Source organism: Helicobacter pylori (genome assembly GCF_002832345.1).
Taxonomy (GTDB): Bacteria; Campylobacterota; Campylobacteria; order Campylobacterales; family Helicobacteraceae; genus Helicobacter; species Helicobacter pylori_CP.
Window position 1 is genome coordinate 1 of record NZ_PHLZ01000007.1, and the last position, 57671, is coordinate 57671.

52 protein-coding genes, 7 tRNA genes and 1 pseudogene (1 of these 60 running past the window's edge) are annotated in these 57671 nt (G+C 39.9%); 18 read left to right on the forward strand and 42 right to left on the reverse strand.

The genetic code is table 11. The annotated features are described in order from the left end of the window. The 3 genes from CXY28_RS03120 to hisS all read right to left on the reverse strand — a co-directional run. The coding region (locus tag CXY28_RS03120; protein ID WP_157819741.1) for a DUF874 family protein at nt 1–791 on the reverse strand (791 nt) is incomplete at its 3' end. Between the two features lie 432 nt (nt 792–1223). After that, complete coding sequence (gene asd, locus CXY28_RS03125; protein ID WP_100950368.1) at nt 1224–2264, reverse strand: aspartate-semialdehyde dehydrogenase; 1041 nt, start codon at nt 2262–2264, stop codon at nt 1224–1226. After that, nucleotides 2251–3579 carry a histidine--tRNA ligase gene (hisS, locus tag CXY28_RS03130; protein ID WP_100979433.1) on the reverse strand — a complete coding sequence of 443 codons (1329 nt, stop codon included), beginning with the start codon at nt 3577–3579 and terminating at the stop codon, nt 2251–2253. Before hisS ends, asd begins: the two co-directional genes overlap by 14 nt. A gap of 61 nt (nt 3580–3640) precedes the next feature. On the opposite strand from hisS, the gene waaF reads away from it, so the two are divergent. Then, entirely contained in the window at nt 3641–4690 is a 1050-nt protein-coding gene (gene waaF / locus CXY28_RS03135) for a lipopolysaccharide heptosyltransferase II (protein WP_100979434.1), read from the forward strand. Between the two features lie 189 nt (nt 4691–4879). On the opposite strand, the gene CXY28_RS03140 is transcribed toward waaF, so the two are convergent. After that, nucleotides 4880–5260, reverse strand: a complete 381-nt coding sequence (locus tag CXY28_RS03140; RefSeq protein ID WP_000744161.1) for a hypothetical protein — start codon at nt 5258–5260, stop codon at nt 4880–4882. Between the two features lie 218 nt (nt 5261–5478). On the opposite strand from CXY28_RS03140, the gene CXY28_RS03150 reads away from it, so the two are divergent. Beyond that, nucleotides 5479–6468, forward strand: coding sequence for an aldo/keto reductase (locus CXY28_RS03150; protein WP_100979436.1), 990 nt, complete (start codon nt 5479–5481; stop codon nt 6466–6468). 543 nt (nt 6469–7011) lie between these two features. On the opposite strand, the gene fusA is transcribed toward CXY28_RS03150, so the two are convergent. The 17 genes from fusA to CXY28_RS03240 all read right to left on the reverse strand — a co-directional run bounded on the left by fusA (nt 7012) and on the right by CXY28_RS03240 (nt 24090). Continuing rightward, a complete protein-coding gene (gene fusA / locus CXY28_RS03155; protein ID WP_100979437.1) occupies nt 7012–9090 on the reverse strand; it encodes an elongation factor G in 2079 nt (692 codons plus the stop codon). Between the two features lie 11 nt (nt 9091–9101). Next, complete coding sequence (gene rpsG / locus CXY28_RS03160; protein ID WP_001254357.1) at nt 9102–9569, reverse strand: 30S ribosomal protein S7; 468 nt, start codon at nt 9567–9569, stop codon at nt 9102–9104. A gap of 15 nt (nt 9570–9584) precedes the next feature. Further along, nucleotides 9585–9992 (reverse strand): 30S ribosomal protein S12, encoded by a 408-nt coding sequence (gene rpsL, locus CXY28_RS03165; RefSeq protein WP_001142321.1) that lies wholly within the window; start codon nt 9990–9992, stop codon nt 9585–9587. Nucleotides 9993–10080: 88 nt separating this feature from the next. Beyond that, on the reverse strand, nt 10081–18753 hold the full coding sequence (locus CXY28_RS03170) for a DNA-directed RNA polymerase subunit beta/beta' (protein ID WP_100979438.1): 8673 nt from the start codon (nt 18751–18753) through the stop codon (nt 10081–10083). A gap of 222 nt (nt 18754–18975) precedes the next feature. Further along, a complete protein-coding gene (rplL, locus tag CXY28_RS03180) occupies nt 18976–19353 on the reverse strand; it encodes a 50S ribosomal protein L7/L12 (protein WP_001018228.1) in 378 nt (125 codons plus the stop codon). Between the two features lie 44 nt (nt 19354–19397). Continuing rightward, a complete protein-coding gene (gene rplJ / locus CXY28_RS03185; protein WP_100979439.1) occupies nt 19398–19892 on the reverse strand; it encodes a 50S ribosomal protein L10 in 495 nt (164 codons plus the stop codon). A 108-nt stretch (nt 19893–20000) separates the two neighbouring features. After that, nucleotides 20001–20705 carry a 50S ribosomal protein L1 gene (gene rplA, locus CXY28_RS03190; RefSeq protein WP_100979440.1) on the reverse strand — a complete coding sequence of 235 codons (705 nt, stop codon included), beginning with the start codon at nt 20703–20705 and terminating at the stop codon, nt 20001–20003. 44 nt (nt 20706–20749) lie between these two features. Further along, the gene (gene rplK / locus CXY28_RS03195; RefSeq protein ID WP_001085997.1) at nt 20750–21175 is read right to left on the reverse strand and encodes a 50S ribosomal protein L11; all 426 of its coding nucleotides are present in this window, start codon (nt 21173–21175) and stop codon (nt 20750–20752) included. Nucleotides 21176–21192: 17 nt separating this feature from the next. Further along, nucleotides 21193–21720 carry a transcription termination/antitermination protein NusG gene (gene nusG, locus CXY28_RS03200; protein ID WP_001846772.1) on the reverse strand — a complete coding sequence of 176 codons (528 nt, stop codon included), beginning with the start codon at nt 21718–21720 and terminating at the stop codon, nt 21193–21195. 29 nt (nt 21721–21749) lie between these two features. Next, entirely contained in the window at nt 21750–21929 is a 180-nt protein-coding gene (gene secE / locus CXY28_RS03205) for a preprotein translocase subunit SecE (protein ID WP_000362125.1), read from the reverse strand. A gap of 142 nt (nt 21930–22071) precedes the next feature. Next, nucleotides 22072–22147 (reverse strand) — tRNA-Trp (locus CXY28_RS03210). 39 nt (nt 22148–22186) lie between these two features. Next, nucleotides 22187–22345 (reverse strand): 50S ribosomal protein L33, encoded by a 159-nt coding sequence (rpmG, locus tag CXY28_RS03215; RefSeq protein ID WP_000865159.1) that lies wholly within the window; start codon nt 22343–22345, stop codon nt 22187–22189. 33 nt (nt 22346–22378) lie between these two features. Beyond that, nucleotides 22379–23578, reverse strand: coding sequence for an elongation factor Tu (tuf, locus tag CXY28_RS03220; protein WP_100979441.1), 1200 nt, complete (start codon nt 23576–23578; stop codon nt 22379–22381). A gap of 127 nt (nt 23579–23705) precedes the next feature. Next, a tRNA-Thr gene (locus CXY28_RS03225) sits at nt 23706–23780 on the reverse strand. A gap of 30 nt (nt 23781–23810) precedes the next feature. After that, a tRNA-Gly gene (locus CXY28_RS03230) sits at nt 23811–23887 on the reverse strand. Nucleotides 23888–23902: 15 nt separating this feature from the next. Continuing rightward, nucleotides 23903–23987 (reverse strand) — tRNA-Tyr (locus CXY28_RS03235). A gap of 27 nt (nt 23988–24014) precedes the next feature. Continuing rightward, nucleotides 24015–24090: transfer RNA gene (locus CXY28_RS03240), tRNA-Thr, on the reverse strand. A 185-nt stretch (nt 24091–24275) separates the two neighbouring features. Between CXY28_RS03240 and CXY28_RS03245 the strand changes: the two genes are divergently transcribed. Continuing rightward, complete coding sequence (locus CXY28_RS03245) at nt 24276–26012, forward strand: ABC transporter ATP-binding protein/permease (protein ID WP_100979442.1); 1737 nt, start codon at nt 24276–24278, stop codon at nt 26010–26012. Nucleotides 26013–26020: 8 nt separating this feature from the next. Here the strand turns inward: CXY28_RS03245 and CXY28_RS03250 are convergent, their stop codons facing one another. The 15 genes from CXY28_RS03250 to CXY28_RS03325 form a co-directional block, all read right to left on the reverse strand. After that, entirely contained in the window at nt 26021–26689 is a 669-nt protein-coding gene (locus CXY28_RS03250; protein ID WP_050826239.1) for an HAD family hydrolase, read from the reverse strand. A gap of 101 nt (nt 26690–26790) precedes the next feature. Then, nucleotides 26791–27780 carry a DNA adenine methylase gene (locus CXY28_RS03255; protein WP_050826240.1) on the reverse strand — a complete coding sequence of 330 codons (990 nt, stop codon included), beginning with the start codon at nt 27778–27780 and terminating at the stop codon, nt 26791–26793. Between the two features lie 329 nt (nt 27781–28109). Beyond that, nucleotides 28110–28289 (reverse strand): IceA2 protein, encoded by a 180-nt coding sequence (locus CXY28_RS03260; protein WP_100977717.1) that lies wholly within the window; start codon nt 28287–28289, stop codon nt 28110–28112. Nucleotides 28290–28562: 273 nt separating this feature from the next. After that, a complete protein-coding gene (cysE, locus tag CXY28_RS03265) occupies nt 28563–29078 on the reverse strand; it encodes a serine O-acetyltransferase (RefSeq protein WP_000886353.1) in 516 nt (171 codons plus the stop codon). A gap of 299 nt (nt 29079–29377) precedes the next feature. Further along, nucleotides 29378–29464, reverse strand: a tRNA-Leu gene (locus tag CXY28_RS03270). A gap of 52 nt (nt 29465–29516) precedes the next feature. Beyond that, nucleotides 29517–29603 (reverse strand) — tRNA-Leu (locus CXY28_RS03275). A 68-nt stretch (nt 29604–29671) separates the two neighbouring features. Next, nucleotides 29672–29989 (reverse strand): F0F1 ATP synthase subunit C, encoded by a 318-nt coding sequence (locus tag CXY28_RS03280; protein WP_000669961.1) that lies wholly within the window; start codon nt 29987–29989, stop codon nt 29672–29674. A 132-nt stretch (nt 29990–30121) separates the two neighbouring features. Further along, on the reverse strand, nt 30122–32188 hold the full coding sequence (locus CXY28_RS03285; protein WP_100979443.1) for a polyribonucleotide nucleotidyltransferase: 2067 nt from the start codon (nt 32186–32188) through the stop codon (nt 30122–30124). 2 nt (nt 32189–32190) lie between these two features. Then, the gene (locus CXY28_RS03290; RefSeq protein ID WP_198542598.1) at nt 32191–32895 is read right to left on the reverse strand and encodes a phosphoribosyltransferase; all 705 of its coding nucleotides are present in this window, start codon (nt 32893–32895) and stop codon (nt 32191–32193) included. Nucleotides 32896–32910: 15 nt separating this feature from the next. Further along, entirely contained in the window at nt 32911–35172 is a 2262-nt protein-coding gene (locus tag CXY28_RS03295; protein WP_100979445.1) for an LPS-assembly protein LptD, read from the reverse strand. Nucleotides 35173–35174: 2 nt separating this feature from the next. Continuing rightward, a complete protein-coding gene (locus tag CXY28_RS03300) occupies nt 35175–35654 on the reverse strand; it encodes an RDD family protein (RefSeq protein ID WP_100979446.1) in 480 nt (159 codons plus the stop codon). Nucleotides 35655–35694: 40 nt separating this feature from the next. Next, nucleotides 35695–36969, reverse strand: coding sequence for a phosphoribosylamine--glycine ligase (gene purD / locus CXY28_RS03305; RefSeq protein WP_078243997.1), 1275 nt, complete (start codon nt 36967–36969; stop codon nt 35695–35697). Nucleotides 36970–37281: 312 nt separating this feature from the next. Continuing rightward, entirely contained in the window at nt 37282–37968 is a 687-nt protein-coding gene (locus CXY28_RS03315; RefSeq protein WP_000959624.1) for an ABC transporter ATP-binding protein, read from the reverse strand. Then, nucleotides 37962–38666, reverse strand: a complete 705-nt coding sequence (locus CXY28_RS03320; protein WP_015643825.1) for a di-trans,poly-cis-decaprenylcistransferase — start codon at nt 38664–38666, stop codon at nt 37962–37964. Before CXY28_RS03320 ends, CXY28_RS03315 begins: the two co-directional genes overlap by 7 nt. A gap of 40 nt (nt 38667–38706) precedes the next feature. Beyond that, on the reverse strand, nt 38707–41547 hold the full coding sequence (locus CXY28_RS03325) for an FAD-binding and (Fe-S)-binding domain-containing protein (protein WP_198542599.1): 2841 nt from the start codon (nt 41545–41547) through the stop codon (nt 38707–38709). Nucleotides 41548–41618: 71 nt separating this feature from the next. Between CXY28_RS03325 and CXY28_RS03330 the strand changes: the two genes are divergently transcribed. From CXY28_RS03330 to crcB, 3 genes are read left to right on the forward strand one after another with little or no spacing between them, the layout of a single operon-like run. After that, nucleotides 41619–41951, forward strand: a complete 333-nt coding sequence (locus tag CXY28_RS03330; RefSeq protein WP_100979448.1) for a rhodanese-like domain-containing protein — start codon at nt 41619–41621, stop codon at nt 41949–41951. A 2-nt stretch (nt 41952–41953) separates the two neighbouring features. Continuing rightward, a complete protein-coding gene (locus tag CXY28_RS03335) occupies nt 41954–42634 on the forward strand; it encodes a uroporphyrinogen-III synthase (RefSeq protein ID WP_100979449.1) in 681 nt (226 codons plus the stop codon). 46 nt (nt 42635–42680) lie between these two features. Beyond that, the gene (gene crcB / locus CXY28_RS03340; RefSeq protein ID WP_100979450.1) at nt 42681–43073 is read left to right on the forward strand and encodes a fluoride efflux transporter CrcB; all 393 of its coding nucleotides are present in this window, start codon (nt 42681–42683) and stop codon (nt 43071–43073) included. Nucleotides 43074–43123: 50 nt separating this feature from the next. On the opposite strand, the gene hemW is transcribed toward crcB, so the two are convergent. After that, nucleotides 43124–44161: a radical SAM family heme chaperone HemW gene (hemW, locus tag CXY28_RS03345; protein ID WP_198542600.1), complete on the reverse strand. Its 1038-nt coding sequence runs from the start codon at nt 44159–44161 to the stop codon at nt 43124–43126. Between the two features lie 94 nt (nt 44162–44255). Here hemW and CXY28_RS03350 point away from each other — a divergent pair, with 94 nt between their 5' ends. The 6 genes from CXY28_RS03350 to folP all read left to right on the forward strand — a co-directional run bounded on the left by CXY28_RS03350 (nt 44256) and on the right by folP (nt 48723). After that, complete coding sequence (locus tag CXY28_RS03350; RefSeq protein ID WP_048946046.1) at nt 44256–44546, forward strand: c-type cytochrome; 291 nt, start codon at nt 44256–44258, stop codon at nt 44544–44546. 159 nt (nt 44547–44705) lie between these two features. Then, nucleotides 44706–45173, forward strand: coding sequence for an RNA pyrophosphohydrolase (locus CXY28_RS03355; RefSeq protein ID WP_025366571.1), 468 nt, complete (start codon nt 44706–44708; stop codon nt 45171–45173). Between the two features lies 1 nt (nt 45174). Next, the gene (locus tag CXY28_RS03360; protein WP_100979452.1) at nt 45175–46392 is read left to right on the forward strand and encodes an aspartate kinase; all 1218 of its coding nucleotides are present in this window, start codon (nt 45175–45177) and stop codon (nt 46390–46392) included. Then, nucleotides 46389–46931 (forward strand): HobA family DNA replication regulator, encoded by a 543-nt coding sequence (locus tag CXY28_RS03365; RefSeq protein ID WP_100979453.1) that lies wholly within the window; start codon nt 46389–46391, stop codon nt 46929–46931. The genes CXY28_RS03360 and CXY28_RS03365 overlap by 4 nt, the downstream gene beginning before the upstream one ends. Then, a complete protein-coding gene (locus CXY28_RS03370) occupies nt 46928–47584 on the forward strand; it encodes a DNA polymerase III subunit delta' (RefSeq protein ID WP_100979454.1) in 657 nt (218 codons plus the stop codon). The genes CXY28_RS03365 and CXY28_RS03370 overlap by 4 nt, the downstream gene beginning before the upstream one ends. Next, complete coding sequence (gene folP, locus CXY28_RS03375; RefSeq protein WP_100979455.1) at nt 47581–48723, forward strand: dihydropteroate synthase; 1143 nt, start codon at nt 47581–47583, stop codon at nt 48721–48723. Before CXY28_RS03370 ends, folP begins: the two co-directional genes overlap by 4 nt. A gap of 87 nt (nt 48724–48810) precedes the next feature. On the opposite strand, the gene CXY28_RS03380 is transcribed toward folP, so the two are convergent. Continuing rightward, complete coding sequence (locus CXY28_RS03380; protein WP_100979456.1) at nt 48811–49272, reverse strand: hypothetical protein; 462 nt, start codon at nt 49270–49272, stop codon at nt 48811–48813. 122 nt (nt 49273–49394) lie between these two features. On the opposite strand from CXY28_RS03380, the pseudogene CXY28_RS08940 reads away from it, so the two are divergent. The 6 genes and pseudogenes from CXY28_RS08940 to CXY28_RS03405 all read left to right on the forward strand — a co-directional run bounded on the left by CXY28_RS08940 (nt 49395) and on the right by CXY28_RS03405 (nt 54736). Then, nucleotides 49395–49615, forward strand: a pseudogene (locus tag CXY28_RS08940) (hypothetical protein). Nucleotides 49616–49663: 48 nt separating this feature from the next. Then, the gene (locus tag CXY28_RS03385; protein WP_100979457.1) at nt 49664–50560 is read left to right on the forward strand and encodes a DMT family transporter; all 897 of its coding nucleotides are present in this window, start codon (nt 49664–49666) and stop codon (nt 50558–50560) included. Nucleotides 50561–50563: 3 nt separating this feature from the next. Continuing rightward, on the forward strand, nt 50564–51811 hold the full coding sequence (locus CXY28_RS03390; RefSeq protein ID WP_100979458.1) for a glycosyltransferase family 39 protein: 1248 nt from the start codon (nt 50564–50566) through the stop codon (nt 51809–51811). A 78-nt stretch (nt 51812–51889) separates the two neighbouring features. After that, nucleotides 51890–52441 (forward strand): DUF507 family protein, encoded by a 552-nt coding sequence (locus CXY28_RS03395; RefSeq protein ID WP_001237418.1) that lies wholly within the window; start codon nt 51890–51892, stop codon nt 52439–52441. Then, nucleotides 52441–53568, forward strand: coding sequence for a glutamine-hydrolyzing carbamoyl-phosphate synthase small subunit (gene carA / locus CXY28_RS03400; RefSeq protein WP_100979459.1), 1128 nt, complete (start codon nt 52441–52443; stop codon nt 53566–53568). The genes CXY28_RS03395 and carA overlap by 1 nt, the downstream gene beginning before the upstream one ends. Nucleotides 53569–53731: 163 nt before the next feature. Continuing rightward, entirely contained in the window at nt 53732–54736 is a 1005-nt protein-coding gene (locus tag CXY28_RS03405; protein ID WP_000534760.1) for a formamidase, read from the forward strand. Between the two features lie 79 nt (nt 54737–54815). Here the strand turns inward: CXY28_RS03405 and CXY28_RS03410 are convergent, their stop codons facing one another. The 4 genes from CXY28_RS03410 to alaS form a co-directional block, all read right to left on the reverse strand. After that, nucleotides 54816–55073 (reverse strand): hypothetical protein, encoded by a 258-nt coding sequence (locus CXY28_RS03410; RefSeq protein ID WP_100979460.1) that lies wholly within the window; start codon nt 55071–55073, stop codon nt 54816–54818. 145 nt (nt 55074–55218) lie between these two features. Next, nucleotides 55219–55695 (reverse strand): hypothetical protein, encoded by a 477-nt coding sequence (locus tag CXY28_RS03415; RefSeq protein WP_038418021.1) that lies wholly within the window; start codon nt 55693–55695, stop codon nt 55219–55221. A gap of 119 nt (nt 55696–55814) precedes the next feature. Then, nucleotides 55815–56378: a septum formation inhibitor Maf gene (maf, locus tag CXY28_RS03420; protein WP_015643808.1), complete on the reverse strand. Its 564-nt coding sequence runs from the start codon at nt 56376–56378 to the stop codon at nt 55815–55817. Nucleotide 56379: 1 nt separating this feature from the next. Further along, nucleotides 56380–57671, reverse strand: partial view of an alanine--tRNA ligase gene (gene alaS, locus CXY28_RS03425; RefSeq protein WP_100979461.1) — the 3' portion only. The gene runs 1252 nt beyond the window's last position; 1292 of the gene's 2544 nt are visible here — the last part of the coding sequence; its start codon lies beyond the right edge, outside the window — the gene reads right to left on this strand; the stop codon is at nt 56380–56382.

A 57671-nucleotide genomic window follows, 5' to 3' on the forward strand; every position in this document is an offset into this window, starting at 1 on the left:
GAGTTTGGAAGGTGTTTTGGCTGGATAGGGGTTTGGTTGGTTTTTGTAGGTTTAGGGGTTTTGCATTCAGCTTCTATTTCTATAGCAATGCCACCCTTAATCCCTAATTTTTTAATAAAGAATTGACTATGATTTTCTTGGCAATTTTGTTCTGCTTTTTTAATGAGATCTTTTTGCGTATTGTTTGTCTTTTGTTTTTCTTGTTCTGTCTTTTGTTGTTCTTGTTCTGTCTTTTGTTGTTCTTGTTCTACTTTTATTTGGTTATTAGTCTCTATATTGCTTGTCTTTTGTTTTTCTTGTTCTGTCTTTTGTTGTTCTTGTTCTACTTTTATTTGGTTATTAGTCTCTATATTGCTTGTCTTTTGTTTTTCTTGTTCTGTCTTTTGTTTTTCTTGTTCTGTCTTTTGTTTTTCTTGTTCTAGTTCTATCCCACTCTTGTTTGCTCTATCCCTAGCATTTTCAGCTTCCTTTTGAGTTTCAGCCACTTCCTTTTTGGATTGGTCATCAGCAAAACACACATTCATAAGCATGGCTGTTAAAGCTGTTACACCTATTGCTGAATTAAACCATGAGTTAGGATGCGTTTTTAAATAATCATCCGCAGTCTTAACATTCCCGCATATCCAATTGCTTTTTTTAATTTGTTTTTTTATCGAGTCTTTTATCGCTTCCCAAAAAGCAATCCCCATTATAGACATTCCCACATTCTTAAAAACTTTCTTTTCTTTTGCCGTTTTTCCTAACTTCATCATCATTGTTGCAAGCATTACTAAAACCCTTATAATAGGCATTTAAATCCTTTCAAAAAAACAATCTCACTTTTCAAAATCTTATTGTTGTAGTGTATATAGTCATATTCAATCGTTATTAAACGATTGGTTTGAAAAATTGTAAGGGTCAATCCAATCAGATTTTTCTAATCCATTTCAATAAAACTTGATACAAGTTTCCCTTATACCTTAAACTCACATCCTTTTAAATGGGATAATAGGCAATAACTCGCTAGCTAAACATTCACTCTCTGCTTGAGTGTAAGCCTTTCATTCCTTTTGACCTACCAAATACTAGCATTTCTCTCAATCAAGCCTTGAGAAATTCAATTACACCCTGGTTTAACATCGCAAGCCTAGTAACTTAAAGCTCTTTTTTAGAGATTGGGTTAGATTGATCCTTATCCTTAATTCAAGTGCATGCGCATTCATCTTTGTTATCTTTGAATAAACTCAAGCGTTCTTAATGTAATGCATGGCGATTTTGAGCGCATTGGTGGCTGCCCCCACTCTTAATTGATCCGCCACGCAAAAGCCGTGCAAGGTTTTCTTATCAAACAAATCCTTCCTCAAGCGTCCAATAAAGACGCTATCCGTGTGGCTCGCTTTTAAGGGCGTAGGGTAGAGATTATAGCTAGGATCATCGCAAACAACCACGCTAGGGGCGTTTTTTAAAACTTCATAGACTTCTTTAAGATCGAATTCTTTTTCAAAAGCGATACTCAAACTCTCGCTATGGCTCCTCAATACCGGCACGCGCACGCAAGTCGCGCTGATAGGGAAATCCACGCCCATGATTTTATGGGTTTCATGCACCATTTTCAGCTCTTCTTTCGTGTAGCCATTCTCCTTAAAAGTATCAATATGAGCGATCGCATTGAAAGCGATCGGATAAGCGAAAGCCCCGGCTCGCAAAACCTGGTTTAAATCAATAGCGGGGTCTTTTTCCAAATGTTCTAATGCGGTTTTTAGCTCATTTTTTAAACTTTCTATGCCCTTATTTCCTGCCCCACTCACGGCCTGATAGGTGCTAACAATCACGCTTTTTATCTTAAAATGAAGGTGTAAGGGGTTTAAGATTTGCGTCATTTGAATGGTGGAGCAATTAGGGTTAGCGATGATATTCAAAGGAGCGTTAAAAATTTCTTTAGCGTTGATTTCAGGCACGACTAAAGGTACATCTTTATGCAATCTAAAAAAGCTCGTGTTATCAACCACTAAGGCCGTTTTTGCAGCGCTTGTGGCAAATTCTTCGCTCACGCTCCCCCCAGCGCTAAAAAAGGCGATGTCTATTTTTTCTTTTTCAAAAACTTCATGCGTGGTTTCTAAAATTTCATAGTCTTTATTGAAAGCTTTGATCTTTTTACCAGCACTCCTAGTGCTAGCGAGCGGGACAAATTTTTTAATTGGGAAAAAAGAATTTTCTAAACCTTTAATCAGCTCTTGGCCTACCGCCCCACTGGCCCCAACAATAGCGACATTATAAGTCTTCATCGTTTTCTCCAATGATTTCAAGGGCTTTTAAAAAACTCAAGCAATTCAACTGCATGCCTGAATGCATGTTTTTCAAGCTTAAGGTTTCGCTTTTAAATTCTTCTTCGCCAATAATAACCACAAACTCATGCCCCTTATGGTTGGCATAAGAAAAGGGTTTTTTGATTTTTTGAGCTTCTGGATAGACTTCGCTAAAAATACCGCTTTGCCTTAAAGACTCCGCTAAGCGGTTGGCGTAAGAAAAATACTCTTCATGCATGCAAGCGATTAAGACTTTGGCTTGGGTGGAGCGCTCGTCTAATAATTGCATTTCACTCAAAGCCACAATCAATCGATCAATCCCAATAGAAGCCCCTACCCCTTGTAAATTTTCTTTAGAAAAATTTTTAGTCAAATGATCATAACGGCCCCCTGAACACACGCTCCCTAAAGACTTCATATCATTAAGCGTGGTTTCATACACAATCCCCGTATAATACCCTAACCCCCTAGCGATAGAAAAATCAATTTTATACAGGTTTTGAGAAATTTGTAAATCCCCTAGCAACTGGTATAGCCTTTCTAAATCCTGTATGCCCTTTTTTAGATTTTCATTATAGTCTTTCAAATAAGCAATTTTTTCAAAAAATTCCGCATGGCTTAAATCGTTTTGTTGGATTTGAACCATTTCTAAAAGCTCTTTAATGGTGTTTGAATCTAAATCGCACTCTTTTTTTAATTCTTCTTCAACCCCATTTAGGCCAATTTTTTCTAATTTATCCACAATGCGCAACGCTTCATTCACTTGAGAGATCCCAAAATATTCGCATATCCCGTTCAAAATTTTTCTGTGGTTGATAGAGACGCAAAAATCTTCTAAATCCAAAGCTTTTAAGGAAGCGATGATCACTTGAATGATCTCAGCATCGCACACCAAACTTTCGCTCCCTATAAAATCAAAATCGCATTGCGTGAATTCCCTGTAACGCCCTTTTTGCGCCCTTTCGCCTCTAAAGACATTGCCTATAGCGTAGCGTTTAAAGGGCATGCCTAGCGTTTGGTGGTGCAAAGAGACAAAGCGGGCTAATGGCACGGTCAAATCAAACCTTAAAGCCACATCCCTATCCCCATGGTCTTTAAAACGATAAATTTCTTTTTGAATATCACTGCTCGCATCAGGCAATAACGTTTGAGCGTATTCCAAATGAGGGGTTTCAATCGGCACAAAACCAAAACTTTGAAACACGACTGAAACTTTCGCAAGCAACTGGGCTTTTTGTATCGCATCTTTAGGCAAGCGGTCTTTAAACCCGCTCAACACTTTAGGGGTAATCATTCCATTTCCTTGTATTTGTATGCTAAAATTTTAGCCTAAAATCTTTAAAAAAGGGCTATTGATGAGCGTAAATGCGCCCAAACGCATGCGTATTTTATTGCGTTTGCCTAATTGGTTAGGCGATGGGGTGATGGCAAGCTCGCTTTTTTACACCCTTAAACACCACTACCCTAACGCGCATTTTATCTTAGTGGGCCCACAAATCACTTGCGAACTTTTCAAAAAAGATGAAAAAATAGAAGCCGTTTTTATAGACGACACCAAAAAATCCTTTTTCAGGCTGCTAGCCACTCACAAACTCGCTCAAAAAATAGGGCGTTGCGATATAGCGATCACTTTAAACAACCATTTTTATTCCGCTTTTTTGCTCTATGCGACAAAAACGCCCGTTCGCATCGGTTTTGCTCAATTTTTCCGTTCTTTTTTCCTAAGTCATGCGATAACTACTGCCCCTAAAGAGTATCATCAAGTGGAAAAGTATTGCTTTTTATTTTCGCAATTTTTAAAAAAAGAATTGGATCAAAAAAGCGTTTTACCCTTAAAATTAGCCTTTAACCTCCCCGCTCACACCCCAAACACTCCTAAAAAAATCGGCTTTAACCCTAGTGCAAGCTATGGGAGCGCTAAAAGATGGCCGGCTTCTTATTACGCCAAAGCCGCTACTGCTTTGTTGGAAAAAGGGCATGAAATTTATTTTTTTGGGGCTAAAGAAGACGCTATCGTTTCTGAAGAGATTTTAAAACTCATCAAAGGCTTGTTAAAAAACCCCTTATTGTTCAATAACGCTTACAATCTGTGCGGGAAAACAAGCATTGAAGAATTGATACAACGCATCGCTATTTTAGATTTATTCATCACTAACGATAGCGGTCCCATGCATGCGGCTGCTAGTGCACAAACCCCCTTAATCGCTCTTTTTGGCCCCACTGATGAAAAAGAGACTCGCCCCTATAAAGCTCAAAAAGCGATCGTATTGAACCACCATTTAAGCTGTGCGCCTTGCAAGAAACGAGTTTGCCCTTTAAAGAATGAAAAAAACCACTTATGCATGAAATCTATCACGCCCCTTGAAGTCCTAGAAGCCGCTCACACTCTTTTAGAAAAGCCTTAACGCCCTTTATGCACTTTTTAAAAAATATAGCCGTATTGACAAAATTCTAGCATATAAAAGATTTAAACTTTATTTTTAAAGGCGTGAGAAGAGCAATAAATCCCATCAAAGGTTTTAAAAAATAGTAGGAAATTATAGGATAATATCCAAAAAAGCGTTTTTAAAAACGCTTTTTTAGAGTCAAAGCCATTAGGCCACTGAGTTTTTAGGTTTTTTGGCGTCTTTTTTATCTTTGTGAGCCACTAATTGAGAGCTTAACTCAGGTTTTTTAGCGTCTTTTTTATCTTTGTGAGCCACTAATTGAGAGCTTAACTCAGGTTTTTTAGCGTCTTTTTTATCTTTGTGAGCCACTAATTGAGAGCTTAACTCAGGTTTTTTAGCGTCTTTTTTATCTTTGTGAGCCACTAATTGAGAGCTTAACTCAGGTTTTTTAGCGTCTTTTTTATCTTTGTGAGCCACTAATTGAGAGCTTAACTCAGGTTTTTTAGCGTCTTTTTTATCTTTGTGAGCGTATGCGGAACTCACTGCCAAAACTGATAATAAAACACCTGTCAAGATTTGCTTTTTCATACGAAAACTCCTTGTGATGATCTTAAAAGCGAGAGAATTATATTTCCCAAAAGTAAACGAATAGAAACCAATCAAATTTTTGATTGGTTTGGTGGTTTTGCTACCTTAAAAAAGCTACAATACAAAAAACTTGATAAATTATCTTTGGTTTTAGAAAGTTTGACAAAAATTAAGATTGCGGTTATACTGAAAAAACAATATGAAATCAAGGAGTTTGTATGCAACAGCGTCATTTAGGCCCTTTAAAAGTGAGTGCATTAGCTCTAGGGTGCATGGGCATGACTTATGGGTATGGGGAAGTCCATGATAAAAAGCAGATGGTTAAACTTATCCATAAGGCTTTGGAATTGGGTATTAACTTTTTTGACACTGCAGAGGCTTATGGGGAAGATAATGAAAAGCTTTTAGGCGAAGCGATCAAGCCTTTTAAAGACAAGGTTGTGGTAGCGAGCAAGTTTGGGATTTACTACGCAGATCCTAATGACAAATACGCAACCATGTTTTTAGACTCCAGTCCTAACCGCATTAAGAGTGCCATTGAAGGGAGTTTGAAACGCTTAAAAGTAGAATGCATTGATTTATACTACCAACACCGCATGGATACTAACACGCCCATAGAAGAAGTGGCAGAAGTTATGCAAGCTCTTATTAAAGAAGGAAAAATTAAAGCTTGGGGGATGAGTGAGGCAGGGTTATCTAGCATCCAAAAAGCCCATCAAATTTGCCCTTTAAGCGCGTTGCAGAGCGAATATTCCTTGTGGTGGCGCGAACCTGAAAAAGAGATTTTAGGTTTTTTAGAAAAAGAAAAAATTGGCTTTGTCGCTTTTTCGCCTTTGGGTAAGGGGTTTTTAGGCGCGAAATTTGAAAAAAATGCCACCTTCGATAGTGGGGATTTTAGAAGCGTTTGTCCTAGGTTTAATCAAGAAAATCTAGCCAAAAATTATGTCTTTGTGGAATTAATCCAAGATCATGCACACGCTAAAGGCGTTACACCAGCCCAACTGGCTCTCTCATGGATTTTGCACACGCAAAAAATTATTGTCCCTCTCTTTGGCACCACCAAAGAATCCAGGCTCATAGAAAATATAGGGGCTTTGCAGGTTTCTTGGAGTCAAAAAGAATTGGAGATTTTCCAAAAAGAATTGACTGCAATCAAAATAGAAAGGGCTCGCTACCCTGAAAGAATCAATAAAATGGTGAATCAATAAAAGTATTGGGTATTTATAATTGCATTGGCTCTTTTAAAAGAGATTGAGTGTTATTTTCTGTTTGTCAGTGTGTTTTTATCCCCCTGACAAACTTTTTAAGGCATTTTAACAAGGCTTTGTTTTAATAAAAAATTGATTATAAAAATTTGAAAAATACCAAAAAGCGTTTTTTAAGATTGAATACAAAAGAGCTTTTTATGAGTCAAGCGGAATTTCCTGTAAGGCGGTCTATGAATTAGGGGATTTTTAAAGAGCATTGCTACAAAACACCCCCTAACCCCTTAAGAAAACGAATTCCACCATGAAATAAAATCTAAAACGATTAAACAAAGTAACCAAAACCCCATTTTTTAAAAAATTAAAAAATTTTAGTTACTCCTGTTTTTGACAAGAATAGAGCCAAAAAATAATCTTATAGCAAAAAAGGTAATTAGAGAGATAAAAAGGGATAAAAACACTCAAAAAGCCTTTTTAAATCCAAAAGAGAAAAAGTTTAAATAGTGCCTATAACACCCCCTAAAATAAGAGAGCGTTATGATAAAATCAACCCTTACGCTTTTCTACAATTTCCTTAGCGATATTGCTGGGCACTTCGCCATAATGATCGAACTCCATAGAGTAAGTCCCACGCCCTTGAGTGGCTGATCGTAAATCCGTAGAATAACCAAACATTTCCACCAACGGCACAAAAGCGTTCACGATTTTCAAGCCTAATCGGTCGTCCATAGAATTGATTTGCCCTCTTCTTCTATTCAAATCGCCAATCACATCGCCCATGTATTCTTCAGGGACTTCCACTTCCACTTTCATCATAGGCTCTAGTAAAACCGGGTTAGCCGCGCGACTCGCTTCTTTAAACGCCATAGAGCCAGCGATTTTAAACGCCATTTCTGAAGAATCCACATCATGGTAGCTCCCATCATAAAGGGTAACTTTAAAATCCACCACCGGATAGCCTGCCAAAACGCCATTTTGCATCGCTTCTTGGATACCCTTATCCACCGCAGGGATATATTCTTTAGGGATCACGCCCCCAGAAATTTCATTCACAAATTCATACCCACTGCCAGGCTCTTTAGGCTCAAGCTTGATAAACACATGCCCATATTGCCCACGACCACCGCTTTGCTTAGCGTATTTATGCTCTTTGCTCACGCTGGAACGGATAGCCTCTCTAAAGGCGACTTGCGGCTGACCGATTTCAGCTTCCACCTTAAATTCTCTTTTCAATCTATCCACGATGATTTCTAGGTGCAATTCACCCATACCACCAATGAGGGTTTGCCCGGTTTCTTCTTGAGTCATCACCCTAAAGCTTGGATCTTCTTCAGCGAGCTTGCCTAACGCTACGCCCATTTTTTCCTGGTCTGCTTTCGTTTTAGGCTCCACAGCGATGTGAATGACCGGCTCAGGAAATTCCATTCTCTCTAAAACCACCGCGTTCTTTTCATCGCAAAGCGTGTCCCCAGTCAGCGTGTCTTTTAAGCCCACAAACGCGCAAATCTCACCCGCATAAACTTCTTTAATGTCTTCTCTCTTGTTGGAGTGCATTTTAAGCAGTCTTCCCACACGCTCTTTTTTGTCTTTGGTGGAGTTATACACATAGCTACCGGACTCTAGCTTACCACGATACACGCGCACAAAAGTGAGTTGGCCCACAAAAGGATCCGTCATGATTTTAAACGCCAAGCCGGCAAACTCGCCATCATCGCTAGACTTCACAAAAACTTCTTCTTCGGTTTTTGGATCAATCCCCTTAATATCCACAACCTCCGTAGGTGCTGGCAAGTAATCAATGACCGCATCTAATAAAGTCTGCACGCCTTTATTTTTAAAAGAAGAACCACAAAGCATAGGGACAAGACTCATGTTCAAACAACCTGTTTTAATGCCTTTTTTGATTTCTTCAATACTCAATTCCTCACCGCCTAAATACTTTTCCATTAAGGCTTCATCTTGCTCGGCTACGGCTTCTACAAGCTTTTCTCGGTATTGTTTAGCCTTTTCTAACAAATCGCTAGGGATTTCTTCCACATCGTATTTGGCCCCCATGGTTTCATTATTCCAAACAATCGCTTTCATTTGGACTAAATCAATCACGCCAATGAAAGTGTCTTCAGCCCCAATAGGAATATTAATAGGCACAGGATTGGCTTTCAAGCGAAGCTTAATCTGGTTTTCTACACTATAGAAATTCGCCCCAATCCTATCCATTTTATTGACAAAAACAATCCTAGGCACGCCGTATTTATTCGCTTGACGCCACACGGTCTCGCTTTGAGGCTGCACGCCCCCAACCGAGCAAAACACCGAAACCGCACCATCCAGCACGCGCATGGATCGTTCCACTTCAATAGTGAAATCCACATGCCCTGGAGTGTCAATCAAATTGATTTGGTGATCCTTCCAAAAGCAAGTCGTTGCCGCAGAAGTGATCGTGATCCCTCTTTCTTTTTCTTGCTCCATCCAATCCATTGTCGCCGCGCCGTCATGCACTTCGCCAATTTTATGACTCACGCCTGTATAGAATAAAATCCTTTCAGAAGTGGTGGTTTTCCCGGCATCAATGTGAGCAGCGATACCAATATTCCTAATCCTATTTAATGGAGTTTTTCTAGCCATTCTAACTCCAATTACCAGCGGTAGTGCGCGAACGCTTTATTCGCTTCTGCCATTTTATGCACATCTTCTTTTTTCTTAAAAGCCGCACCCTTATCGCTAGCCGCATCCATAAGTTCGTTAGCCAATCTATCCACCATCATTCTTTCATTGCGTTTTCTGGTCGCTTCTAAAATCCAACGAATAGATAGCGACTGCTGGCGGCTCGCCCTCACTTCTACCGGCACTTGATAGGTAGCCCCACCCACTCTTCTGCTACGCACCTCCACTAAAGGACGCACTCTTTCTAGGGCTTTTTCAAACACTTCAATCCCTTTTTCACCGCTTTTTTCTTCAATCTTATTAAAAGCTTTGTAGATGATTTTTTCCGCTACGCTTTTCTTGCCGTCGAACATCATCTTGTTGATAAACTTGGTAACCACCTTGTTCCCATAAACAGGATCGCCCAAAACCTCCCTAACGGGTGCTTTTCTTCTTCTCATGTTTTTGTTTTCCTCTTATTTTTTCTTGTTGTCTGTTGCTTTCTTGTCGGTTGCTTTAGCTTTTTTAGTCCCGTATTTAGAGCGTGAAACCGTTCTTTTATTGACCCCTGCGGTGTCTAAAGCGCCACGAACGATGTGGTATTTCACACCGGGTAAATCCTTAACCCTACCCCCACGCACTAACACAATGGAGTGTTCTTGCAAGTTATGCCCTTCACCAGGGATATAACTGATCACTTCAAATTTACTGGTCAAACGAACCTTAGCGACCTTTCTTAAAGCCGAGTTAGGCTTTTTAGGGGTAGTCGTATAAACCCTAGTACAAACCCCTCTTCTTTGAGGGCATTCCACTAATGCAGGCGATTTCGTTTTTTTAACCACCTTTTTCCTTTCTTTTCTAATCAACTGATTGATAGTAGGCACTATTTTTCCTTATTCTAAAAATTTAAAACTAAAAGTTCTCCCATTTTACCCTAATTTTTCTTTTAAAAATCTTAACCGATTTCTTATATCAAAATTTAGAGTTATCCTCAAGTGCTCTCAGCACGATTTTTTTATTCTTATACATGCCCGTTCCCACAGGGATCATCCTTCCTAACACCACATTTTCTTTCAAGTCTTCTAAAAAGTCTTTTTTCATAGCGATACTGGCTTCTGTTAAAACTTTAGTCGTTTCTTGAAAAGAGGCCGCTGAAATGATGCTATCGCTCCCAATAGCCGCTCTGGTGATCCCTAAAAGCACCGGTTCAGCAATCGCTGGATCGCCTTTTAAAGCGATCACACGAGCGTTTTCTTCTTTGAAGAGTTTTTTACTGACTAAATCCCCTTCAATAAACTTGCTATCCCCGCTGTCTAAAATGCGCACTTGCCTTAGCATTTGAGAGACAATGATTTCAATGTGCTTGTCGGCAATGCTCACCCCCTGCCTGCGATACACTTGCTGGACTTCGCTCACAATGTATTTATAAAGCTCTTTTTCGCCACTGATCCTTAAAATATCATGGCTTGAGATTACTCCATCCGTCATCGCTTCTCCTGCATGCACAAATTCATCGGCATGCACTAAAATTTGCTTACCTTTATCCACAAAATAATCCATAGAACGGCCATCTTTAGAGGTTACGATGATGTGTTCTTTATTGCGAATGGGTTTGCCAAAACTCACTATCCCATCCACTTCAGAAAGGATCGCCACATCTTTAGGCTTGGGCTTTCTCGCTTCAAAGAGTTCAGAAACCCTTGGGAGACCTCCGGTAATGTCTTTAGATTTAACGGTCGCTTTAGGGATTTTCGCTAGCACTTCAGCCTGCTCCACGCTAGAGCCATCGCTAATAGCGATAGAAGTTTTTGGCTCTAGGAAATAACGCGCTTCTTCGCCATCAACCCCCTCTAAAAACAAGCTTGGTTTGTACCCGCTTGGAATGTAATCATTCACCACTAAACTGGTGATACCGGTATTTTCGTCTTCTTTTTCAGCGACCGTAACCCCTGCGATAACATCCACAAAATTCACCTTACCTTTAAAGTCCGCAATGATAGGGGTGTTGTAAGGATCCCATGTGGCAATCGTTTTGAAAGTGTTAGTCGTGGGTTTAGAAATCACGCTATTAGCGCTCACTTCACTATTATCATCAATCAAGATCTCAGAACCCCTAGCGATATAATGGCGAGCGGCTTCCCTACCATTATCATCAGCTACCACCGCAAACAAGCCTTTTTCGCTCACAATATCGCCCTTTTTGATCCCATGGGTGCGCTCTAAATGGTTAGCCTCTAAAACATAGTATTTGATCACGCCTTTTTCTTTGGCATACACATCTTGCGCAATAGGGTCATTATCCTTGACTAGCAATTCGCTCGCGTAAGGGATGCGATTAGGCACATTCCAGCCCTCTTGGATAATATCAGCGATACTTCCCCCCTTATGCACCTTATGCCCGCTAGCATAAGGCAAATACACTTTCCCCTCAATCTTACCGCCAACGCCGGCTAATTCGCTCGGCTTGACAATATCGCTTCTTCTTAAAACGAACTTAGCTTCTTGATCGCCATTTTTCACGCTCACAACGACTTCTTCATAGACCGTTTCAATGCGTAATTCCCCATCAAAAGGCGCTTTAATCTTAGGCTCTACCACTAAAATAGAAGCGTTACGGCGGTTAGCGATAATGTTTTTACCCTCTTTGTTCGTGTAAGTCCTAAGATTATAAAAACGCACAAAACCTTCTTTGCTCGCCACGATTTCACGCTCATCCTGACTCCTGCTCGCTGTCCCGCCCACATGGAAAGTCCTTAAAGTGAGCTGCGTTCCAGGCTCCCCAATAGATTGCGCGGCTACCACGCCCACCGCTTCACCTGGATAGCTCATCTTGCCTTCGCCCAAATTCAAGCCATAGCATTTCGCGCACACGCCCTTTGGCGCTTTACAAGTTACTGGGGTGCGGATCGTAATGGATTTAATCCCAGCTTCAACCACCTTTTTAGCACCCTCTTCATCAATCAAAGTGTCCGCATAAAGCAAGATTTCATTCGTAATAGGATCGATCACATCTTCTAATAAAACGCGCCCAAAAATACGCTCTTCTAAAGGTTCAATCAATTCACTCCCTACTGCAATATCCGTGATTTCAATCCCTTCATGCGTGCCGCAATCATCAGACACCACCTTGACATTTTGCGAAACATCAATGAGCTTTCTTGTCAAATACCCCGCATTGGCTGTTTTTAGTGCTGTATCCGCTAAGCCCTTTCTAGCGCCATGCGTGGAGTTAAAGTATTCTAAGACATTCAACCCCTCTTTAAAGTTAGAAATAATGGGTGTTTCAATGATGCTGCCGTCCGGCTTTGTCATAAGACCCCTCATCGCTGAAAGCTGACGGATTTGCGCCGCGCTACCCCTTGCGCCGCTATCCGCCATCATATAAATAGAGTTAAAGCCCTCTTTATCTTGCGCGATAGCGGTCATCATTTCTTTACTCATTTTGTCATTGACTTCAGTCCAAGTGTCAATGATCTTATTGTAACGCTCTTGGTCAGTGAGCAACCCTTGATCGTATTGTTGCTGGATTTTTTTAACCTCTACTTTGGCTTTTTCCACCATTTTTTGCTTGTCTTTTGGCGTGATAATATCCTCCATAGAGATAGAAATACCAGCCTTAGTCGCATACCTAAAGCCAAGCGTTTTCAAATTATCCAAAAAGGTTGCAGTAATGCCGATACCGCCGACTTTATGCACATAATCCACAAGCACGCCAATATCTTTTTTCTTCATGGGTCTGTTCCACAAATCCGTAGGGATAAAATCAGGCAAAATAGATTTAATAATCATGCGCCCCGCGCTCGTAGCGATAATATTCCCTTGATCTAAAACCCTAATCTTTGCGTGGATGTCTAATTCTTTCGTGTCAATAGCGATGATGATTTCATTCACGCTAGAAAAAAGCTTATGTTCACCCTTGACCCCACTCTTTTCTAAAGAAAGATAATAAAGCCCTAAAACCATATCCTGGCTAGGAATGGCTACGGCTTTACCGCTAGCGGGCAAAAGGATATTCATAGAGCTTAGCATAAGCACCTTGCATTCAGCGATCGCTTCCTGGCTTAAAGGCACATGCACCGCCATTTGATCCCCGTCAAAATCGGCGTTAAACGCTGAACACACTAACGGGTGCAACTGGATCGCTTTGCCGTCAATCAGCTTTGGATGGAACGCTTGAATGGATTGCTTGTGCAAGGTAGGAGCGCGGTTGAGTAGCACCGGATACCCCTCTGTGATTTCTTGCAAGCACTCCCACACTTCATTGCTTTTTTGCTCAATCATGCGTTTAGCTTGTTTGAGCGTGGTGGCATAGCCTCTCTCTTCAAGCTTGGATAACAAATGCGGTTTGAAGAGTTCTAACGCCATGTTTTTAGGCAACCCGCATTCATCCATTTTAAGGTTAGGCCCAACCACAATCACGCTTCTGCCTGAAAAATCCACGCGCTTACCTAAAAGGTTTTGCCTGAAACGCCCTTGCTTGCCTTTAATGATCTCACTGAGCGATTTTAAAGGGCGTTTGTTAGCCCCTTTAACCGCATTGGTGCTGCGGCCGTTATCAAAAAGCACATCCACGGCTTCTTGCAACATCCTTTTTTCGTTGCGCACAATGATTTCTGGTGCCCCAAGCTCCATTAGGCGTTTCAAGCGTTGGTTACGATTGATGACACGACGATACAATTCATTCACATCACTAACCGCAAACTTCCCGCCATCTAGCGCGACTAAAGGCCTTAAATCCGGCGGCAATACCGGTAAAACCGTGAGCATCATCCACTCAGGCCTGTTACCAGAATTTAAAAAGCTTTCTACCACTTTCAAACGCTTAATGAGTTTTTTCTTTTTCGCATCAGAATTAGTGTCTTTCACTTCTTCTTTCAAACTCTGCAATAAGGTGATCAGATCAATTTCTTCTAACAAATCCTTGATCGCTTCGCCGCCCATTTGCGCTACAAAACCCCTATCTTCGTATCTTCGTGAGATATTTTGATACTGCTCTTCATTCAAAATATCGTATTTCATCACAAGCTTAGTGCCTTCATTGTCATAAGCGGCTTCGCCTGGTTCTTTAACGATATAAGCTTCATAATACAACACGCGCTCTAAATCTTTCATCTTAACGCCTAAAAGCGTGCCGATACGGCTAGGTAAGGAATTGACATACCAGATGTGTGCTACAGGAGTGGCCAATTCAATATGCCCCATTCTAAAACGCCTGACTTTGGAGTGCGTGATCGCCACGCCGCATTTTTCGCATGTGCCAATGTCTTTGAAGCGAGGCTTTTTGTATTTACCGCACAAGCATTCATAATCTTTAGTAGGGCCAAAGATTTTCATGCAAAACAAGCCGTCCCGTTCAGGTTTTAGAGTGCGATAATTGATCGTTTCTGGCTTTTTAACTTCCCCATAACTCCAAGAATGGATTTTTTCAGGGCTGGCTAGAGTGAGCTGGAAAGAGCTAAAGTCTTTAGGCCTGTCATCTTCTTTAATGACAATGGGTTTAGGCGCTCCATCCTCATCCACATCGTCCCCAAAAATATTGATATCCAAAGCGAGCGATTGCAATTCTTTAGTCAAAACATAGAAAGTCTCAGGGATTTCGCTCTCGCCCACTTGCTCACCTTTAGCGATAGCCCTATAAGCGTTCTCTCTGCCTCTAATATCATCGGATTTAATGGTAAGCATTTCTTTGAGAGTGTGCGCTGCGCCATAAGCTTCCAAGGCCCACACTTCCATTTCCCCAAACCTTTGACCCCCAAAGAGCGCTTTACCCCCAACGGGTTGGTGCGTTACTAGGCTATAAGGGCCTGTGCTTCTGGCATGGACTTTTTCATCCACTAAGTGGTGGAGTTTGATCATATACATATAGCCCACATTCACGCGCTCCCTCATTTTTTCGCCTGTGCGCCCGTCATACAGATCCATTTTGCCATCCATAGCGATCTTGGCTAATTCAAATAGCTTATAAAATTTTTCTTGTGAGATGCCTTCAAACACAGGGATAGCCATCTTAACGCCCTTGCTCCAATCTTTGGCGTATTCCAAACACTCTTCATCAGAACAATTTTCAAGGACATGGATTGTCAAGGGGTCTTTTTCATTAATGGCGTTAGCGATTTCTAGCATTTTAGTGCGCAATTCTTTGGCAAAATCTCTGGTTTTATCCTCTAGCATGCGAGCGATTTGTTTCCCAAATTCTTTCCCCACTAAGCCTAAATGCATTTCTAAAATCTGCCCGATGTTCATGCGACTTGGCACGCCTAAAGGGTTTAAGACAATATCCACAGGCTCGCCATCAGCGGTATAAGGCATATCCGCAACCGGCACGATATTAGACACAATCCCTTTATTCCCATGCCTTCCTGCCATTTTATCGCCCACTTTAAGCTTTCGTTTTGTAGCGATATAGAGCTTGACTTTTTTGATCACGCCATTAGGCAAAATATCATCTTTTTCTAAAATAGAGAGCTTTTCTTCATGCTCTTCACCCAAAACTTTCTTTTGCTCTAAGAAATTGTTTTTAGTGATTTCATAGTGGTTTTGCACTTCTTTAGAATACTTTTTGACTAAACTAGCCAAAGTGAAGCGGTTGATTGAAGCGATTTCTTCTTTAGGGATTTGATCGCCTTCTTTATAATCCTTACCATTATGGCTGAAAGGCTCTTCTAAAATCGCTTGAGAAAGGAGCGAGCTAACGCGCAACAATTCTTCTCTATTGAGCATGGTCAAGCGGTCAAAATGCTCCATATCAAGCTTGGCTTTTTCTTCTTCATACGCGCTCAAAACCCGCGCGTCTTTCTCATAGCCTTTTTTAGTGAAGACTTTCACATCAATCACCGTGCCTTCCAAACTGGGGGGGCAATACAAACTCTTATTGACCACATGCCCGGCTTTATCCCCAAAAATGGCCCTTAAGAGCCGCTCTTCAGGCGTGCTTTTAATCTCGCCTTTAGGAGAAGTCTTACCCACTAAAATCATGCCGGCGCTCACATAAGTGCCAACTTTAACGATCCCGCTTTCATCAAGATGAGCGAGCGCTTCTTCTTTCACATCAGGAATATCAGCGGTAAATTCTTCCGCACCATGCTTAAGCTCCCTAGCATCCACTTCTTTTTCATAAATGTGGGTGGAAGTGAAAACATCGTCTTTAGTGATGCGCTCACTCACCACGATGGCGTCTTCAAAGTTATAGCCATTCCAAGGCATGAACGCCACGCGCACATTTTTCCCTAACGCTAACTCGCCCCTATCCATGCTAGGGCCATCAGCGATGATTTGCCCGGCTTCCACTTTATCGCCCACCTTAACGATAGGGACTTGATTGAAACTGGTGTTTTGGTTGGTGCGCAAGTTTTTTTGCAAAGAATACGCATCAATATAGGCCTCTTCTTTGCCTTCGCCTAAAATATAAATATTTTTAGAATCAATTTTTTCTACAACGCCTGCGCGATTAGCCTTGATCGCTCCCCAAGAATCCCTAGCGATAATTTTTTCAATCCCTGTGCCTACAATGGGAGCGTCGCTTCTTAATAAGGGCACCGCTTGGCGCTGCATGTTAGTCCCCATTAAGGCGCGGTTGGCGTCATCATGCTCTAAGAAAGGAATGAGCGATGCGGCGACCCCTACTAGCATGCTAGAGCTTAAATCCATTAAGGTAACTTTACTCTTTTCGTTTAAAACAATCTCGCCTTCCACGCGCGTTTCAATCAAATCGCCTAAAATATTACCCTCTTCATCAATGGGGGCGCTTGCGGGAGCGATGATGTGGCTGTCTTCTTGAATAGCGGTCAAATAAATCGTCTCACCCACGACCTTGCCATCCACAACCTTTTTATAAGGGGCTTCAATAAAGCCTAAATCATTCACTCTCGTGAAAGTGGAAAGGGTGTTGATCAAACCGATATTTTGACCTTCTGGGGTCTCAATGGGACAAATTCGGCCATAATGCGTGGGGTGCACATCCCTAGCTTCAAACCCTACCCTGTCTTTCACCAATCCCCCTTCACCGAGCGCTGAAAGGCGTCGTTTGTGCGTAATCTCACTCAAAGGGTTAGTTTGATCCATAAATTGCGAGAGCTGGCCACCCATGAAAAATTCCATGATGGTGCTGGTGATCATTTTAGAATTGACCAAGTCATGGGGCATGAGCGAATCAAAAGCCCCGCTCATGGTAGTGAGCTTGTCTTTAATGGTCTTTTGCATTTTCACTAAGCCTGAATGCAATTCATTGGCTAGTAATTCCCCTACCGCTCTGATCCTACGATTGCCTAAGTGATCCCTGTCATCAATCTTGCCCTGATTGTTTTTGATTTTCATGAGGTATTTAACAGTGGTGATAATATCTTCATGCGTCAAAGTCGTAATGTAATCAGGCACATGCAAGCCTAACTTGTGATTCATTTTCATGCGCCCCACCATGGTCAAATCATAGCGTTCAGGGTCAAAGAAAAGTTTTTTGACAAATTGCTTAGCCACTTCAGTCGTAACAGGATCGCCTGGTTTCATAACCTTATGGATACGAATCGCCGCTAGAGCGTTTTCATCATCAATCTTTTCAGTTTGCTTGAGCAATTTCAAAGACTCATAATCGGCCAAAAAAGAATGGATAATGGAAGCGTCATGCCCTAACGCTAGATCGTTGATGATCACAAATTCTTGCACGCCCAAATCGTGGATTTTTTCTAATCTGTTTTTATCCAGCTGAGTGAGCATGTCCAATAAGACCTCTTTCCCCACCATAACAGGCTCAGCTAAATGACGATTGATTAAAATATCCATAGGGTATTCCACCCATTCTAAATGGTTTTCTTTAAGCTCTTTAATCTTTCTGGAAGTGAGCTTTTTACCCGCTAAAAGAATGATCTTGCCTTGCGGATCTTTCAAGTCAAATTCCATTCTTTGATTAGCGTCTAATGAAGCAAACGGGATCAAATATTTATCGTTTTCATAACGCACTTTAACAAGCGGGTAGAACATTTTGATGATGTCTTGCTTTTGATAATCCATCGCCCTGAATAAAATGGTAACAGGCACTTTACGGCGTTTATTGATACGAGCGTATAAAACATCTTTAGAATCGTATTCAAAATACAGCCACGAACCCCTATCAGGGATGATTTGCCCTGTGTAAATGAGCTTGTTTAAAGAAGTGCTGGATTCTTCTTCTTTGAAAATCACACCGGGGCTTCTGTGGAGCTGATTGACGACCACGCGCTCCACCCCATTAATAATAAATGAAGTGCGTTCTGTCATCAAAGGGATCTCACGAATGAAAATGCTTTGTTCTTTAATATCCTTGATGCCGTTCTTTTCGCCACTTTTGGTGTCTTTTTCCCACAAGATCAAGCGCACTTTAATTTTGAGGGGGATAGAGTAGGTAATGCCTCTCTCCATCGCTTCTCTAACAGTGTATTTAGACTTGCCAAATTCGCAACCTGCGTATTCTAAAGTGATACGGTTATGCTCATCTTGAATAGGGAAAATGGATTTAAAAACCTTTTCAATCCCACTCTCTTTGCCATCTTTGGAATACAAGAAAGAATCATAGCTGTCTCGTTGTAATAATAATAAATTAGGAACTTCTAAATCTGTCGGGGTTTTTGTAAAATCAGCTCTCAAGCGGTTTTTTAGGGGAATTTTTTTTGACATATTTCAAGCCTTTGATCAAAAATTTTGAGTTATTTAATACATTAATTCAAGTAAGCATTGCAAAAGGATCTTTAAACTTTAAAACCATCCATGATAAAAATACCAAAACCCACCTGCAATACTAACCACTTTAGGCCACACGCTCACAAACAAAATCATGGAGCAAAATCATCTGCCACACTAGATCAGAGAAAGGCGCAAAGGCCTTTCTGTTTTTAAGTCTTACTTGACTTCAACCTTAGCGCCTACTTCTTCAAGTTTCTTCTTGATGGTTTCAGCTTCTTCTTTATTCACGCCCTCTTTAAGCACATGAGGGGTTTTTTCGGTAGCGTCTTTAGCTTCTTTTAGGCCAAGCCCAGTAATTTCACGAACCACTTTAATCACCTTGATTTTTTCAGCACCGCTATCAGCCAAAATCACATTAAATTCGGTTTTTTCTTCGCTCTCAGCCGCTGCACCGCCAGCTACAGCCGCACCCGCTACGACCGTTGGAGTCGCGCTCACGCCAAATTTTTCCTCAAACATTTTAACCAATTCAGAAAGCTCTAAAACGCTCAATGAACCAATATACTCTAACACTTCTTCTTTTGAAATTGCCATAATCCAATCCTTCAAATTTTTTTAATTAAAGCCATCATAGGCTCTTAGTTTTCTTCTTTCGCTTTACGCAAATTGTCTAAACCGGTCACAAAATAACGCACCGGAGCCGTCCAAACAGAAAGCAACATTCCCATAAGCTCTTCTTTGCTTGGGAGTTTTGAAACCGCTTCCACATGAGCTACGCTAACGCTTTCTTTATCAAACAAGCCCGCTTTCAACACAAAGTGATCTTTATGCTCTTTTTGGAAATCAAACACGAGTTTAGAGAGAGCGATTTGATCACCGCCCCACAAAAACACATTGGTTTCTTTCAAATCCAAATCAGAATAGCCAGCCTCTTTCATGGCAATATGAGCGAGAGTGTTCTTAATCACTTGCACTTTAATGCCTTGATTGCGAGCCTTATTCCTTAAAGCTTCCAACTTTCTCACGCTAAGACCCTTATAATCGCAAATTAAAAGGGCTTTGGCGTCTGCAAATTGCGACTTTAAGTTAGCGACTAGCTCTACTTTATGCTGCCTTTGATGTTGTTTTTGCATCTTTTCCTCCTTTCTAGACTAGACCTCTGCAAGATTATCTTTTTAAAAAAGAAATTTTAAGCTTTTTAGCTCTTACGATCTTCAGCCTAAGATTAAAAACTCCTAACGCTATTTAATATCCATCAATTCCTGTGCGTCTAAATTCACTGAAGGCGACATGGTAAGCGAAAGAGCGGCGTTTCTAATATACTTGCCTTTCGCACTACTGGGTTTTAGGCGGTTGATTGTTTTAACCAACTCAAGCATGTTTTCTTTGATTTTTTCTTCAGGAAAACTCGCTTTGCCAATAGGGGCATGAACATTGCCCTTTTTATCCACCCTGAAATTCACTTGACCGCTTTTAGCGTTAGTAACCGCTTTAGCAATATCCATCGTAACGGTTCCGGTTTTAGGGTTTGGCATCAAACCCTTAGGACCTAAAATCCTACCCACTTTACCGACAACCGCCATCATATCAGGCGTTGCGATCACCATGTCAAAATCAATGCGACCATTTTTGATTTCTTCAGCCAAATCGTCTCCGCCAACGACATCAGCCCCAGCGTTCTTGGCTTCATCTTGTTTAATGTCTTTTGCAAAAACAGCCACCCTCACTTTTTTCCCTGTTCCATGAGGAAGCACCACCGCACCGCGCACCATTTGATCCGCATGCCTCGGATCAACCCCCAATCTTAACGCTACTTCCACGGTTTCATCAAATTTGGCTGAAGCGAGGGATTTAACCACCTCTACGCCTTGCTCTACGCCATACGCTTTATCGTTTTGAATTTTAGAAAAAAGTTTTTCCAATCTTTTAAATATTTTTTTTGCCACGATTCTAATCCTTAAAAATTTCTTTCAATTCCAACAAAACCCAATCAATCCACAACTTCTACGCCCATGCTCCTAGCGCTGCCCATAACGATTTTTTTGGCCGCTTCCATGGTGCTTGTGTTTAAATCTTCCATTTTCAATTGCGCGATCTCTTCCACTTGCTTGTGGGTGAGCTTTGCGATCTTATTTTTGAGCGGGTTGTCAGAACCTTTTTCAACCCCAGAAGCTTTTTTGATCAAATCCGTTACCGGAGGCTTTTTAGTGATAAAGGTAAAACTCTTGTCTTGATAAACCGTGATAATCACCGGGATATTAAAACTCCCCATGTCTTTAGTTCTTTCATTAAAAGCCTTACAAAATTCCATGATATTAACCCCTCTTTGACCCAACGCTGGCCCTACGGGAGGTGAAGGGTTTGCCTTACCGGCAGGGATTTGAAGTTTGATTTCTCCGACTACTTTTTTAGCCATGTTTTCTCCTTAAAAAGTTATATAATTTTTTCCACTTGCGAATGCAAAATCTCTATTGGAGTGTTCCTGCCAAAAATAGAAACATTGAGCTTGAGCTTGCGGTGCTCCACATCATACTCTTCCACCGTAGCGGTAAAGTTTGCAAAAGGACCTTCCACCACACGCACCACTTCGCCTTGCTCAAAAAAGATTTTGGGCTTGGGGGCTGCTCGGTTATTCATTTTTTCTAAAATATGCCCAATATCCGCTTCACTCAATGGGGTTGGCTTTTTATTTTCTCCAATAAAACGGCTCACTCTTGGCAAAGATTGTATCTTATGCCACAAAACCGTATCTAAATCCACCTTAATAAAAACATATCCAGGATAAAGGCTTCGTTCCGTTACTTTCGTCTTGCTTTTTTTAGAAACCTCTATAATATCTTCAGTAGGCACAATAATCTCTTGTATCCTATCTCTTATATTATGGTCATTCGCTAGATTCTCAATCGCTTTTTTAACGGACTGCTCGCTCCCTGAATAAGTTTGTATAGCATACCAATCCATCATTATTCTCCTTATTTAAAGCCACCAACCTATAGAACACTAGAGACAAAAGCCCCCAGAGAAAAATCCAACAAAGCTAAAAACAGCGTGATAGCACTCACTACCACCAAAACAGAAACAAGCGCGTTGCGTATCTGCTCCTTAATAGGAAATATCACTTTAGAAAGCTCTTCTCTAGCTAATTTATATTGCATGAGCCATTTATCCATAGTTTCTTTTCGCCCTCACTTAAACTTAATACATTTATACATTAAAAGAATTTTCAATTTTATCCAAAATAGCTTAAACTAAAATTAAAAAATTCAAAAACAATCCAATTGAGACAAAAATTTGATAGAATAAATTAGTAGATGGCAGGCCAGGAGGGACTCGAACCCCCAACAACCGGTTTTGGAGACCGACGCTCTACCATTGGAGCTACTGACCTAACCTCCCCTCCTTTTAAATCACAACACAAAAGAAAGAGCTAGCTCTTCAATTTGATTTCTTTATGAAGAGTGTGCTTGTTTTCCCTTGGGCAGAACTTCTTAAGCTCCAGTTTTTCAGTGTTAGTTTTAGCGTTCTTGGTTGTGCTGTAATTGATGTCTTCACAATCAGAACACTTCAACCCTATTTTAACTTTCATAATGACCCTTTATGGTAACTCTTTTTACTAATATTATTCAATAATATTGCTCACAACACCAGCACCAACGGTCCTACCGCCTTCACGAATCGCAAATTTAGTTCCCAACTCTAACGCAACAGGGCTAATCAATTCTACAGTGATTTTCACATTATCGCCAGGCATAACCATTTCTACGCCTTCAGGAAGGGTGATAGAGCCAGTCACATCAGTCGTGCGCACATAGAATTGCGGGCGGTAATTGGTGAAGAATGGAGTGTGTCTCCCGCCTTCTTCTTTAGAAAGGACATAAATTTCTCCCTCAAACTTCTTGTGCGGAGTGATAGAACTTGGTTTGCATAGAACCATACCGCGTTCTACTTCTTCTTTTTTAGTTCCTCTCAAAAGCACGCCCACATTATCGCCGGCTTCACCTTTTTCCAACTCTTTCCTAAACATTTCTACACCGGTTACAGTCGTTTTTTGTGTAGGTCTGATACCAACGATTTCCACTTCATCGCCTACTTTCACCACGCCTCTTTCAATCCTGCCTGTAACCACAGTCCCTCTACCTGCAATAGAGAACACATCTTCAACCGGCATCAAGAAAGTTTTTTCAGTGTCTCTTTCTGGAGTAGGGATATAGGCATCCACTTCAGCCATAAGTTTAAGCACTTTTTCACCCCATTCACCCACATTACCAGCCTTTGCTTCTTCTAAAGCTCTCAAAGCTGAACCCGCTATAATAGGAGTGTCATCGCCAGGGAATTCATACGCGCTCAACAATTCGCGCACTTCCATTTCTACAAGTTCTAACAATTCTTGGTCATCTACCATGTCTTGTTTGTTTAAGAAAACAACGATGTGAGGCACGCCTACTTGACGAGACAATAAGATATGCTCTCTGGTTTGAGGCATAGGGCCATCAGCTGCAGAAACAACCAAAATCGCTCCGTCCATTTGCGCCGCACCGGTGATCATGTTTTTTACATAGTCAGCGTGTCCTGGGCAATCCACATGCGCATAGTGTCTGTTTTCAGTCTCATATTCAATGTGAGAAGTAGCGATAGTGATCCCTCTTTCTTTTTCTTCAGGGGCGTTATCAATATTATCATAGTCTTTCATTTCTGCAAGACCTTTCAAAGAAAGCACCGCTGAAATCGCTGCACTCAAAGTCGTTTTACCATGGTCTACATGCCCAATGGTTCCAATATTAACATGCGGCTTAGTTCTGTTAAACTTTTCTTTTGCCATTTGTATTTCTCCTTAATTTTATTGAAATGGATTTTAGAATTATACTAAACAAAATCCTAAGTATTCCTAAATGCTACCACAAAATTTAAGACATTTTTGTCTTATCGCCATTCAAGAGATTATAAACTGGAGCCTATAAGCGGAATTGAACCGCCGACCTCTTCCTTACCAAGGAAGTGCTCTGCCTCTGAGCTATATAGGCGTCTCAAAAACTAAAATGTTATCCTAAAAATGGAGCGGGAAACGGGACTCGAACCCGCGACCCTCAGCTTGGAAGGCTGATGCTCTAGCCAACTGAGCTATTCCCGCATCTATAAAACAAAATGGTGGTGAGACGTGGATTCGAACCACGGAAGACATAGTCAGCAGATTTACAGTCTGCCCTCGTTGGCCACTTGAGTATCTCACCAAAAACTTTACAAAATAACATTTTAACTGGAGCTGGCTAAGGGACTTGAACCCCCGACCTGCTGCTTACAAGGCAGCTGCTCTACCAACTGAGCTAAGCCAGCAACTAAAATAATCAAAGACTTGGGATTATAGCAGTTTTATACTTGACTTGTCAAGAAATGATGACAGAAAGCTAAATTATTCGTATGGCACAGAGCATGGTTAAAATTTAGCTATAATCTAGCTCAATTTGGCTTAACACAGCTCAAGCTTATTACATATAAAAGAATTTATGGACACTTAAATTATGGCGAAAAAAAAACATAAAATTTCTACTTTAAAATACTTTTTGCGTTCTTTAAAGCAAATCTACATGCTCATCACTTTCAAGGAAAAAATGGTTTTTTTCCTGCTTGTGCTGATGGCGGTTTTTTCTTCTTTTGTGGAAGTGATGTCTCTAACTCTCTTAATGCCTTTTATCACTCTCGCTTCCGATCCTAGTAGGGCTTTAGACGATAAAGACTGGAAAATGGTCTATGATTTTTTCCATTTTTCATCTCCCGTTCGCCTTATGTATTTCTTTAGTTTTTGCTTGGTGGGGATTTATTTGTTTAGGATGTTTTATGGGGTGTCTTTCACTTATTTGAAAGGGCGTTTTTCCAATAAAAAAGCTTATCAAATCAAGCAACAACTTTTTTTACAGCACATTAAAAGCAACTACCTCTCCCACCTTAACCACAACTTGGATTCTTTAAGAGACATTATCAATAATAAAGCGGATGGCATGTTTATGAGCTTTAACGCTTTTTTGAATCTACTCACTGAATTAACCGTGATCGTTTTTTTCTATTCCACGCTATTAATCACTAACTGGAAGTTAACGCTTGTATTCACTCTAATCATCTCTATACAAATTTTTATCATCACTAAAAAAATCACCATTCTTATTCAAAAAAAGGGCGAGATAGCGGCAAAATCTAGGGCGCAAACGCTTAAGGTTTTTTCAAAATTTTTCAGCAATTTCAAAATCACTAAACTCAAAGACAACCACGAAGAAGCCCACAAGCTTTTTGGAGAAAATAGCCGTAAAGCCCATGACACCGAGATCATTTACGCCACTTTACAAGTAGTCCCCAGGTATTCATTAGAAACGGTGGGTTTTAGTTTGTTGATTTTAGCGGTCGCTTACATTTTATTCAAATACGGCGAAGCTAAAATGGTGCTCCCTACCATTTCTATGTATGCTCTAGCGCTTTATCGCACGCTCCCTTCTGTTACTGGCGTTTTGAATCAATATAATGAAATCGCTTACAACCAGTCTGCGACCAACATGGTTTTTAAAAGCCTTTCTAAAACCATCGTTGAAGAGGATTTAGTCCCTTTAGACTTTAATGAAAAAATCACTCTTCAAAACATTTCATTCGCCTATAAGTCAAAACACCCGGTTTTAAAGAATTTTAACCTCACCATTCAAAAAGGTCAAAAAGTCGCTCTCATAGGCCATAGCGGGTGTGGGAAATCCACGCTGGCGGATATTATTATGGGGCTTACCTACCCTAAAAGCGGGGAAATTTTTATTGATAACACCCTTTTAACCAACGAAAACAGGCGCTCATGGCGTAAAAAAATAGGCTATATCCCCCAAAATATTTACCTTTTTGATGGCACTGTGGGGGATAATATCGCTTTTGGGAGCGCCATAGATGAAAAACGCTTGATTAAGGTGTGCAAAATGGCTCATATTTATGATTTTTTATGCGAGCATGAAGGCCTTAAAACCCAAGTGGGCGAAGGGGGCGCTAAGCTTAGTGGCGGTCAAAAACAGCGCATAGGCATTGCAAGAGCCTTATACGATAACCCTGAAATTTTGGTTTTAGATGAAGCCACTTCAGCCCTAGACAATGAAACCGAGAGTAAAATCATGGATGAAATCTATCAAATCGCCAAAGATAAAACCCTAATCGTTATCGCCCACCGCTTAAGCACGATTGAACGCTGTGAAGTCATCATTGATATGAGCCAACACAAAGACAATCTCGGCTAAAGCTGGCTTTACTCTTTTATAAAGTTTTGTAAATCAAACCCCTTAAAGCTCTCCAAATACTTCCCTTGATAGCCGTTTTGACCCACTAAATTTTTCAAAACCTTGCTGTTGTAACCCAAAAACGCCACTTTATTAGCCTTAGCGCTTTCATAGTCATTGACGCTATCGCCTATCATTAGCATGCGGCTTGGGTTATAGGCGTATTTTTGAATGATATTGGCGATGATCTTGGGTTTATTAGGCGGACTCCCTTCAACGCTCTTAAAATACTTAATGATCCCTAAAAACTCGCACAACACTTGCAATTCGCTATGCAAGGCCGCTGAAGCGATATGGAAAATGTAATTTTGATAATGCTCATCAATAAACGCCATCACTTCGCTATTCAAATGCTCCCTATCAAAAAGCTTTTGTTCTATAATAGCGCCAAACTCTAGGGCTAATGCATCCACTTCTTCTTGAGCGATAGAGGTTTTTAAAACCTCGTTATAAAAATATTGGATTTTTTCATTCCTTGAAATCCCTCCACTTTGATAGTGATAAACTTCAAATTGTTTCAAATCCTCTTGATTCTTGTTGCCATGCTTTTGAAACAACGCCTTAAACCCTTCATATTTTAAATGCATGCTGTCAAAAATCACGCCATCAAAATCCCATAAAACCACTTCAAGCGCCATGATTTCCCCTTTTTTATAGGCTTATTTTGGTTTCATTTTACCTTATTCAAGCGGTATTTAAGCGATTATTTTTGCCATTTAAGGTTAGGCTATCTTGACTCTTATTTGATAAGAATATGCAAACACTCTTTGGTGTGCGCGGCTTTATGGGCGCGTTTGTTATCCGCTTTAAAACGCATGTAAGTTTTGGTCATTAAGGAGTAAGCGCCGTATTTTTTTAAGATATTTTTAATCTCTGTCTCGCTCATAAGCCCTTCATTGTTATAGCTTAAAAAAATATATTTGAATCGCGCTTTTTTGATCAAGTTTTCAAAAGCGTTTAAGATTTGAGAACGAGAGCAAAAAGAGGATTTCTGGTAACTGGGCAAGCCGGTTTTGCCTTTTGGAGCAAAGGGAGTATAAGCAGCAATCGTGTTCAATAAATGGTAATTCGCCCCGTATTGCCTCGCATTATAAGGGGGGTCTAAATACAAAATATCCCCTGAAATCTTTCCAATCAAATCATTAGAATCCTGCTGGTACACTTCATTAGCGTTTAAACTCACATCAAAATGAGCGCCTTTTAAGATGAGTTCTTTTTGAGCGCTTTTTTTAAGGCGTTTTAAAAAAGCCCCATAAACTGAAGCGGTGTTAGCCACCTTGTCCGCGCTCTCTAATAGCGATGCGAGCAAAAAATAATACGCGCAATTATCAATGTTTTGAGAAAGCTTAAGCTCTTCAATTTTTAGACGCATCGCATCAATTTTTTGAGCGTTTGTTTCGCTAAAATACTGCCTTGAACTCCCCCCTAAAGAATAATACGAATAGATAAAACCCTTTTTTAAAGCAACGCTATTGAGCCTATCAATAAGCTCTTCTTTATTGGGGATTTCTTGAATGTTGCCGATATAATTTTGATTCAAAACAAAGCTATAATACTCCAAATCATTAGAAATAACCTTATTAACAGCTTTTTTAAACACACGCCCCACAATGCCCGTCCCAGCGAACAGATCACAAAAAATCGCGCCAGAGAGATCGTTGCCCGCAACCGCATGGATATTTTCCTTAATAAAGGGAATGAGCTTGTATTTAGAGCCGATGTAGTTCATTGATCTGTGTTTGTATATGCTTCTTTAAATGGTATAGCTATATTAAAGTTAAATTTTATGTATTGTAACATAACTTGATTATGAATAAGTCCTAACCCCCACGATTAAAATAATCTTAAAACCAACTAATCAGTTCTATGCAAAACAATAAGCGTCTTTTAACGCACGCCCTACCAAGGGCTTTACTAAAACAATAAATAGCTGACACCTCTCCTATTGCAAACAAGGACTTTTTCTATCACAACTGCTCATTAAAACACCACTAGAAAAACAGCGACACCCCCTACTAGCTGAATACATCAAAGCTATTGCCACTATTACCCTATTTTCTAGTAGGTTCTTTTATAGCTACCATCTTTATATTCTTCCACTTTACCCTTTGATGTGGTTACAGCCACTATACCACCTGAAACTTGCACATTAACAGCGTTACTACCATAAGTTCTTTTAAAGCTACCATTCTCAAATTCCTGTATTTTGCCATTAACGACTTTAATTACAACCGCCATTATAAATCTCCTAAAATATAAATTGTGATATACCCAACGCCAAACTACCAGTCTATAGCCTAACTAACAGATAAACCTAATTTAAGTATTTAAGTATTTAAGTATTTAAGTATTTAAGTATTTAAGTATTTAAGTATTTAAGTATTTTATCACAAAATCCCTAAAGAATAGCTTAATAACAAACCCGCTTAACTCTCATAAAATCAGTCTCATTAACCAATTTATCTCAAAATAACCCGCATCGCGCAAATTAGCTCAACCGCTTGTCTAAAATTAACGATCCTTTGTGATGGTTTTAGCTTTAGCGCCTACAGCCGTAGAACCCGTGGGTAAATCTGAAAGCACCACCGCATTAGCCCCAATCCTCACATCATCGCCCACATAAATCGCGCCCAAGACCTTAGCCCCTGCCCCCACTACCACTCGGTTGCCTAAAGTAGGGTGGCGCTTGCCCTTGAACTTGCCCGTGCCCCCTAGAGTTACGCCATGATAAATGGTAACATCATCTCCAATTTCTGTGGTCTCGCCAATCACCACACCCATGCCATGATCAATAAAAAGCCCTCTCCCAATCTTAGCGCCCGGGTGGATTTCTATCCCAGTGATAAAACGCGCTAACTGAGAAAGTGCGCGCGCAATGAAGTAAAACCTCCGCTTGTGCAACGCATGCGCTAGGCGGTAACAAAGTAGCGCATGAATGCCCGGATAAAGCAAGAGCACCTCCCACTTATTCCTAGCTGCCGGGTCTTCTTGCAAGACACGCTCCAGGCTATAAGACAGATCTAGCATGACAGAGTCTCCGGTTAAAATATATTTGGATCAACATGACTTAAGCAGATTTTTCTCATCCATTCCAATAAAACTTGATGCAAATTTTTCTTGCCATTATACCTAAACTCATACTCCTTTTAATGGAGTAAAATCAATAGAGTAAAACGCTCTCTCTTTTAATTCTTTTAAATTCTCTTAAACAACCCTTTAAAAAGGCTTAAAAAAACCCGCTAATCCATCATTAATTTGGCATTTATTTGGGATAAAACTATTTTAAACGAAAAAATAAAAAGCAGATTGAAAAAAATTATTAGTAGTGGTGCCGAAGGTCGGACTCGAACCGACACGGGATTGCTCCCACCAGATTTTGAGTCTAGCGTGTCTACCAATTCCACCACTTCGGCGTTATAGAACAAAGAGTGAGATTATACCCACTTATTCCTTAAAGAAACTTAATGGTGCACTGGGCGAGACTCGAACTCGCACGAGATTGCTCCCACCACCCCCTCAAGATGGCGTGTCTACCAATTCCACCACCAGTGCTAAAAATTTAAAACAAATATTATAGCTAAATCATGCTTTTTAAGCAATAATTTAGCTTATCAAAACCCTTAACTTAAGAATGGGTTACTATAAATAGCGATAATAGCAAACACTAGAGTATAAATCACTTGCGCTTCAATCATCGCCATGGCCACGAACATGGTTGTGAGCAATTTACCGCCCACTCCTGGGTTTCTCGCTGTGCCTGTAATGGTCGCTGCGGCCGCATTCCCCATGCCGATCGCCCCACCAAAAGCGGCAATCCCTAAACCGATCATCGCCCCTAAGATAGAATAAGATTTAATCATATCCATCCCACCCATTCCACCATCATGAGCGAAAGCAACGCCCGCTAAAGCCAGAAAAAATAACGCTAAAAATTTCATTTTCGCACTCCGTTTCAAAAATTGGGCTTGATTTTCATTTCGAATCGTTCCTCTACTTTCAAAAATACAAGCAAGAATTTATTTTAATACAAACTAGCTTAAAAATGCTTTTAAAAAACGCTTTTTAAAATTTTAAGCCAAATCCAAAGCGATTTTACCCTTATTGAAACTAATCACCCTACATTTGATATTATCGCCTTCTTTTAAAACCACTTGACACCTGTCCATGTTTTGTTTTCTTAACAAGCCTTCGCCCCCCTTAGGCAAGCTTAAAAACGCCCCAAAATCCACGATTCTCTTCACTTGAGCTTCTAGCACCTCATCAATAGCGTATTGCTCCAATTCTTGATCTAAAGAATGCAAGTAGTTTAAAATAAATTCCTTAGTCTTTAAAACACGCTCTTTATTCCCCATGATTTTCACTTCACCGCTTGGTTTATTCAAATCAATTTTAACCTCAAATTTTTCCACTATCTCTTTAATCACACGCCCCCCTTGACCGATAATTTCTACAATTTTATCTGGCGCGACATTAAAAATTTCAGTTGTAGGCAAATGGGAAAAATTGATCACAATCTTTTCTTTCGCTTCATGCATGATTTTTAAAATATGTTTCCGTGCTCTTTTAGCTTGGAGTAAGGCTTGGTATAAAACCTCTAGTTGGATACCGCTCATTTTGGTATCCATTTGCATAGCCGTAATGCCTTCTAAATTCCCGGCAATCTTAAAATCCATATCGCCTTCGGCGTCTTCTAAACCGCTAATATCGCTTAAAATAGCGTGATCTTGCCCTTCGCTCACCATGCCCATAGCCACCCCAGCGACTAAATCGTAAATTTCCACACCGCTTGCATAAAGGGCTAAAGACCCTGCGCACACGCTCGCCATTGAGCTTGAACCATTGCTTTCTAAAATCTCAGAAACCAATCGTATCACCTGCTCTTTATTTTTAATGCTCGTTTCTAAAGCTCTTTTAGCCAAATTCCCATGCCCTAATTCGCGCCTTGAAGTCGCGCCAATAGAACTCGCTTCGCCCACGCAAAAAGGAGGGAAATTGTAATGAAACATGAAGTGCTCTTTAATAGGGGCTTTATGCTCCAAACTCTCATGGGTTTGAGCGTCATTATCCGTGCCTAAAACCCCTACCACTAAGCTCTGCGTTTGCCCCCTAGTGAATAAAATGGAGCTGTGCGCCATAGGGAGTAAATCGCTCTCTATCAAAATGGGCCGCACCTCTTCTAACGCACGCTTATCCGGGCGGATTTTATCTTGAATAATCATGCGCCTTATCTCAGTTTTTTTCACTTTTTCTAAAGACAATTCAATTTCTTCTAAACTGAATTCTGAGTGGGCTTCGCTGATTTTTTTAGCAATTTCATTGAAAACATTCTCTCGCTCGCTCAAAGCAGAACTTTCAATGCCTTTGATGATTTCATCAAAATACTGATTTGTTAATAAATCTAACAGCCTTTCATTAAAAATTATTCCTTGGCTTTCTTTAAAAAGCAGCTCGTTTTGGTGGGGCGTGAAAACCTCTTCATAAAGCGTGCAAGTTTCTTCCAAACTTTTTTGAGCCAATTCTAAAGCTTTTAACATTAAAGGCTCTTCTAAAGCGTTTAATTGTTGCCCCAAAGAGCGCATTTCTATCATGTTCAAACTCTCTTTCGTTCCAGACACGAACAAATCCAAACTGGATTGATTCAAAAGGCTTGTGTTAGGGTTGATGAGAAATTCGTTATCAATCCTAGCGATCCTGCAAGCGCTCACGCTTTTGATGGGAGCGATATGGGCCAAAAAGAGAGCGGCTGAAGCAGCGTTTAAAGCAGAGACTTGCAAATCATTTTCAATATCATGGCTTAAAACCATTAAAGTGATTTGGGTAGGGTAGCGGTAATCTTTAGGGAATAAAGGGCGTAAAGTCCTATCTATGAGCCTAGAGGTTAAGATTTCAAAATCTTGCGCCCTACCTTCTCTTTTAACAAAACCGCCCGGGATTTTTCCGGCTGCATACGATTTTTCTAAAAACTGCACCACTAAAGGCAAAAAATCTTCACTCACAGGCTCTCTTTCTGTGCACACGCTCGCTAAAATGATGGTTTTTCCTAATCGGTATAAAAGAGAGCTGGTGGCTTGTTTGGCCACTTGTTTGAGAGCGAATTCTTCGGTTTTGTTACTAGAATTGATGGTGATAAAATCCATATTTAATGTTCCTTTTTTAAATTAGGCGCGTTGTTAGCGCCCAAGTATTTTTCAATTTCTTCATTGCTCAATCGCTTGAGTTCTTTATAATGATGCTCCACAGAGACAAAACATTCAGGGCGATACACGCTAATCACCCTATCGCACAAACTTTCTAAGCCTTGAGCGACATTTTGCGCGAGAATGGGGGTTAAAATATAAATGTCTTGGCATTCTTTTTTCAAGCAAGTTTGCACGCCTAACCCTGCTCTAAACCCGGTTTCAATCCCCCTATCTACGATAAAAATATTTTTATCTTTTAAGCTTTTGATCGCATTGCCTTTGCGATACTGATAGATGTGAGACAAAATGTCTTCTTCATAAGCTCGCTTGGCTTCCCCATAAACATAGTCTAAAGTGATGTCAAAGGAATTGATCAAACTTTCATTCATCACTATATCCATGCTCTCACTCACTAAAGCGATCTCGCATTTTGAGTTTAAAGGGGCTAGGATAGGTTCTAAAAAAAGTATATCATAAGTCGCTCCAAATTTTTGCGCTAAAGCGTGAGCTAAATACAGAGCGTTAAAACTCAAAGCGAGCATGATGGAATCTTTTAAATCAATGTGGCGCGTGTGGATTTCATTGATCAATTTGTTCAAAGCGTCTTCTTCATTGATAAAACGCATGCCCTCTATATCGGTGATATGGCTAAAATCCGTATTCAAATACATTCCTTTTTTTTACTTACGCTGTAAAGAGCGGTAAGTTACATTGGTTTTAGTGATCGGTGAAAAGTCTAATTCTAGCTTAACATAGTTATTTTCAAACACTCTTATAGGCTGGTTGGGATCGCCGGTGAGGATGGGGCGTCGTTGGTTGACGAATTGAAAGCCAATCCCAAAACAACGGATTTTTTTATAAATCCCCACATTCCAATTTAAAACCACATTGTTTCTAATATCATAACCCACATCCGCGCTCATGGAAAAGTAACCAAAGTCGTTGCTAAAACCCGCCTTTAAATAATCCGCAGGATTTTCTACAATGCTATTAATCCCACTGCTAAAATTGTTCCTTAAAAAATAAGAGAGGTTAAAGCTTAAAAACTTGCGTTGGTAATTGGCGTTCACGGAGATTTCTTCTAAGCGGTTTTGATAAAACGAATAAAAGACATTCCCAAAAATATTCAATCCTGTTAAGGGCGAAAACCCGATCTTGCTCTCTAATGGCATCCTGAAGGGCGAAACTTTATCGTCAAGATTGATGAGTTGCGATATTTTAAAATACAATAACTCTTGCCCTCCTAAGCCATAAAGGTATTGCGTTAGGGTCAAATTCACCGTCTTATTGCTCGCATCGCTGGGTAAAATACTGCTAGGATTCCACACAGAGTCATACAAACGCCCTTGATAATCATAATCTCTCAATAAAGGCGAAGTGTAGCTGTTTAAGGCTTGCGCGCTTAAAGCATACATGTTTTGAGAAAACAATCCGTTTTTAAAGGTGTAATAAGGGATGTTGAAAATCGCTTCCAATTGGATCGTGTGGAAAAGCTTGTTGTATTCTCTGGCTAAATCCGTATTGACATACATGGAAAAATTTGAAGACACAAAGTTCCCAAATTCCCTTGATTCATTAGGGATCGTAGGCACGAAGGAATTTTTAGATTGCATTAAAGCCACATTAGATAGTTGGAGATCGTTCCAAAGCCCTATAGACAAATACTTTTTAAACAAAGAAAATTGCAAGCCCACCGGCACATTCAAAGCGTTTTGCACATAGCCATAACCAATCTCTCTTGCGGTGTTTCTAAACTGATAATCCACCGAATACAATAAATTTCTAAAATACAAAGAATTTAAATATTTATGGTATTGCAAATTAGGGACAGATTGGAAAGTACGGTTATTGTTGATTTTATTCAGGTTTAAAAAATACTTGATATTCAAGCCGTAATAATTGTTTTCTGTTTGCAAGTAATAATTCGCCCTAGACATGTGCGTAGCGTCCGTGATACGCTTATTAACCTTTTCAAAACGCACATAGTCCAAATCGTTCATGTATAAAAAGTCAATGTAATGCCCGTTGTCAATATTAGATTTAAGATGAAAGTATTTTTGTAGAGTGTCCCTGCTAGAGCTTAAAAATTCAAACCCGTAGATATTTTGATTCCTCAAATCATAGCGTTTGACGTATTGGGTGTAATTCCTAAAATAGCGTGCATTGAATAAAAACCTGTCGTCTTTAGAGTTGATGTAGCGCGCTTCAAAATTCAAGCCAAAACCCCTTTTATAGCGGATTTGTGGGGTAAAGGTCATATCCCATGAGTTTTTGGGGGCTAAATAAAAGGGTTGCAAATAAATAAAGCCGTCTAAATTGGAAGTGCCAAACTCAGGGTATAAAAACCCGGTAGTTCTTTTATTGCTAGTGGACATGAAAATATAGGGCAAATACAATACAGGAATATCACCGACATAGATCTTAGGATTCCACATAGACAAATGCGATTTTTGCATATTAAATGAGCCTGAAGTCGCATTGACATGCCAAATGGGGTTATCAATGCTGCACCCTGAAGCGCTCATGTTTTTAACCTTATATTTTTGATCCTTCCCGCTAGCAATATCCGCACTCACCCAAATCCCGCTCACGCTGTCTTGGACATAAAAGGGGAAAATGATTTCATATTTTTCATTCAAGCTCAATTTCACGTAATCGGTTTTAACGAGCAAACCCTCGCCCCTATAAACCTTGATATTGCCTTCTAATAACGCTTCTTTAGTTTTGGTGTCATAACGCACCTTGTCCGCTAGAATATACACGTCATAATTCAATAAGATCGCATTCCCTGAGGCGGTTATCACATTGTCTTTAGCGCTCACTTTATCCGCAAGGATTTCAAAAATCTTATGGTTTTGTTTGTCAAATCGTTGCATAGCGATTTCTTTAGCCTCTAATGTGCCCAACAAAAAAAAGACCGCCAAATACAACCAATAAATCATGATTAAAACAACACCAAAAGACTTTTGCTTTTTTCTTCATGCCATGCCCTATGATAGGGATTTTTAAATACTACAAACCATAAAAAGGGGCATAGAAAAACCACGATCTTTAACCCTAAACGCTTCAATAAAATAGCCCTACTGGGGCAATCTGCTAAATAAATATCAATGATTTTAATCCTAAAAACCAGTTTAGCCAAACTCATCTTACACAAACACACAAAAAAGATTTCATAAACGCCATACAAGACGATAAAACTCATTACAACAAACACGCTGTGATAAATGGGGTTAGTCAGCCAATATAAAGAATGCAAGAAATCGCATGCGTCTAAAAGATCGCTCAATAAAAACGCTACCAACAAACCATCAATTAAAAACGCTAAGATGCGCCAATACAAAGGGCATAAACGCATTTTTTCACGCATAAGGAGTGTTTCTATGATTTCAGTTTCTTCTTTTTCTAAATTTGGAGAGCGCATTCAAAACAAACAAGACAAACTCTTTGGTTTGTCTTAAACTTCAAGAATATTCTTTCAAATCTAACACCTTAAAACCAATATCCTTGCGATAAAACATGCCTTCAAAATGCACCTTTTGAGCGATTTCGTAAGCATGGTTTCTGGCTTCCAATAAGGATTTTCCTCTGCCAATGGCAAAGATCACCCTCCCCCCACTGCTTTCAAACACGCCATTATCCTGCTCCACCTCCCCTAAAATCAAATGACCCTTTTTTTCATCAACCGGATCAATATAAAGGGTTTGTTTGGGCGAAGAGCTAGTGGGGTAATTCCTAGAAACAAGCGCGACACTCATCACAAATTCTTTAGAAAACACCAATTCAAGAGAATGCAATTCCCCTTTGGCTGTAGCCAAACACAAATCTAAAAGCGAGCTTTCTAAAAGGGGTAAAATCGTCTGGCATTCAATATCTTTAAAACGCACGCTAAAATCCAATAAATACGGCTCTAAAACACCTTTTTCTTCTATGATTACAATTTCAGCGAGTAAAACCCCTTTAAAAGGCGTGTTGTCAGCCTGAAGTTTCTCTAAAGTGGGTTTAAAAATATGATTTTTTATTTTCTCTTCTAATTCATTAGAGAAAAAGTTTGCAGGAGCGATGGCCCCCATACCTCCTGTATTGACCCCATTATCCCCCTCTAATAAGCGTTTGTAGTTTTGGCAAAAGGGCAACAAGATAAAATCATCATTGGCTATGAGCGCTGTAACTGAAAGCTCAAACCCCTCTAAAAAAGGCTCTATGATCACAGGCTCATTGCTTTGTTTTAAAGCGTCTTCAAGGATTTTTAACGCTTCTTCTTGTTGATGGACAATGCTTGTGTTTTTATTCAACGCTTTAATGACTAAGGGGAAAGAAGCGTTTTGAATGTAACTCAAAGCTTCTTTTAAGTCGTTTGTTTCAAAGTAAGACGCGCTTTTGATACCGCATTCTTTAACAAAAGCTTTCATATAGCTTTTAGAAGCCTCTAACTTAGCCGCTTCTTTGGAAGCTCCAAACACTAAAATCCCCGCTTTTTCTAGCATCTCTGTAAGCCCTAAAACCAAAAGCTCTTCTTCTGAAATGATGGCTAAATGGATCTGTTTTTTCAGGGCTAATTCCACGATATGCTCGTAATGTTCGCATTCCAGATTTTCGCCCAAATCTTGAGTGCCACCATTACCCAAACAAAAATACAAAGCATTCACTCGCTCATCTTGCTGAAGCCTTTGAGCCAAAGCATACTCTCGCCCCTTATTCCCCACAATTAAAACATTATAGTTGTTGTTATCTTTCATGTCTTTCCTAAAATGTGGTTGTTTTTAAACCCAGATGACCGCTACTTTTACATGTGCATAAGTTCAACAAACCTACACTAATAAGGCTAGGAGGATTTTCTTAGGGGCAGATTTAAAAAATGCCATCACACAAAAACCACTACCTTAGCCTAACTTATTTTTTCAACGAACTTGCCATCAATAAGAAACGCAAATCACCCAGGCGATTCTTACAATTATACTTAAATTTTAAAGAAATTCCATGCAAAAATATTCCAACAATCTGTGATAGTTTTGATTGGCGTTTAGGCGTTTTAAGAGAAACTGACTGATCTATTTCAGCCTTTCTTTATACGCCGCTTCCAAACTGCTATACCCTTTTTTTAATTCTCCCACATCCCCAAAAGCCACTACTTTGGCTTCTTTTAAAAAAATCGCGCTGTCTAAATACTTTTCCACATCCACCACCAAATGCGTAGAGACTAGCAAGCTTGCGTTTTGGCTAAACTCCTTAGCGATTAACTCAAAAATCTCTTCTCTTGCAATAGGGTCAATCCCAGCCACCGGCTCATCAAAAAGATACAAAGAAGCGTTTCGTGATAGGGTTAAAATCAGCTGTAATTTTTCCCTCATGCCTTTTGAAAGGGCTTTGAATTCTCTTTTTAAAGGCACACTGAAGCGTTTTAGCAAATTTAGGGCTTTTGATTCATCAAAATCGCTGAAAAAATCCTTGTAAAAAGCGATCGCTTTTAAAGGCGTTAATTTAGGATCTAAAAAATCGCCATCGCTTAAAAACGCCACGCTTTTTTTCGTCTCTATGCCGATCTTTTGATCTAAAATTTTCACTTCCCCTTGATAGTTCAAATTCAATCCAGCTAAAATTTTTAACAGAGTGGTTTTGCCCGCCCCATTAGGGCCTAAAAGCCCTATAAATTGCTGTTTGGGTAGTTTCAAACTGATATTGTCTAGCGCTTTTAAACTCCCATAAGTTTTAGTCAAATTCTCTATTTCTACTAGCATTTTAATTCCCCAAATTTGCGCACTCTTTTGTAAAAATCGCTAATGATATTTTCTAAATCTTTAGGGGTGAAATCAGGCCATAAAATCGGCGTGAAAAACAATTCCGCATAACTGGACTGCCACAATAAAAAATTAGACAAGCGCATTTCCCCCCCTGTCCGTAACAACAAATCCACTTCCGGCAAATCATGCGTGTCCAAACGATTAGAAATTTCATTTTCTAAGCTTTCTATATTATTTATATGGCTAGGTGGGTTTTCTAATAAGTTTTTAAACACCCTTGAAAGCTCGTTTTTAGATCCGTAATTAAGGGCTAAAACTTGCGTAAAATCCTTAAAATGCCTGGTATCGTTTTCAAGCCGTAAAATCGTATCCCTCAGTTCTTTAGAAAAGCCCTCTAAATCCCCTATCGCCCTGAAGCGTATGTTATTATCCAAGTAAGTGGATCGCTCATCTTTAAGGTATTTTTTAAGCATTTTCATCAAAAAATCCACTTCACTTTTAGGGCGTTTCCAATTTTCCGTAGAAAAAGCGTATAAAGTCAAGCATTCTAACTTATGGTTAGCGCACCAGATCGTGATGTCTTTTAGGGTCTTTACGCCTTTTTTATGCCCATAAGCCCTAGCTTTATTCTTTAATTTAGCCCACCTGCCATTACCATCCATAATAATGGCAAGATGTTTGAGAGCGTTATCCAATGCCTTTACCCTTTAAAGAAAGTCCTTAATTATACACCATTTAAAGCGTGCAAGCATCCACTAAATAAGCGATATGCTGCCAAGCGAATTGGGTTTTTTCACTCAAACCGATTTCGCAAGTGCTAGAAGTGGAAAAGCCCCTTTTAAGATCATAGGATTGATAAAATTCTTGAAAGCCGTTTAAAGCGCTCTCGTTTAGTTCAGGGGTGAAGAAGCCCTTATTCCCCGCAAAGCCACAACAGCCCGTCTCTTTATGGATAATAATCTCGCCCAAAGTGCATTTTTTAGCCAAATTGAATAACAACTCTTCTTTATTCTCTAACTTTAAAGCACACATCGTGTATAACCCTATGTCTTCGTTAATGGGGTTGAATTTTAATTTTGGGCTTAGAACTTCTTCAATATAGACGCTCAAATCATAGACTTTCAAATCCTTATAAGCTTTCATTTGCTTGAAAAAATGCGTCGAACAAGCGCTATGGTCTAAAACAATGGGGATTTTTCCCTCATCGCTTAATTGTAAAAAAATCGCATGGTTTTTTTCATTGTTTTGTTTGGTTAAGTCAGTGTAATTGATGAAGGCTTTCCCGCAACAAAGCGCATCCAATCCATTAGGATACATCACCGAAACTTTGGCTTTTTGGCATAAGGATTCAAACACTTCTTGAATGCATCTTTTATCCGCCATTTCTTTTGATGGAGCGAACGAGCGGTTGATGCAAGTGCTGAAATAAATGACTTTTTCTCCACCCTTAAGCGTTTTATTTTCTAAAGGATAGGCGTTGTTTTTGGGCATGTAATGAAAGGCTTTAGGGAAAGGCTTGATGAACTTTTTAATCCCTTTGGTTAGGCTCACTAAGTTATGAGAGCCTATGAGGTTTTGAACTAAGCGAGCGCTTTTTAAAGAAAAACGAGCCACACTTGTGGTTGTTTGCATGTGATTAAGGATCTTTGAAGCGATCTTTTCGCCTTTAGGGTTTTTTTGATAATAATTTAGGGCAATCTTTCCGGTATCAATTTCTAAAGGGCATAGGGTAGAACACATATGGCACACCGCGCAAGTGGCATGCGCTAAATATTCAGACTCTTTTAAAAGCTCATCTAATAAAACTTGATCTTCATTATGACCATGACTAACCCTTTCTTTTAAACGCTCTACCTCTCTGTGGATAACGATTCGTTGTCGTGGCGTTAAGGATAAATCTTTACTGGGGCAAATCCTTTCACAAAACCCGCATTCCATGCACATGTCCAAATGCTCTTCAATAGGGTAAATGCTCTTTAAATTTTTAGTGTGGATTTCTTTATCGTTTGTGATGATCACATCAGGGTTTAAAATGCCGTTAGGATCAAACAATTCTTTGATTTGCTTGTGGATTTTATAGGCTTTTTCTCCCCACTCCATTTCCACAAAGGGGGCTACCATCCTGCCTGTGCCATGTTCGGCTTTAATAGAGCCAGAGCTTTTGCTCACCATTAAAAACATCTCAGAAACTAAATTTTCAAACGCTTTTCTTTCAGCTTCATTTTCTAAAATCGGCGTAACGACAAAGTGCAAATTCCCGCTTAACGCATGCCCAAAAATAATGCCATTATCCTTAAAGCCATGTTTTTTTAAAAGCCCTTCAATCGCTTTTGCCCCCTCTACAAAATTTTCTTGACTGAAGCACACGTCTTCAATGATCACAGAGCTTTGGCTTTTCCTTTGAGACGCTGCGATAGGGAAAATGCCTTTTCTGATCTTCCACCACGATTGATAAATATCAGGATCACTACTGATTTGAGAATCTAAAACGACCGGTATCGCATTCAAGGCGTTTAAAATCGTTTGCATGTTGTTTTCTAAAATTAAAGGATCATCGCTTTCGCTTTGAATGAGTAAGCATGCGTTAGGCTCTTTGATTTCTAAAATCACTCTGGGCATGCCCTCCAAGCCTTTCACGCTTTTTAAGCACGCATAATCCATAAGCTCTGCTGAAGAAATCATTTCGGATTGTTTGGCTTTTAAGGCGGCTAAAATTTGAGCGGCTTTGGCGCATCGCTCTAAATTTTCATAAAACAATAACGCGCAAGTTTTATGAGCGTAGTCTTTCACGCATTCTAATTCCACGCTTGAAATAAAACCTAAAGTCCCCTCAGAGCCTATGAATAAATGGCTGATAATCTCAATAGGGTCTTCAAAATCAATGAGAGCGTTTAAGCTGTAGCCGGTGGTGTTTTTGATCTCGTATTTTTTCTTAATGAGAGCATGCAATTCTTTGTCTTCTAAAATCTCTTTTCTTAAATTCAAAACCCCTTCAATCAAATCTTTGTGCGCGTTTTTGAAACTCTCAACGCTCTCTTGATTGGCCGTGTCTAAAAGAGTGCCATCAGCTAAAATCACTCTTAAGGATTTTAGGGTTTTGTAGCTGTTTTGCTCCACCCCACAACACATCCCGCTAGCGTTATTAGCGACAATCCCCCCTATCATAGCGGTGTTTATCGTAGAGGGATCTGGGCCTATTTTTCTATGGTAAGGTTTTAATAAAGCGTTCGCATGGCTTCCTATGACCCCGCATGAAAGCTGAATGCTTGTAGCGTTATTTAAAATTTGAGCGTCTTTGAAAAAATGCGTAGCCATAACCAGCACCCCATCACAGATCGCTTGCCCTGATAAGGAACTCCCAGCCGCTCTAAAAGTCAATGAAACGCCATGCTTTTTGGCTAAAACACAAAGCTTTTGAACTTCTTCTTCATCCTTCACCCAAACAACTATTTTAGGGATATAACGATAACATGACGCATCAATGCCATAAGCCAAACGGCGTAAATAATCCTTAAAGATCCGCTCGTTTAAAAACCCACTCGCTTCGGTAAAAAAAGCATCATAATTTTCTTCCACACACACTCCTTAAACATTCCTATTTATCAAATCATTGTAACATAACCTTACTTTAAAAATTAAGGATAAACATGCTTGAAGATTATGCAATCAGTTTAGAAGAAGTCAATTTCAATGATTTTATTGTCGTGGATGTGCGCGAATTGGACGAATATGAAGAATTGCATTTGCCTAACGCTACGCTCATTAGCGTCAATGACCAAGAAAAGCTCGCTGATTTTTTAGCCCAACACAAAGATAAAAAAGTGTTGCTCCATTGCAGGGCTGGCCGCAGAGCTTTAGATGCGGCTAAAAGCATGCATGAATTAGGCTATACGCCCTATTATTTAGAGGGCAATGTCTATGATTTTGAAAAATACGGCTTTAGAATGGTCTATGATGACACTTGCGATAAAAAAAACTAGGCATGAGGGAGATTGTATGGGTGCATTCTCAAAGAATCGCCCCTTGTAAGACTCTCATTTTAAATGAATTGTGCTACTATCCCTTAGAATTAGATCCAACCCCTTTTAACGCCCTTATTTTTACTTCTAAAAATGCGGTGTTTTCCTTGTTAGAAACTCTAAAAAACAGCCCCAAACTCAAAATTTTACAAAACATTCCTGCTTACGCTTTGAGCGAACCCACCGCAAAAACTTTACAAGATCACCATTTTAAAGTCGCCTTTATAGGGGAAAAAGCCCATGGCAAAGAGTTCGCTAAAGAAATCCTTCCTTTATTGGAAAAAAAAAGCGTTCTGTATCTCAGGGCAAAAGAGATTGCCTCTTCTTTAGACACCATTCTTTTAGAACATGGCATCAATTTCCAACAAGCCGTTGTTTATGAAAACAAGCTCAAACATTTGACTTTAAGTGAACAAAACGCCCTAAAACCCAAAGAAAAGAGCGTTCTTATTTTTACCGCTATAAGCCATGCAAAAGCCTTTTTACACTATTTTGAATTTTTAGAAAATTACACCGCTATAAGCATTGGCAACACGACCGCTCTTTATTTACAAGAGAAAGGCATTCCAAGCTATATTGCCAAAAAGCCCTCCTTAGAAGCGTGTTTAGAGTTGGCTTTGAGTTTGAGGGTTAAGGAATGTTAAAAACACCTCATTATAATGCTCTCAGTTATTTTTTAAAGGATGATGCATGAATCTTGTCTTTTTATGGGCCGCTTTAGGGGGGGCTATAGGAAGTTCGTTAAGGTATTTTGTGGGCAAAATGATGCCCAGTAAATTTTTAATGTTTGAAAGTTTCCCTTTAGGGACTTTTAGCGTGAATATCATAGGGTGCTTTGTCATCGGCTTTATGGGGCATTTGGCTGTTAAAAAAGTTTTTGGTGATGATTTTGGGATTTTCTTTGTCACTGGGGTTTTAGGGGGTTTTACGACCTTTTCTTCTTATGGGTTAGACACTTTAAAACTCTTGCAAAAATCCCAATACCTTGAAGCCATTTCTTATGTCTTAGGCACGAACATTTTAGGGCTTATTGGGGTAGCTGTTGGTTGGTTTTTGGCTAAAAATTTTGTAGGCGTTAATTAAAAAACGCTTTTTGGCGTTTTATTGACGCTTGATTAAAGCAGAGCCCACAATCATAACAGCCACAAAGCCATTTCATCGGCCATGAAAAAATCGCTCGCTATCAATCGGTTGTTTTTAATGAAAGCCTTATCCTCTTCAATCAAAAACTTTACTTTATTTTCATCTAACAAGCTAAGCTCAACCCCCAGCTCACACCTCAAGCCTAAAAACAGCTTTTCTAAGCGCTTGTCTTGTTTATTAAGCGTCTCAACTTGGCGTTTTAGGGGGTCTTTAATGTAGTTTTCTATGAGTTTTTTCGCATAAAAGCGTTCATTCGCCACGCAGCCCACAGCCCCAGCCCCGCACCCTAAGTAATCTTTAGCCCCCCAGTAAGCTAGATTATGTTTGACTTGATAATTTCTGGCGTAATTAGACACTTCGTATTGCTTGAAAGAAAAGCCCTCTAAAACCTCTCTCACCACATTGTCAAAATGAGCGCATGAGGGTTTTTTGGCGTTTTTTTCTAAATTCGTGTTTTTTTCAATACTCAAAGCGTAAGCGCTCAAGTGGTTGATAGGGAGTTCTTTAGCGAGTTTCAATTCTTCTTTTAAAGAGTTTTCATTATCTAATGGGGTGTTATAAATCAAATCAATGCTGATATTTTCAATCCCGCTTTTTAAAACAATTTCTATCACAGGAGCAATATTTTTAGAATGCTGGCGCTCTAAAAACAATAATTTATCTTCCCTAAAACTTTGCACCCCCAAACTCAAGCGGTTGATCCCTAAATCTTTTAAGCCTTGACACCAGGCTTTAGAAATGAGTTCAGGGTTAGCTTCAGTGGTGATCTCACATTCCATGCTCAAGCGTGCATGTTGATGAATGCTTTCAAAAATCCTTTCAAAAGATTTGACGCTTAAAGTGTTGGGCGTGCCGCCACCAATAAAAATACTTTCAATTGGTTCGTCAGTTTGACTTAACGCATGCTTTAAATCCAGGCATAACGCTTGAGTGTATTCTTCTTTTAGCCCATGCTTATTTTCATAGGAATTGAAAGCGCAATAACCGCATTTATTTTCACAAAAAGGGATATGAATGTATAAAATCATATTTATTTCTCTCATTTTCACTTCATTTTAAGCAAAACTTAAACTTGTAATTGTATCATTTTAGGATCATTTTGATAAGTAAAGGAGACAAATTATGAAAAAGGTTGTTATGGCTTTAGGCGTTTTAGCGTTCGCAAACGCTTTAATGGCAACAGATGTTAAAGCTCTTGCAAAAAGTTGTGCCGCTTGCCATGGGGTTAAGTTTGAAAAGAAAGCTTTAGGCAAAAGCAAAATCGTCAACATGATGAGTGAAGCGGAAATTGAAAAAGAGCTTATGGATTTTAAAAGCGGTGCCAACAAGAATCCTGTCATGACCGCACAAGCTAAAAAATTAAGCGATGAAGACATCAAAGCTTTAGCCAAATACATCCCCACTCTCAAATAAACTTTCTTAATTTCAATAGTGTTCTTGGTGCTATTGAAATTAGCTTCAAGCCCTTTTTTCTTAATTTTTGATTTTAATGGCGTTCTTAACCCTATTTAAAGCCAGCATACACTATAATACGATCTTATATCAAACAAGAAAGAGCTAAAATAAAGACCTATGCTACATAAAAAATATCGTCCTAACGTTGCGGCCATTATCATGTCGCCAGACTACCCTAACGCATGCGAAGTTTTTATCGCTGAGCGCATAGATATTGAAGGGGCGTGGCAATTCCCTCAAGGGGGCATTGATGAGGGAGAGACCCCATTAGAAGCGCTTTATAGAGAATTATTAGAAGAAATTGGCACGAATGAAATAGAGATTTTGGCGCAATACCCCAGATGGATCGCTTATGATTTCCCAAGCAATATGGAGCATAAATTCTATGCGTTTGATGGGCAAAAACAACGCTATTTTTTAGTGCGCCTAAAGCATGCGAACAACATTGATTTGAACAAACACACGCCAGAATTTAGAGCCTATCGATTCATCCATCTCAAGGATTTGCTTAAAAAAATCGTTCCCTTTAAGCGTCAAGTGTACCGCCAAGTCATTGCTTATTTCAAAAGAGAGGGGTATTTATAGGGTGTTAATCGTTCAAAAATACGGCGGCACGAGCATGGGCAGCATAGAAAGAATCCACAATGTCGCCCAAAGGGTTTTAGAAAGCGTTAAATTAGGGCATCAAGTCGTGGTGGTGGTTTCTGCGATGAGCGGCGAAACCGACAGGCTTTTAGAATTTGGCAAGAATTTTAGCCATAACCCTAACAAGCGAGAAATGGACAGGATTGTGAGCGCGGGGGAATGGATTTCAAGCGCGGCTTTGAGCATGGCGTTAGAGAGGTATGGGCATAGAGCCATTTCCTTGAGCGGGAAAGAAGCGGGTATTTTAACCAGCTCGCATTTTCAAAACGCCGTGATCCAATCCATTGACACCAAACGCATCACAGAGCTTTTAGAAAAAAACTACATTGTGGTGATCGCTGGGTTTCAAGGCGCTGATATTCAAGGTGAAACAACGACTTTAGGGCGTGGGGGGAGCGATTTGAGCGCGGTCGCTTTGGCCGGGGCTTTAAAAGCGCATTTGTGCGAAATCTATACGGATGTGGATGGCGTTTATACCACCGATCCGCGCATTGAAGAAAAGGCTCAAAAAATCGCGCAAATCAGCTATGATGAAATGCTTGAACTGGCTTCTATGGGGGCTAAAGTGTTATTAAACCGCTCGGTAGAATTAGCCAAAAAACTCAGCATGAAATTAGTGACTCGCAATTCGTTTAACCATAGCGAAGGCACGCTCATTGTGGCTGAAAAAGACTTTAAAGGAGAACGCATGGAAACCCCTATAGTGAGTGGGATCGCATTGGATAAGAATCAGGCTCGTGTGAGCATGGAGGGCGTGGAAGATCGGCCTGGCATTGCCGCTGAAATCTTTGGCGCTTTAGCGGAGTATCGCATTAATGTGGATATGATAGTCCAAACGATCGGCAGAGACGGCAAAACCGATTTGGATTTTACGATCGTTAAAACCCAAATAGAAGAAACCAAGCAAGCCTTAAAGCCTTTTTTAGCGCAAATGGATTCCATTGATTATGATGAAAATATCGCTAAAGTTTCCATAGTGGGCGTGGGCATGAAGTCGCATTCTGGGGTAGCGAGCATCGCTTTTAAAGCCCTAGCCAAAGACAATATCAATATCATGATGATTTCTACAAGCGAGATTAAAATTTCGGTTTTGATTGACATTAAATACGCTGAACTAGCCGTTAGAACTTTGCATGCGGTGTATCAATTGGATCAATGAAAAATTTCTACGACTGGATCAAGGAATTTGTGCGCGATCAAGGAGAGTTTATTGCTCAACAAAGCGGGTGGCTGGAATTAGAGCGATCAAGCTATGCAAAGCTCATCGCGCAAACCATCTCGCATGTGCTTAATGGCGGATCGCTGTTGGTGAGCGCTGATTCTTCTAGGCACTGGTTTTTAAACTACATTCTTTCTAACCTAAACCCTAAAGATTTAAAAGAGCGCCCCTTATTGCCAGTCATTGATTTTAACGCTTCTTCTTTCTACCCAAAAAACGATGCGAATCTCTCTCTAGCCACCATAGAGCTGACTTATCAAAACCCCATGTTTTGGCATGTTGGGAGAATTGAAAATGAAGGCTTGAAAACGATACTACTGAGTAAAATCCCTAGTTTTTTATGGCTTTTTGAAGAGCTTAAAGAAGATTGCTTGCTTTTAAAAGAGCATGACAGCTTATTGGATTATAAATTATTACAGCTCTTCAAACTCTTTGAAAACGCGCTTTTTAGCGTGCTATACAATAAGGTTACTCTGTGAAAAACCTCAACCGCCTTATTTATACGGACAATCTTGAAGAGAGCCTAGAAGAGGCTGCAAGCCTTTTTGAACACCACATTAAATTCTACACCGAGATCATTGAAAAAGACAAAAAGGTGATCAAAACTTTCAATAAGGATTTTAAAATAGAGCATGCTAAAGAAGTGATTTCAAAGGCACACTTAAAACACAGCGAACTGAACGCCTTTTTAATCGCCGCGCCCAGCTATGGCACAGAAGCCCAAAACGCGCTTTTAAAAATCTTAGAAGAACCCCCAAATAACGTTTGTTTTATCATGTTTGCTAAAAGCCCAAACCATGTTTTAGCCACCATTAAATCCCGCCTAATCAAAGAAGATAAACGCCAGAAAATCCCCCTAAAACCTTTAGATTTGGATTTATCAAGGCTGGATTTGAAAGATATTTATGCGTTTTTAAAAAATTTAGACAAAGAAAATTTTGATTCCAGAGAAAATCAGAGGGAAAAAATTGAAAGCCTGTTAGAGAGCGTTAACAGGCATAAGATCCCCTTAAACGAGCAAGAATTGCAAGCCTTTGATTTAGCGATCAAGGCTAACAGCTCTTATTACAAGCTCAGCTATAATCTTTTACCCCTGCTTTTAAGCCTTTTATCCAAAAAGAAAACGCCATGATTGTAAAATGCCTTAACCCTAATGCGCTCAAAAACGCTCTACAAAAAATAGGCCCAGAAAAGATCGCACAAGATCGCATGTGCCAAAAAGGCGTTAGCTTTGTTTTTGAAATCCAACATCTGCCCTTAAGTGCTGCGCTTATTTTAAAGCAAGAGGCCATAAGCGTTGGGGGCGATTTTGCCACGCCAAGAGATTGTATTTTAGCTAAAGAGCCTTTTTATGATGGGGTGTTGATTGCGAGCGCTAGCCAGTTAGAACGCCTTATTGCTAAGTGCCATTCCCAACCCTTTGGGCTTAAACATTTAGCGCAAGAATTAAAAAGCCACCTCAAAGCTAAAAAACCTAACGCCCCACAGATCATGGCAATTTTGAATCTCACGCCGGATAGTTTCTATGAAAAGAGCCGGTTTGATAGTAAAAAAGCGCTTGAAGAAATCTATCAATGGCTAGAAAAGGGTATCACGCTCATTGATATAGGCGCGGCCAGTTCAAGGCCAGAGAGTGAAATCATTGATCCAAAAATAGAGCAGGATCGCTTAAAAGAAATTTTATTAGAGATCAAATCCCAAAAACTCTACCAATGCGCTAAATTCAGCATAGACACCTACCATGCCACAACCGCTCAAATGGCTTTGGAGCATCATTTTTCCATCCTTAATGATGTGAGCGGTTTTAATAGCGCTGCAATGCTAGAAGTCGCCAGAGATTACAAGCCCACTTGCATTTTAATGCATACTCAAAAAACCCCCAAAGACATGCAAGAAAATGTTTTTTACCACAATTTATTTGATGAAATGGATCGTTTTTTTAAAGAAAAATTAGAGGTTTTAGAAAAATACGCGCTTCAAGATATTATTTTAGATATAGGGTTTGGATTCGCTAAATTAAAAGAACATAATTTAGCCTTAATCAAGCATTTAAGCCACTTTCTCAAATTCAAAAAACCCCTATTGGTGGGAGCGAGTCGTAAAAACACGATCGGGCTTATCACCGGGCGTGAAGTTCAAAACCGGCTCGCCGGCACTTTGAGTTTGCATTTAATGGCGTTGCAAAATGGAGCGAGCGTTTTAAGAGTGCATGATATTGATGAGCATATCGATCTCATCAAGGTGTTTAAGAGTTTGGAAGAAACGGATTGAACCCAAATTTTTAGCTTTATCCCACTGGGCGTCGGTCATCATCAAAACGCTCAAAAGCGTTTTTAATGATCAATCCTTGATTAATCTTTAAAGGATAACATCCATAGACGAAGGGTTGTTGTAAGCGTTTTGATAGCGTTGCAAAAAAGCGTTATGGTTGGTGGCGTTAAAGGTTTGAAAGGCTTTTTTGTGCAAGCCATTCACCGGTTGTTTGGGGGCGTTTTCCACTTCTTTAGAGAATTTCCCGTTATAAAAATCCGTCAAACTATAGAGCGACTGAGCGGCCAAGCGTTTCTGGCTCTCATCCATCCCAGCCGTAGCCCTTAAAAAAGCCTCATACTCTCTATCGCTCATCAATTCTAAAACCAAAAAGCCGTAAGTCTCTCGCTTGTCAGGGTTGAAGGGGAGGTTTTCTGTTGGAGCGTCCTTTTTTTCTCGCTCTATTTTTTCTGTGTTTTCAACAGGAGCTAGGTCTTCTTTAGGAGCGCTTTTAGCGTTTAAAAGCCCATAAAGGTTAGAATCAAACTGATTGATAGAAGAAACAGCCATGTGAATTTCCTAAAATTGAATTTTACGCTGATATTAAGCAAAATCCATTCCCTAATGAGATAAGCCTCTAACATGGGGTTTTAACAAAACAAAGGACTTAAAAAGCTTAAAAGAGTTTTCTAATAGTGGCGTTCAAACCCTTTAAAAAGGGTCTAGGAGTTTATTTTCAAAAAGGATTCGTGTTTTTATGTTTTCATATTTCTATAAGGAGTTTGAAATGCTAAAAGCTCTAGAATGATTCTAGACAAAACAAAAGGTAAAACTCCTAGAACATTGTTATAGCATGATTTTACCAATCAATGCAACTTTTATGTTTTTAGAGCTTAAAAACTTTAAGTCTTAATTAGAGATTTTAGGTTAAACTACCTTAAAATCTTTATGGGCAAAAAGCATGCGTAACACCATTTTATTTGGCGTTTCAATGATACTCTTGGCGAATTTATGCTTTGGGATCATGAGCGCGTTTGTTAAAATCACAGCGGATTATTTTTCCCCTATGGAAAACGTGTTTTACCGCTCCATTACCATGACGCTCTTACTCTTACTTGTTTATCCTTTCAAACCCTACCGCTTGAAGAGTTACAAACAAGGCGGTTTTAAAAAGCTCGCTTTTAGGGTCGTTGTGGGGGGATTGGCCATGCTAGCGTTTTTTTATAATATTGAAAAAATTTCGCTCGCTACAGCGACGGCTTTCTCGCAATGCGCGCCGATTTATACGGTGCTTCTTTCCCCTTTGCTTTTGAAAGAAAAGCTCAAAAGAAGCGCGTTAATTTCTGCATGCATTGGGCTAGTGGGGGTGGTGCTGATTTCAGATCCTAGCGTGGAAAATGTGGGGCCGGTTGAAATTTTTATGGGTATATTGAGCGGGATCTTTGTGTCTTTAGCGTATATCACTTTAAGGGATTTGAGGGAATATTATGACAAGCAAGCCGTGATTTTAGCGTTCGCCTTTGGCATGAGCCTTCTTGGATTAGCGGGCATGTTTGTTGATATTCCTTTTTTATCCACAGGTATTCATATCCCTAGAAAAGAAGACATTTTGTGGATTTCTTTAATAGGGATTAGCGGGACTTTAGGGCAGTATTTCTTAACCTATGCTTACATGAACGCTCCTGCTGGGATCATTGCCCCCATTGAATACACCCGCATTGTTTGGGGGCTGTTGTTTGGGCTGTATTTGGGCGATACATTTTTGGATCTTAAAAGCTCTTTAGGGGTGGCTTTGATTTTATGTTCAGGCTTACTCATTGCTTTGCCCGCTCTTTTAAAAGAATTAAAAAAAATTTAAGTCATGCAACTAAGCCCCTTACAAAGCACTCTGTTATATTTCCGCTATTTTATTTATCCAGAGAAAAAAACAAGAAGCTTTGATTTAAGCGATTTAGTCTTTATCATCATGGTTTTTTTAGTCCTAGCTTTGGGGCTGTTGATGAGTGAAGAAATTTCTATCAGCTACAATGAAGCGAAAGATTTTTTTTATAGCAGTGTATGGTTTGTTCAAATCGCTCAAAAAAGCACTGAAATTTTAGGTCAAAACGATTTGGCTTTAAGATTGCCTTTTTTGATCGCTCATCTCATTAACATGTTTTTATTTTATTTGATAGGGCGAAAGATTTTAAAAAAGCCTAAAGACGCCCTTTATGTGGTATTGACTTACGCTTTATTGCCTGGGGTGAATCTCTTTGCGATTTTATTGGCTAAAAGCGTGCTGGTGTTAAGCCTTGGGCTTTTGGTTAGCTATTTATATATCAAAACCCAAAAAATCCCTTATTTAACCCTCAGCGCTTGCGCGTTTTTAGACGGCGCATTTATCCCGCTTTTACTAGGGGTTTTTGCCTACGCTTTAAGAAGACGCTATTTTAAGAACGCGATCTTTATTTTGGTGGGTTTAGGCGTGAATACCGCTCTTTTTAGCGGGAGTTTCAATAAGGGCTTGCCTAGTGGGTATTTTATAGACACATGCTTAGAACTCATGCTTTTATATTCGCCCTTATTCTTCCTCTACTACCCTTATACAATCTATAAGGCCCTTTTGGATAAAAAGCCATCGTTACTAGCCTTTATGAGTGCGAGCGGTTGGCTTTTCCCTTTGCTTTTGAGCATGCGCCAAGAGATAGATTTAAAAACTTTCGCCCCCTTAGCTTTAATCGGTTTGCCTTTGTTTGTTAAAAGCGTTTTAAATAGCCTTAGGGTGCGTTTAAAGGAATTTAGAGGGCAGTATTATTTGCGCGTTTTTAGTTTGTATCTTTTAATGCTCACTGAAACGCTTTTTTTATGGGGGAGTAAAATTTCTGGCGCTAATGAAAAATTATTAAACCGGCATTTCTTAGCCAAAGAAGTCGCTACAGCCTTGCAATTAAGGGGCATCCATCAAATCCGCACTAACGATAAACAACTCGCTTTAAGGCTCCAATTCTATAGCATTAAAGAAGGGGGGAGGTTAAGACTGATTAACACTAAGATTTCTAAAAAACGCCCGGATATTACAATCATCTACGCTGATAAAATTCTACAATCCTATAGTTTGGTGCGCCATTAAATTAATTCTTTAAAAAGCGTTTTATCTAAAAAACGATAAAATACACTCTAAAAATAAATAAAATACGCGAGAAAAACCATGAGACTCAAACTAACCCATATAAACCATATAAGCCATAAGATTGCCAACGACTTTATCCATTCAAAACTATTAGAATTAAAAGCCCCCAGAGAATTATTGTGTGAATTGATAGAAGGGATTTTGGAAAAAAGCGTTAAAAAAGAAAACGCCATAGATGAGCAAGCCAGAGAGCTTTTAGAAGAAAACACCGATGAGATAGAATTCATGCGGATGGATGAAAGGCAGCTTTTTTGGATGATTAAAAGACAGATCGCTCAAAAAGAGGGCTTTCATTTGTTTTGGGAAGAAAGGTGCAACGATTTGTCGCACCAGATTTTGAATAAAATCTTAGATGAGGATTTGATCATGTTTAGCGTGTCAGAAAATTTGATAAGAAATTTGATTTACAAATCCATCGACACCTATTCCAAAGCGTATGAAAGCATTGAAAATGAAGTGCATGAAAAAATCAAACATTACAAACGCAAACTGCCCGTAGGGAGCGATGAATACGAGTTGGTGTTTGAAAGGCTCTATGAAGAAGAATTAAGGCGTAAGGGCTTTTTATAATGGTTTCTCTCTATTTAGAAAACGGGCTTTTTTTAAAAGCGCAAAGTTTTGGGGCTAGCGGCACGCAAGTGGGCGAGCTTGTTTTTAACACTTCCATGAGTGGCTATCAAGAAGTCATCAGCGACCCTAGCTATAAGGGGCAATTTGTGGTTTTTAGCATGCCTGAAATTGGGGTTGTGGGTGCTAATCCTAAAGATGATGAATCCTTTTTTTCATGCACAGGGGTTTTAGTGCGCCATTACAACGAATTTTTTTCTAATTCAAGGGCGGATTCTAGCTTGAGTGCTTATTTAAAAAAGCGTGGCGTTTTAGGGATTAGTGGGGTTGATACCAGGAGTTTGATCAAAACCTTACGCCATCATGGGTGCTTGATGATGGTAGCTTCCACGATAGAGCATGACAAAAACAAGCTTGAAGAAATTTTAAAAAACGCCCCTAGAATCTCTCACTCCCCCTTAGTGTCTAGCGTTTCCACGCCAAAAATAATCACGCACCAACGTGCTACTTTTGATTTCAACACCCTAGATTACAAGCCTTTTGATGAAAAAACCTCTCATAAAATTATCGCTGTGTTAGATTTTGGGGCTAAGGGCAATATTTTAAACGAGCTTCAAAATGTGGGGTTAAAAGCCCTTATTTACCCGCACCACACTAAGGCTAGCGATCTGATTAAAGCCTATGAAAAAAAAGAAATTAGCGGTATTTTCCTCTCTAACGGGCCGGGCGATCCTTTGAGTTTGCAGCAAGAAATTGGAGAAATCAAACAACTCATTGACGCTAAAATCCCCATGTTTGGCATTTGCTTAGGGCATCAATTGCTCTCTATCGCGCAAGGCTACCCTACCTACAAGCTCAAATTTGGCCATCATGGGAGCAACCACCCTGTTAAAAACCTAAAAACAAACGCCGTTGAAATCACCGCACAAAACCACAACTATTGCGTCCCTGAAGAAATTGAAGAAATCGCTACTATCACGCACCGCAATCTTTTTGACAACACCATTGAGGGCGTGCGTTATAAAAACGCTCCCATTATTTCTGTCCAGCACCACCCAGAAAGCAGCCCCGGCCCCAAAGAGAGCCACTATATTTTTAAGGAATTTGTGGGATTGCTAGAGGGCTTTTAGGGGTTTTTAAACACCTATAAAGGTTGAAAAGCACTTTAAAAATAGATTTAAATCTTTTTATCAAAAAAATCTCGCATTTACTCTAAATTAGTTCTCTTGCAATAGCATTCTCTCGCAATAATTGTTATTGTTATTGCGAAAAAACTTTTTAGAAGGAGTTATTATGGGAAGTATCGGTAGTATGGGCAAACCTATTGAAGGGTTTTTAGTGGCAGCCATTCAGTTTCCTGTGCCAATTGTCAATAGCCGTAAGGATATTGATCACAATATTGAAAGCATTATTAGAACCTTGCATGCGACTAAAGCGGGGTATCCGGGAGTGGAACTTATCATTTTCCCTGAGTATAGCACGCAAGGTTTGAATACCGCTAAGTGGCTTAGTGAAGAGTTTTTATTAGATGTCCCGGGTAAAGAGACGGAAGCTTACGCTCAAGCGTGTAAAGAGGCGAAAGTTTATGGTGTTTTTTCAATCATGGAACGCAATCCTGATTCTAACAAAAACCCCTACAACACCGCCATTATCATCAATCCGCAAGGTGAAATCATTTTAAAATACCGCAAGCTATTCCCATGGAATCCCATTGAACCATGGTATCCTGGGGATTTAGGAATGCCTGTGTGCGAGGGTCCGGGCGGATCAAAATTAGCCGTGTGCATTTGCCATGACGGCATGATTCCAGAGCTCGCCAGAGAAGCGGCCTATAAAGGGTGCAATGTGTATATCCGCATTTCAGGCTATAGCACTCAAGTCAATGATCAATGGATTTTGACCAACCGCTCCAACGCATGGCACAATTTGATGTATACCGTGAGCGTGAATTTAGCCGGCTATGACAATGTCTTTTACTACTTTGGTGAAGGGCAAATCTGTAACTTTGATGGCACGACTCTCGTTCAAGGGCACCGCAACCCTTGGGAGATTGTAACCGGGGAAATCTATCCTAAAATGGCAGACAATGCCCGCTTAAGCTGGGGCTTAGAAAACAACATTTACAACCTAGGCCATAGAGGGTATGTGGCTAAACCGGGCGGAGAACATGACGCAGGCTTAACCTACATCAAAGATTTAGCCGCCGGTAAATACAAATTGCCTTGGGAAGATCACATGAAAATCAAAGACGGCTCTATTTATGGCTACCCTACCACCGGTGGGCGTTTTGGGAAATAACCCCTAACCTTATATTCTTGCTAGAACCTACCTTAAAAGGTTCTAGTTTCTCCCCTATTTTAATTTTTTCAATCAATTTTTACGAATGGTCTTCTATCACAGAGCATGTAAGAAAACCCATAATAAGCACGAGCGACCAAAAAAGCGCATAGCCTATGCAAAACCATGTTATTTTTGATAAAGACCACCACCCCATTGCGGCTGATAGAGCGCTAAAATCCATAATAATGCCATAGCCCAAATAGATCATTCCCGCTAAACATGCCAATTTATGAGCATGGTAGTAAGCGCTAATCCCAAAACCACCACCAAGATTGATAAAAGAATACGAGACCAAGACCCCATGACAACTCCTTAAACATCAAATGCTAGAGTATATCGTTTTTTTTGTTTGTCAAGGGGGTTTATCAGTTAGATAGAGTGTTTTTAATGTTTATCTTTTAGGGATAAGCCTAGAAACATTGCTTTTTATCATGAACCAATTATCGGTCATCTAATATACCGTTAATAGGTATACTTGAAAATATTGAAGCGGAGCAAAAAAACACATAAAGAAGAAAATAACCCGTTACTTTCCAAAAAGACCACCCATTAAAACTCCAAATAAGACACAAGCCTATCACTGCTGCAACAACAATGCAAAATAACGAAATGAATCTTAAGCTAGAGATTGAAATTTTTTGCCCTTCTGTGAGCTTGTCTTTTCTAAACGCCTCTTGCAAACCTTTCTCAGCCAACGGCTTGACGCCATCAACGATTGGTTTGGTATCTGGGAAAAAAATACTAATAGCCGCTCCTCCAATACCCATAGCAGCAGTAATGAGAGGATTGTTTTGATTGGGATCAGAATTTTCTATCTCTTCCATCTCTCTTTTTAAGTTCTTCCCAAACACGAGATATATGCCCCACGCAACCAACCATAAAAGCACCACCGCAACAGAAAAAATAAAATGCGCCATGCGACAAACCCTTTAAACATCAAATGCTGGAGTGTATCGTTTTTTTATTTGTCAAGGGGGGTTGGCTAAAAAGTAGTATTATTGAGTGTTTTAAAATAAAAGGATAGCGTTTATAATATTTAAAGTTTAGCCCCTAATTGTAGCGCCCCTAACAAGCCTTCCACATTCAGCCCCAACCCCACGCTTAAATTCTTGCTTGAGCTTTTAATATAGGGCTTATGAAAGTCCTCTAAACGCACACAGCCCGCGCTTCCTTGCCACAAACCGCTCTCTAAGTATTTTTCTATTTCGCTAAAATCAAACGCCTTTAAACGCGCTCTAAAAACCGATAGATCCAGCCATTCTAATTTAGGAGAAATCAATGCCGAGCAGGTTAAAACCTCTATTTCATTGCCATTTTGGCGTTTTAAAAATTCAAGGGCTTCTCGCTTGTTTTGAGCTTTTCGTTGCATGTGGTTATTCACGCTCACCACGCTATCAGCAACCACGATAGCGCAATGGTTTGTGAGCAATTTCTTAGCTTTTTCTAATTTCCCCTTGCACGCCAAATAAACAAACTCCCTAGGGTCTGTAGTTTTTAGGCTTTCTTCATCAAAATAGAGCGCTTTTTGTGTGAATTTAATCTCATGCTCTTTTAAAAGATTCGCTCTAGCACTGGATTGAGAGCCTAAAATAAGCTCCATGCTATCCCTCTAAAGCTTTAAGAGCGGTATTTTTCGCTAAATTGAGCGCGGTTGGTAAATTTTCTGTATCCTTGCCCCCAGCGCTCGCAAAATCATCTCTCCCGCCCCCTTTACCTCCTAAAATTTGCGCCACTTCATTAGCCCATGCGTTCGCTTTTATGGGGGCGTTTTTCACCCCGCATGCGAGAGTTATGCGCTCATTTTCTTTTTTAAACACCATAGCGAGCAATTTTTCATGCTTACTTTTCAATCGGTCAATCATTTCTTTAATGTCGCCTTGTTCCACTACGCCCACCACCAAACTCACGCCATGGATTTTTTCAATCGGCAAATCCATAGAAACGGGGGCTTTTTGGCTGTTTTTCACGCTCTCTTTAAGCTTGTTGATGCCGGCTATCACATCGTTATTTTTCAATGCAATCTTAGCGTTTTTAAGCTCTTTACTTTCTTCTTTAGCCAGTTGGTAAAAGGCCTTCCCGCACACCGCTTCAATGCGTCTGACCCCACTACTCACCCCGCTTTCTTTAAGGATCCTAAACCCCCCAATAAGCCCGGTATTTTCCACATGAATGCCTCCACACAATTCAATGGACGCTTCTTTAAAGCTCACCACGCGCACATTTTCAGCGTATTTTTCACTGAATAACGCTAACGCCCCCCTACTTTTGGCTTGATTTAAAGGCATATGCTCCACATGGCTTTTTAAGTGCTTGAAAATTTGAGCGTTGACTAGATCTTCTACTTTTTCCAACTCTTCATCATTGAGCGCTTTAGCATGCGAAAAGTCAAAGCGCAATCGCTTGGATTCCACCAAACTCCCCGCTTGACTCACATGCGAGCCTAAAACTTCTCTTAAAGCGCTCTGCAATAAATGCGTCGCGCTATGGTGTTTGGCGATTTCTAAGCGCTCATCGCTCACTTGCGCGATCACTTGATTGCCTTTTTTTAGCGCTTTTTTGATTTCAAGGAGCGAAAAATTAAGCCCAAAAAAGTTTTTTGTGTCTAGCACCAAAGCCGCTTCTTCATTATCCTTTAAAAGCGCACCCCTATCGCCTATAGCCCCCCCACCTTCTGCATAAAAAGGGGTTTTTTCTAATAAGACCCAGACTTCTTGGTTAGGGTTTGCCTCTGTCATTTCTTTAAAATCGCTATCAAAAAACCCTAAAACTTTAGCAGAACATTCTGTCGTTTCATACCCCACAAATTCATTAGGCGCATAAGCGTTTAAAATAGCGCTAAAATCAGCGTTGTTTTGTTTGCCTTTCCATGAAGCTTTAGAGCGTTTCACTTGCT

Excerpts from the sequence above, each read along its gene's own strand:
- waaF (WP_100979434.1), top strand. The coding sequence starts at position 3,641 with ATGAGCGTAAATGCGCCCAAACGCATGCGTATTTTATTGCGTTTGCCT.
- CXY28_RS03395 (WP_001237418.1), top strand. The coding sequence starts at position 51,890 with ATGAGACTCAAACTAACCCATATAAACCATATAAGCCATAAGATTGCC.
- rpmG (WP_000865159.1), bottom strand. The coding sequence starts at position 22,345 with ATGAAAGTTAAAATAGGGTTGAAGTGTTCTGATTGTGAAGACATCAAT.
- CXY28_RS03250 (WP_050826239.1), bottom strand. The coding sequence starts at position 26,689 with ATGGCGCTTGAAGTGGTTTTATGGGATTTTGATGGCGTGATTTTTGAC.
- CXY28_RS03350 (WP_048946046.1), top strand. The coding sequence starts at position 44,256 with ATGAAAAAGGTTGTTATGGCTTTAGGCGTTTTAGCGTTCGCAAACGCT.
- nusG (WP_001846772.1), bottom strand. The coding sequence starts at position 21,720 with ATGGATTGGTATGCTATACAAACTTATTCAGGGAGCGAGCAGTCCGTT.
- CXY28_RS03260 (WP_100977717.1), bottom strand. The coding sequence starts at position 28,289 with ATGGCGGTTGTAATTAAAGTCGTTAATGGCAAAATACAGGAATTTGAG.
- CXY28_RS03150 (WP_100979436.1), top strand. The coding sequence starts at position 5,479 with ATGCAACAGCGTCATTTAGGCCCTTTAAAAGTGAGTGCATTAGCTCTA.
- CXY28_RS03390 (WP_100979458.1), top strand. The coding sequence starts at position 50,564 with ATGCAACTAAGCCCCTTACAAAGCACTCTGTTATATTTCCGCTATTTT.
- CXY28_RS03140 (WP_000744161.1), bottom strand. The coding sequence starts at position 5,260 with ATGAAAAAGCAAATCTTGACAGGTGTTTTATTATCAGTTTTGGCAGTG.
- maf (WP_015643808.1), bottom strand. The coding sequence starts at position 56,378 with ATGGAGCTTATTTTAGGCTCTCAATCCAGTGCTAGAGCGAATCTTTTA.
- CXY28_RS03415 (WP_038418021.1), bottom strand. The coding sequence starts at position 55,695 with ATGGCGCATTTTATTTTTTCTGTTGCGGTGGTGCTTTTATGGTTGGTT.
- purD (WP_078243997.1), bottom strand. The coding sequence starts at position 36,969 with ATGAAAGATAACAACAACTATAATGTTTTAATTGTGGGGAATAAGGGG.
- CXY28_RS03280 (WP_000669961.1), bottom strand. The coding sequence starts at position 29,989 with ATGAAATTTTTAGCGTTATTTTTTCTGGCTTTAGCGGGCGTTGCTTTC.
- CXY28_RS03355 (WP_025366571.1), top strand. The coding sequence starts at position 44,706 with ATGCTACATAAAAAATATCGTCCTAACGTTGCGGCCATTATCATGTCG.
- CXY28_RS03385 (WP_100979457.1), top strand. The coding sequence starts at position 49,664 with ATGCGTAACACCATTTTATTTGGCGTTTCAATGATACTCTTGGCGAAT.
- crcB (WP_100979450.1), top strand. The coding sequence starts at position 42,681 with ATGAATCTTGTCTTTTTATGGGCCGCTTTAGGGGGGGCTATAGGAAGT.
- CXY28_RS03405 (WP_000534760.1), top strand. The coding sequence starts at position 53,732 with ATGGGAAGTATCGGTAGTATGGGCAAACCTATTGAAGGGTTTTTAGTG.
- CXY28_RS03335 (WP_100979449.1), top strand. The coding sequence starts at position 41,954 with ATGAGGGAGATTGTATGGGTGCATTCTCAAAGAATCGCCCCTTGTAAG.
- rplL (WP_001018228.1), bottom strand. The coding sequence starts at position 19,353 with ATGGCAATTTCAAAAGAAGAAGTGTTAGAGTATATTGGTTCATTGAGC.
- CXY28_RS03365 (WP_100979453.1), top strand. The coding sequence starts at position 46,389 with ATGAAAAATTTCTACGACTGGATCAAGGAATTTGTGCGCGATCAAGGA.
- rplK (WP_001085997.1), bottom strand. The coding sequence starts at position 21,175 with ATGGCTAAAAAAGTAGTCGGAGAAATCAAACTTCAAATCCCTGCCGGT.
- rplJ (WP_100979439.1), bottom strand. The coding sequence starts at position 19,892 with ATGCAAAAACAACATCAAAGGCAGCATAAAGTAGAGCTAGTCGCTAAC.
- tuf (WP_100979441.1), bottom strand. The coding sequence starts at position 23,578 with ATGGCAAAAGAAAAGTTTAACAGAACTAAGCCGCATGTTAATATTGGA.
- carA (WP_100979459.1), top strand. The coding sequence starts at position 52,441 with ATGGTTTCTCTCTATTTAGAAAACGGGCTTTTTTTAAAAGCGCAAAGT.
- hisS (WP_100979433.1), bottom strand. The coding sequence starts at position 3,579 with ATGATTACCCCTAAAGTGTTGAGCGGGTTTAAAGACCGCTTGCCTAAA.
- CXY28_RS03170 (WP_100979438.1), bottom strand. The coding sequence starts at position 18,753 with ATGTCAAAAAAAATTCCCCTAAAAAACCGCTTGAGAGCTGATTTTACA.
- CXY28_RS03245 (WP_100979442.1), top strand. The coding sequence starts at position 24,276 with ATGGCGAAAAAAAAACATAAAATTTCTACTTTAAAATACTTTTTGCGT.
- CXY28_RS03330 (WP_100979448.1), top strand. The coding sequence starts at position 41,619 with ATGCTTGAAGATTATGCAATCAGTTTAGAAGAAGTCAATTTCAATGAT.
- asd (WP_100950368.1), bottom strand. The coding sequence starts at position 2,264 with ATGAAGACTTATAATGTCGCTATTGTTGGGGCCAGTGGGGCGGTAGGC.
- hemW (WP_198542600.1), bottom strand. The coding sequence starts at position 44,161 with ATGATTTTATACATTCATATCCCTTTTTGTGAAAATAAATGCGGTTAT.
- fusA (WP_100979437.1), bottom strand. The coding sequence starts at position 9,090 with ATGGCTAGAAAAACTCCATTAAATAGGATTAGGAATATTGGTATCGCT.
- rpsG (WP_001254357.1), bottom strand. The coding sequence starts at position 9,569 with ATGAGAAGAAGAAAAGCACCCGTTAGGGAGGTTTTGGGCGATCCTGTT.
- CXY28_RS03300 (WP_100979446.1), bottom strand. The coding sequence starts at position 35,654 with ATGCGCTCTCCAAATTTAGAAAAAGAAGAAACTGAAATCATAGAAACA.
- cysE (WP_000886353.1), bottom strand. The coding sequence starts at position 29,078 with ATGCTAGATCTGTCTTATAGCCTGGAGCGTGTCTTGCAAGAAGACCCG.
- CXY28_RS03315 (WP_000959624.1), bottom strand. The coding sequence starts at position 37,968 with ATGCTAGTAGAAATAGAGAATTTGACTAAAACTTATGGGAGTTTAAAA.
- secE (WP_000362125.1), bottom strand. The coding sequence starts at position 21,929 with ATGGATAAATGGCTCATGCAATATAAATTAGCTAGAGAAGAGCTTTCT.
- CXY28_RS03255 (WP_050826240.1), bottom strand. The coding sequence starts at position 27,780 with ATGAACTACATCGGCTCTAAATACAAGCTCATTCCCTTTATTAAGGAA.
- CXY28_RS03380 (WP_100979456.1), bottom strand. The coding sequence starts at position 49,272 with ATGGCTGTTTCTTCTATCAATCAGTTTGATTCTAACCTTTATGGGCTT.
- CXY28_RS03285 (WP_100979443.1), bottom strand. The coding sequence starts at position 32,188 with ATGGATTTTATCACCATCAATTCTAGTAACAAAACCGAAGAATTCGCT.
- CXY28_RS03295 (WP_100979445.1), bottom strand. The coding sequence starts at position 35,172 with ATGATTTATTGGTTGTATTTGGCGGTCTTTTTTTTGTTGGGCACATTA.
- folP (WP_100979455.1), top strand. The coding sequence starts at position 47,581 with ATGATTGTAAAATGCCTTAACCCTAATGCGCTCAAAAACGCTCTACAA.